Genomic DNA, 41131 nt, shown 5'->3' with positions numbered 1-41131 from the left:
AGGTGAGAAAAGGAAGAAAAGGGATACGCAGTGGTATCCCGGAGGTGAGAAAAGGAAGAAAAGGGATACGAGGTGGTATCCCCACAATAAGAAGAAAGAGAAAAGGGACACGCTATGACAAATATAAAAGAAGAAGTACAGAAGAATATTAAAGAATTACAGCAGGTCAAGTTAGAATTAGAAGAAAAAATCAAGAATGAACCGGAAGGATCTCTTCGAATAAGCAGGTCGTCAGCAGGGAAACCTAGATATTATCATAAATATATGAATAAGGATAATGAAACAGTGGATTCTTTTACAGGCGATGAACAATTGGTACAGAAGCTGGTGGAAAAGTCATACTATCATAAGATGTTATCCTGTGTGGAAAAAGAATTACAAGCGTTGAAAAACTTTGAAAAATATTACTTTCCTGAAAAAAAGACAGATATTTACAGACAACTGTCACCTGAAAGAAAATCCTTTGTTGATGCAATTTATCTGCCAGAAGAATTACGTGCAGAACAATGGGAAAAGCAGCAGTGGAAAAATATGACAAGTTCACTGATGGATTACGATTTGAGACAGACAGAGGAGAAATTGTTCGCTCAAAATCAGAAATCATTATTGCCAATATGCTGAACAAGAAAGCAGATAATCTAAGTTATCGTTATGAAGCAGAGTTGTATCTAAAGAAAGCAAATAGAATTGTACATCCGGATTTTACAATTCTGAATAAGAAAAGTGGAAAGATATATTACTGGGAACATATTGGAATGTTGGGAAACCAAATATATTCGAATGACTTTGTTAGAAAGGCAAATGACTATATAGAAGATGGGATTATACCCGGAAAACAGTTGATTCTTACTTATGAAACAAAGGACGAACCATTAAACATACAAGTGGTGAAAATACTGGTAGAAGAAATTGTGAAGAGTTGAATTCTTAAATGGTTATATACCAAAGAAATTATTGATCGGCGCAGAGTGATATATATGATATAATTCTTTTGGGTGAAAAATTGTAAAGGAAAGATTTATCTCAGTCGAAAAGACTCCCACATCTTTCAGGTGGTGAGTAATAACAAATTTGTCTCAGTGGGAGTCCAATCTCCGACTGAGATAAACGCTCCGCGAGGATGCGTAGTGATGCTGTACTGAATTTGTCAGCTTATGCTGACCAGAATCACGCGCCAAGCCTCGCAGCTGCTCGACTTGAATAGTTCCCTTTGATGTTAGACAAAAATCATACATGATATCAGTTGGAGAAATATATTGCAAATAAATAATAATGTGTCATAATATGTCGGAGTGATTGGTTATGATGATTATACTGAAATAACGGAATAGTTTGCAAAAGAATTGAGGTGTGTCAGGTGGAGAAAGAAATTAAATTAGATCGAGTGATGGAACTTTTTTTTCGAGCAATGAAGGGCGAATCACTGTCTGTTCAACAGTTAAGGAAGATGAATGGTATTATTATTACATCAAAGAAGAATTTACAGATAAAGTCATAAAAGCTAGAGAAGACGTTATAGATGCACCGTTTAATGGTGGCAGAATTTCGCCAGCAGAGTAGCTTAGAAGTTGTGAGTTTCAGAATCCTGCGTGGTATTTTGGAAGAAATGTCGTAAGTAAAACTGTAAAAGTTCTTGATAATTCAGTATTTGGATTCAAAGAATTAGCAGGATGTAAGATATTTTTAAAAGAACACCAGCTCAGAACAATTATGTGTTATTTACAAGAAAAAAACTGTAGAGTGATGTTAGCAGATGAAGTTGGTATGGGTAAAACTATTGAGGCTGCCTCTGTTTTAAAAGTTTATACAATGCATAATTCAAGACCAATATATGATGAGTTAGTAAAAAATAGATGGAAATAAGAATACCGCTGAATATGAGGTTAATGACTGATATTCAGCGGTGTTTTGCAAAATGACAATTACAAAATATGAGGTTGAAATTGCTTATTCTATTGCAGAATAATATCTAAACAGATTGACATTCCCCGCAAAATTAGGCACAATAGAAAGCAGACGATATCGTTTGCTTACATGCAAAACGGGTATAAGAATAAAAAAACAAGGAGGATAATATTATGCCACATATCGATGTTAAAATGTTTCCGGGAAGAAATGATGAAATTAAGAAGAATCTTGCAGAGAAGTTATTAAAGACTGCAGCAGAGGAACTTCAGATTCCGGCAGAGAACCTGTCAGTTTCGGTAGAGGATGTAGATCCGAAGAAATGGAATGAAGAAGTCGGTGCAGCAACACCGGATGACAAAATTTATGCCGGAAAGATGTTCCGTGCAGAGTAATGCACGGATTAGGGAATGAGGTATGAATAAGAGAGAGTCGTTTAGCAGTAGGTGGGGATTTATCTGCGCCTGCATTGGCTCTGCCGTAGGAATGGGCAATATCTGGATGTTTCCGACCAGAGTGTCGCTGTACGGTGGAGGATCTTTCCTGATTCCGTATTTTCTGTTTGTGATTTTGATCGGTTCTACCGGCGTGATCGGTGAGATGAGTTTTGGAAGGGCTGCAAAGTCCGGACCGATCGATGCATTTGGAATCGCATGTGAGAAAAGAGGAAGAAGGAAGAGCGGAGAAGCACTGGGAATGATCCCGGTGATCGGATCTCTTGCTATGGCAATCGGATATACGGTTGTTATGGGCTGGATTTTGAAATACGCTGTAGGAACATTTACCGGAGCAACGTTAGAGCCGGAAAATGTAGAGGCATTTGGTGCAAAGTTTGGACAGATGGCATCTGCATTTGGAAATAATTTATGGCAGATCGTTGCACTGGCTGCATGTATGCTGATTCTGATGCTTGGTGTCGGAAGTGGAATTGAAAAAGCAAACAAAGTTATGATGCCAATATTCTTCGCATTGTTTGTGATACTTGGGATTTATGTAGCATTTCAGCCGGGGGCATCAGCCGGATATCATTACATATTCCGGATCGATCCAAAAGCATTCAGTGATCCGGCAACATGGATCTTTGCATTGGGACAGGCGTTCTTTTCCCTGTCTGTAGCAGGAAACGGAACGTTGATCTATGGATCGTATCTGTCAGATGAAGAAGACATTCCGGCATCTGCGGGAAGAGTAGCATTCTTTGATACGATTGCGGCAATTCTTGCGGCGTTGGTGATCATTCCGGCGATGGCAACAACAGGTGCACAGCTGAATCAGGGCGGACCGGGACTTTTATTTATTTTCCTGCCGAATCTGATTAAGACCATGCCGGGCGGGCCGGTGATCGCAATTATTTTCTTCGTGGCAGTATTGCTTGCAGGTATGACATCGCTGATCAATCTCTACGAAGCACCGATTGCTACCGTGCAGGAGAAACTGCATTTGTCACGTGTTCCGGCATGCGGTGTGATCGCAGTGGTCGGTGTGATTGTTTCGCTGGTAATCCAGGGAATTGTGTCACAGTGGATGGACGTTTTATCCGTATATATCTGTCCGCTCGGAGCAGGACTTGCAGGCATCATGTTCTTCTGGGTATGCGGTAAGAAATATGTAGAAGCCCAGGTGAACCTTGGAAGAGAGAAGGACTATCGCGCTTCTTTCTATACAATTTGTAAATATGTATATGTACCGGTGTGTTTCATTGTGTTGATTCTTGGAATTGCACTTGGAGGTATCGGATAAGAAGAAAAGGTCTGTGAAAATATATATTTTCACAGACCTTTTCCTATGCCATAGGAAATTACTCCGTAATGTTCCTGTGACATAGAAAGCTTTCCGGGAAAGATTGTGCCGAGACACAATCTTTATACTTGACAAAAAAGTTAGTGTGAACTAACATGAAAATGAGAAACAAAATCAAAATCCTGGGAGGAATGAGATGTTTTTAAAAATAGAGGGAATAAAAAAATCTTTTGGTTCCGGGGAGAACCGGGTAGAAGTATTAAAAGGATTGAATCTGGAGATTGAGAGAGGCGAATTCTGTGTGCTTTTAGGACCGTCCGGTTCTGGAAAGTCCACACTTCTTAATATTATCGGAGGAATCGACGGAGCAGATGACGGAAGCATCACAATTGAAGGTGAACGTTTGGAAGATATGTCGGAGAAACGATTATCGCTGTACCGCAGAAAGCACCTTGGATACATTTTCCAGATGTATAATCTGATCCCGAATCTGACTGTGCGGGAAAATATTGAAGTAGGAGCGTACTTAAGCGATCAGCCGCTTCCGGTGGATGATCTTTTAAATATACTAGGACTGACAGAACACCAGAGGAAATTGCCGAATCAGTTATCCGGCGGACAGCAGCAGCGTACCGCGATTGGTCGTGCCATTGTAAAAAATCCGGATATCCTGCTCTGTGATGAGCCGACCGGAGCTTTGGATTATCATACGTCAAAGGAGATATTGAAACTGATTGAGAAGGTGAATCTGAAATACGGAAATACCATTATCATGGTAACACACAATGATGCGATCAAGGATATGGCAGACCGTGTTGTAAAATTAAAAGATGGTGGTATCCGGAGCAATATATTAAATAAGAATAAGATTCCGGCAGCAGAACTGGAATGGTAAGGAGGACGAACAGATGAAGAGTCCTTTGCGTAAAAGACTCCCACGGGAATTAAAGGGAGAGTTTGGAAAATACCTGGTTGTATTCCTTCTGATGGTAGCTACGATCGGATTTGTATCCGGCTTCCTTGTAGCAGATGGAAGTATGCTGAAAGCATATAATGAAGGATTCGCCAAATATAATATTGAAAATGGAAATTTCCGTGTCAAAGAAAAGATTTACCCGGCACAGAAAGAAGAAATAGAAAAAAATGACATAAAGCTTTATGAAAATTATTATATCGAGCAGACAATGTCCAACAAAAGCACCATACGTTTCTTCAAAAATCGGAAACAGGTCAACAAAGTTTGTCTTATGAAAGGAAGTCTTCCAAAGAAGGCGGACGAGATGGCAATCGACCGTATGTATGCGGATAACAATAAGCTCACTGTTGGCGATACAATGAAGAGTAAAGGCAAGATATGGAAGATTACGGGGTTGGTGGCACTTTCTGATTATAGCTGCCTGTTCCAGAATAACAGTGATACGATGTTTGATGCAGTGAAATTCGGTGTTGCGATAGTGACGGATAAAGGATTTCAGACATTGGATAAAAAGGCATGTCAATACAACTATTCATGGACTTACAACAAGGAACCAGAGAATGAGAAATTGGAAAAAGAGGTAGCGGAAGACCTGATGGAAAACATTGGAAAAGAAGTTACGCTGGAGAGCTTCGTTCCAAGATATCAGAATCAGGCGATCAATTTCACCGGAGAGGACATGGGAAGTGACCGTGCGATGATCATCGTACTTCTCTACATGGTTATTGTGATCATGGCATTTGTATTTGGCGTGACGATCAGCAATACGATACGAAATGAAGCAGCTGTCATCGGAACGCTCAGGGCATCCGGCTACACAAGAAAAGAACTGATACATCATTATATGGTTCTTCCGATATGCGTGACGCTGGCTGGCGCACTGATTGGAAATATACTTGGATATACGGTGCTGAAAAATGTATGTGCAGGGATGTATTACGGCAGTTACAGTCTGCCGACTTATGTAACTGTATGGAACGGAGAAGCATTTCTGCTGACAACGGTTGTGCCGGTGTTGATCATGTTGCTGATTAATTATATGGTATTGCATCACAAATTAAAATTATCTCCGTTACAGTTTTTAAGAAGAGATCTGTCTGGTAAAAAGAAGAAAAAGGCGATGTATTTAAGCCCGAAAACAAGCATTTTCCATCGCTTCAGGCTGCGAATTATTTTCCAGAACAAGAGTAATTATCTGGTATTATTTACAGGTATATTATTTGCAAATCTTCTGTTGTTCTTCGGACTGCTGCTTCCGTCAGTACTGAGTCATTATCAGGTGGAGATCCAGAACGGGCTTCTGGCAAAATATCAGTATCTGTTAGAAGCGCCGGTGTCAGCGGCAAGTGGAAATGAACTGGACAGACTGATTTCCATGCTGGAGTTTTCAGCTGGAACAAAGACGGACAATCCGGATGCGGAAGAATTCAGTGCTTACAGTCTGGATACACTCCCGGGGAAATATAAAACAGAAGAAATCATGCTTTATGGTGTGGATCCGGACAGTGACTATGTGAAAGTTGACACGAAAGATGGCGTTTATATTTCAAGCGCCTATGCGGATAAATTCCGGATTAAAAAAGGTGACATGATCAAGTTAAAAGAGAAATACGAAAAAGATACTTATTCTTTTAAAGTAAAAGGAATCTACCAATACAGCGGTGCACTCTGTGTTTTTATGGATCAGCAGAAGCTGAATAAAACATTTGATCTGGGAACCGATTATTACAGTGGTTATTTTTCAAAAACAAAGATTACGGATATTGATGAAAAATATATCGGTTCTGTCATTGATTTGAGTGCACTTACAAAAGTATCCAGACAATTGGATGTGTCGATGGGAAATATGATGGGACTGGTCAACGGATTTGCAGTTGCAATTTTCCTTGTACTCATTTATCTGCTGTCCAAGATCATTATAGAGAAAAATGCACAGTCGATATCTATGGCGAAAATTCTTGGATACACAGATGGAGAGATTGGCAGGTTATATATATTATCAACATCGATCGTTGTAATACTTTGTCTTTTGTTCAGTTTTCCGATAGAAGAAACATTTATGAAAATAATCTTCCGGGAGATGATGCTAGCCAGCATTTCCGGCTGGATCACACTGTGGATAGATCCGATGATTTATGTAGAAATGTTCGTAATCGGAGCAGTAACTTATGCAGTAGTTGCAGCGCTGGAATACAGAAAGATTCAGAAGGTTCCGATGGATGAAGCATTAAAAAATGTAGAATAAGGTTTGAATCAGAAAATATTTGTAGTATAATAGAACCATCATAGTGCAGTGGGAGGAAAACACGAAAGTATGACCGGTTCTGAAAGAAGAGATAAGATAATTGCCACAATGCAGGAAAACAGGATGCCGGTTCCGGGGAAGGAACTGGCGTCCTTTTACAATGTAAGCCGTCAGGTGATCGTTCAGGATATTGCTCTGATGCGTGCAGCCGGATATGATATCATATCTACGAACAGAGGATATATTCTGAACAGTCCGAAGAGTGTAAAACGTATTTTTAAAGTGCAGCATACAGATGAACAGATGGAAGATGAGCTCTATTCAATTGTGGATCTGGGAGGCTGCGTGGAGACAGTTATTGTGAATCATAAAGTATATGGACGGATGGAGGCGAAGCTTCATATTACGTCTCGGAGACTTGCGTGGGAATTTTTGGAAGATATAAGGAGTGGCAAATCCAGTCCGCTTAAGAATATCACATCAAACTATCATTACCATGAGGTGCATGCAGATAGTGAAGAGACACTGGACATGATAGAAAATATGTTAAGAGAGAAAGGATATTTAGTTGAGGACTAAAGACATCGACAGATGTTGTACCTCAAGGGGAAGAGGGAAAATGAAATTTGAAGCAAAAAAAGATTTGAAGCGAATTGTAGTTGTATGTTTTGCGGCGTTGATGATGGCATTAAACATTAAGACGTTTGTGCGTGCCGGAGGACTGTATCCGGGCGGTGCGACAGGACTTACACTTCTTGTTCAGCGAAGTGCAAAACTGTTTTTCCATATTGCGATTCCATATACACTCGTCAATGTGCTGCTGAATGCAGTGCCGATCTATATCGGATTTCGCTTTATCGGTAAAAAGTTTACATTGTATTCCTGTCTGATGATCGTATTGACCAGTGTGCTGACAGATATGTTGCCGGGATATGCGATCACGTATGATACACTTTTGATCAGTATTTTTGGAGGAATGATCAATGGACTGGCAATCAGCCTGTGTCTTGCGGTCAATGCGACCAGTGGAGGAACTGACTTTATTGCAATTTATCTGTCAGATAAGAAAGGAATCGATTCCTGGAATATGGTTCTTGGACTGAATGTGATCATCCTTGCGGCAGCAGGTGTACTGTTCGGATGGGATAAAGCGCTGTATTCGATTATTTTCCAGTATGCGTCAACGCAGGTGCTTCATGAGCTGTATAAAAAATATCAGCAGAATACAGTGCTTGTTGTAACGAATCACGCAAGAGATGTTTATGAAGCAATTGCAAGAGTGTGCAATCACAGTGCTACGATCATGGAAGGTGAAGGATCTTATGAACACCGTGAACGTAAGGTCGTTTATTCTGTTATATCAAGCGCTGAGATCAAAAAGGTTATGAAAGCAATCAAAGAAGCCGATCCGCATGCTTTTGTCAATGTAATGAAGACAGAGCAGCTATCCGGACGTTTCTACCAGAAACCGACAGATTAAGACAGAGGTATGAGAAATGTGTCGAAGGAAAAATTTGCAATTATGACTGGCTATGGTATAATAGTTGCGACCAAAAAATTGGTGTAGCGATGTAAGGAGGAATACCATGGCTAGAAAACGAGTAATAAAGAAAAAAGAAGCAATGAAAGCGGCAATAGAAAAAGCGCAGCTTACAGAGGAGAAGAAGACACAGTCTGCAGAAGAAAAAGTAGCAGAGAAAGTCAGCGATACTGCGAAAGAAATAAAGGCAACAGCAAAAACAGCAGCCAGAACAGCTGTAAAAGAGGCGAAAGCAGCTAAAGAGACTGTAAAAAAGACAGCAGCCAAAGAAGTGAAGGGAGCCAAAGAAGCAGTGAAGAAGACTGCTGCAAAGAGACCATCTAAGAAGGATATGAAAGTCCGTACATTTGTGGAATATTATGGCAAGCAGGTCGAGGAAAAAGAAATGATCGCCAGAGTCAAGAAGGCGTGGACGAAAAAGGGAAAGAGAGTCGGGGAGATTAAGACACTGGAACTATATGTCAAACCGGAAGAAGGCGCTGTTTATTATGTAATCAACAGTGAGGAGACCGGCGCAGTAGAATATTAAATTGTGAAAGACAGGGGATTAGAAGATAAGGGACAAAAGGAGAGACGAATATGGATGAAATAAAGACATTATTAGAGAACGTTTTAAGTAAAACATCCGATATGAAACAGGCATTTATCGATCTTGCACCGAACAGCCGGATGAATATGGGAATTATTGGTGCAATGATCATTGTTGGAGTGCTGCTTGCACTGTTTGGACTGAAACTGGTAAAATTATTTACGGCGCTTTGTGGCTTCGGCATTGGTGCAGCAATCGGAGCCGGAGTTGTACAGGTTATGCATCCGTCTCAGATGACAGGGATGATTATTCTGTTTGGCTGTGCTGTCGTTATGGCTGTGCTTGCGTTTTTCCTACATAAACTGGGTATATTTATCACGGTGTTTATAGTATCTATGGCGATTGCGGTGACGGCGAATATGCCACACAGTTTACTGATCGCCGGAATTTATGTCGTGGTATCTCTGATACTTGCAATACTTGCGGTGATTTTCACGGAACCACTGATGATCGTTGTAACAGCATTTGCCGGCGGAATGAGTGTTGGAACAGCAGTTGTAATGCTTGTGGATCTTCCGTTTGCAGGAGTGGCAAGACTGGTGATCGGTGTTGTTGTTGCAATTATCGGCATGATTGTACAGTTTATGATGCAGTCAAGAAAACTTGGCAAAAAAGAGAAGAAATTCTCAGAAAAAATAAAAGAACAGGATTCTGTGGAGTCAGAAGTTGAGAAAGCAAGAATGATACTGGATGATTTTGATGATGATACGGATGAAGATGATGAGTAAGTAGTCCGTTTTATGAGACACCTCTTCTGCTATAGTATTGAATTATAGAAGGAGAGGTGCTTTTTATGAGAAGAATTATAAGGAGATTTTTACAAAACAGCAAGATGATAACAGGCGTGCTTGTTCAGATGATGGCAGCTTTTTTATTTGGTTTCACAGCAGTTGAGCTGCCGAACTATCTATATTTTCTGATCTGGTGTACAGGTCTTATTCTCTGCTGTAGTGTGACAGGAACGAAAGAATCAAAAAAAGCGTTTTGAGGGAAATACAGGCAGAAGTCCGGATCAGTTGTATTTTGCATGATATGTGATATAATAAAATCAAGTTCATGCAAAGGAGGCTTGTTTATGAAGCTGGATATGCATTGTCATGTGAAGGAAGGTTCTGTTGACAGCAGAGTGAGTCTGGACGAATATATTACAAAACTGAAAGCACACGGATTTGACGGAATGTTGATCACCGACCATGATACGTATAAAGGATACAGATACTGGAAGAACGAGATGAAAGGCAAGGTGTACGAAGATTTTGTTGTACTCAAAGGCATCGAGTATGACACCTGTGATGCAGGACATATCATCTGCATTATGCCGGAAGGTGTGAAGATGCGTTTGCTTGAGATGCGTGGAATGCCAGTGGCTATGCTGATCGATTTTGTGCATAGGCATGGCGGAATTTTAGGACCGGCACATCCGTGTGGCGAGAAATATATGAGCTTTACGAATACAAAGAGATATTATCGTTCACCGGAGATTATCAAGCGTTTTGATTTTATTGAAGCATTTAACGCCTGCGAACCGGAAGCATCGAATGAAGGTGCAAGGAAGCTGGCGCAGAAGTATAAGAAACCGGGGATTGGAGGAAGTGATTCTCATAAGCTGAATTGTGTTTCCATGGGATATACGATTCTTCCGGAGCGTGTCACCTGTGAAACAGAGTTGATTGCACTGATACGGAAGAAAGTACCGATAGAAGCAGGAGGAAAACTGTACGATAAGACAACGAAAGACAGAATTGGAAAAGCAAGCAAGCTTTTGGCATATTCATTCTGGTTTTATAACAAAGGCGGCGAATTGCTGAAGAGAAGAAAGAGACGGAAAAAAGGTAAGATTGAAAATCCAATGGATCCGATCGATCCAATCGAGATTCAATATTTAAAAGAGCATAATTCTTAGATATTTCTGAGAGAAAGAGAAAGGCACATATACAAGATTAAAGAATCCGTATATGTGCCTTTGCAACTGTAATACTATTAATGGAAAGCCTGTCAGTGCAGTATTTTAAATTTCAATCTTACGCAGACAAGATTAAAATAATAAAGAGCAGACGTGGTAAGCAATGCAGCTGCATGTCCATGCAGTAACTAATTGATAGAGAAGAATAGATATAGTAGATTTCCAACTGTTCAATTCTCTATGAATCGTTGCGATGGTAGCAGTGCATGGTACATAAAGCAAACAAAAAACCATAAGAGCGTATGCGTTTGCAGGACCGAATCCAAGAGTACCCAGAGTGGCAGACATGGTTGTCATGCCATGTGCGGTTGTAATATTCTGTATCCCGAAAAGGACACTGCAACTGGACACAACCACTTCTTTTGCGGCAATTCCGGCAATCAGTGCGACAATGATCTGCCAGTATCCAAGACCGACAGGCCGAAAGAGCGGGACGATTGCTTTCCCAATATAGGATCCGAAACTCAGACTGATATCTGTTACATATCCGGTCGGACCGAAATTTAAAATAATCCACATCAGAACAGATGCCAGGAAAATAACGGTTCCAGCTTTTGTCAGGTAGTCTTTGATCTTTTCCCATACATAAATTGCAATGGTGTGTGCATTTGGTGACTTGTATTCCGGAAGCTCGATCAACAGTGCATGATCGGCTTTTGAACCGTCTATACGTGAAAGGATGTAGGCGGTTGTGATCGCAATCAAAATTCCAAGTATGTACAAAGAGTAGCAGGCGAGCATTGCGTGTTCTCCAAAAAACATGGATGAGAACAGGACGTAAATCGGAAGTCTTGCACTGCAGGACATAAATGGTGTGATCAAAATTGTTTTGAACCGGTCTTTCGGATGCTCTAAAGCCCTGGATGCCATAACAGCGGGAACGGAACAGCCAAATCCCAGAAGTAATGGCAGAAAAGCTTTTCCGGACAGTCCGAGATGGCTCATAATATCATCCATTACAAAAGCAACTCTTGCCATATAGCCACTGTCCTCCAAAAACGCCAGTGCCAGGAAGAGAATAAAAATATTTGGCAAAAAAGTTAAGATCCCGCCTACACCGGAAATGATTCCGTCCGTGATGAGCGATGAAAGCATCGGGTGTACATGTAGTGCCTGTAAAAGGGCAGATGCACCGGATGTCAGGTAGTCTAATGCAATTTCAAAATATCCTTTCAGAAAATCACCAATTGTAAATGTCAGGAAAAATACAATTGCCATAATGCCAAGGAAGATTGGAAGTCCCAGAAACCGATTCGTCAGGTAAGAATCTATCTTATCTGTAGCTGCCTCTTTTTTTGATTTACCAACGAGGACTTCACCGATCACTTCTTCGATAAAATCATATTTCTGATTGATCATATCTTTTTCGTAGCTTCGCTCAATAATATCGGCGCAGTCAATTGGATGACGTTTGCGGATATCAGGATCGTTTTCGAGAAGTTTGATCGCATGCCAGCGTTTGTTTGTCATATCCGGATATTTTTTTGAAAGACGGCTGATCAGGAGATCAATTTTGTCTTCGATTTCATCGTTGTAAACCATTGCATATTCAGAATGGTGATCATGTCGGTGATGAGAAGACTTCCCGGTGTGATGATGAATCAACGGATCCTGAACATCAGGATCATTATGATGTGCTACAGCATGCATTAAGATAGATAGTCCGGTGCGTTTGCGTGCAGAAACCGGAATGACTGGTATGCCGAGCATTTCCGGAAGCCGGTGAAGATCTAATTCCAGCCCGCGTTCTTCAACGATATCCATCATATTGAGCGCCAGTACAACCGGCTTGCCAAGTTCAAGAAGCTGCAATGTTAAATAGAGATTGCGTTCAAGACTGGAAGCATCAATGACGTCTACAATGACATCTACTTCATCACTTAAAATACAGTCTCTGGATACGGTTTCTTCCATCGTATAAGATGAGAGACTGTAAATGCCGGGAAGATCGATCAGACGAAATTCCTGCCCTTTGTAAAAGGTTTTTCCTTCTTTCTTTTCAACAGTTACGCCGGGCCAGTTTGCAACTTTTAAATTCGCGCCTGTGTACGCATTAAAAAGCGTTGTCTTTCCGCAGTTTGGATTCCCGATGAATCCGACATTGATAATTTCGCTGTTGTTATTAGTCTGGTTATTTTTTTCTCTTGTGTCTGCAAGTCCCATGTCAGTTTTGCTCCTTTACTTCAATATGATTGGCAATTCTTTTTCCGAGAGCAAAACGTGTTCCGCGGAATTTCACAGTGAGTGAGCCTTTTTTCTGATTATTCATTATTGTGATAGTACTGCCTTCCGTAAGTCCCAAGGCTTCCAGACGGCGTTCCAGTTTTTCTTCCAGTTGAATGGAAACAACCTGATAGGAAGTATTACTGTTTCCCTGTTTTAATGTCATGTATGTATTCCTCTCTAATGTTAATGATAAATATTATCTATAATAATTCTTTTATAATATCATTTTTTAGAGAATATATCAATCTGAAAAGTATTGACAAATGTGTAAAACGTCTATATGATTAATACACTCGTCTTAAGAAGTTCTGATGATTCTTTATAATCAATATTCGTACGGGGAATCCCCCGACAGGGAAATGATCTTCCCGAATTTCACAAAACGAGAAATCATAAAAGGAAAGGAGGGCAGTTACAGTAACTGGTTTTAGCAATTTAATTTTACAATTGAAGAAGGAGTAGTGCTTATGAAAAAAAGAAATTTCCCATGGAGTCCTTTTGTGCGTTTTCTGGCGGTGCTTTGTCTGGTTTTCTGTTGCGTGCCGGCAGTAAAAAGTGAGGCGAAAGATGTGTCGCTGAGAAGAGGCGAAGAAGTATTTTATGAAGGGTATTCAACGTTTTACTATTATATTGACGGAACTCTTGGATATTGTCTGGAACCAAAACGAAGTTCTCCGCATGACGGAACCTATACGTCAAAACAATTGACGAATGACACGCTTTTAAGTAAAACACTGTATTATGCGTATGGCAATCCGGGGTATCAGAAGTATTTGAAACCTGTATTTGGAGAAAACTGGCAGGAGAAGAAAAAAGCTTACAGTCTGTCGCATTGTATTTTGTCCTATGTATATGACGAATGCAAAGATTCAAGTGATGCATTTCTGGGATTAAGTGACACAATGAAGCAGAAAGTGAAAAGCTGTACGGCGAAGATTAAGACATTTCCGAAAATACCGGATCCGGATATTGCTTTTTCAGAGAAGACATTGACGGCTGTTTATGATAAAAATGAAAAAGTGCAAAAGACAAAAACTATCACCTGCAAGGGCGATGAAGATAATTCAATTGTCCTGAAACTGCCTGCGGATGTAATACTGGTAAATGAAACAAAAGGGACAAAAAAGACAGGAAATGTGACGGTTTACGGCGGCGATCGTTTTTATTTGAAGTGTCCGGTGGGAAAATGGAATGCCCAGACGTGGAAAACAGGCAACATTTATGGGAAAAACAGACAGAATTGGAGAAGTCTGGTGATTAATACCGGAGCAGGCGGACAGCACCTGGGAGTCGGAGAACTGGTAAGTGCGGATAATATTCCAACCAGTCTTGCGGTGCAATGGATTGAAAAGCCGGAACTTAAAGTGGAAAAGAGCGCTGACCGGGAAGATAAAAAATATAAAGTTGGTGACAGGATTACATATACGGTTGATGTGACGCAGCAGATTGAGAAGGCGGTTGCCTCAGGTGTTACGATCACAGACCGGATTCTAACGGAAGGAGTGAGACTTCTTCCGGATTCTATTATTCTGTATGACAAAGATCAAAGCGTTGTATCTGACGCGGTTATTTCTGTAAAAGAGAACACATATACAATTGAAACAAAACATTTTCTGGAAAGTATTCATTCCGGTGACAAATACACAGTGACTTATCAGGTGGAAATTCTGGATGAGAAACTGATCGGAAAAGAGATTGAAAATGAAGTAATCGTCCGTGCCGATAATGCGGAAGATGTGGATGATACGGAAATCGTGACTGTGGAAGAATCGGAAAAACCAGAGAAACCAGAAAAACCGGAGAAACCGGAAAAACCGGCAGAAAAGAAGAAACCTGAGATTGTGAAAGTAGAGAAAAAGGCAGAAAAACCGTCAGTGAAGAAGAAAGAGATTGTAAAAACCGGAGACGAACAAGATTTGATACTTCTTACGGTCTTATGTATTCTTTCTTGCACTGTAATATTTACCTGTGGTAGAATAGCTCGTAAGACTAAGTAGAAGAATAGGAGGTTGTCGTGATGGGAATGACAATGACGCAGAAAATATTAGCTGCCCATGCAGGTCTTGATCATGTTGTGGCAGGACAGTTGATAGAAGCAAAGTTAGACGTAGTTATGGCAAATGATATTACCGGGCCAATGGCACTGCCGATTTTCAGACAGATGGCAGAGAAGGTATTTGACAAAGATAAGGTAGTACTTGTACCGGATCATTTTACGCCGAATAAAGATATTAAATCCGCAGAGAATTCAAAATCAATCCGCGAATTTGCAAAAGATCAAGGACTTTCCTGGTATTTTGAACAGGGAAAATCCGGTGTAGAGCATGCGATTCTTCCGGAAGCAGGTGTTGTAGCAGCAGGTGAATGTATTATCGGTGCAGATTCACATACCTGTACATATGGAGCACTGGGTGCATTTTCTACCGGTGTCGGAACAACGGATATTGCAACAGGTATGGCAACCGGAGAACTCTGGTTCAAAGTGCCAAGTGCATTAAAATTTGTCCTGAAAGGACAGCCGGGACCTTATGTGAGCGGTAAAGATATTATTATTCATATCATTGGTAAGATCGGTGTGGACGGAGCACTTTACAAATCTATGGAATTCACAGGTGAAGGAATTGCAGCTCTTTCCATGGATGATCGTTTTACAATGGCGAATATGGCGATTGAAGCAGGCGCAAAGAACGGAATCTTCCCGGTAGATGATCAGACAAAAGCTTATCTTAATGAGCATACGAAGAAAGCATATCAGGTCTATGAAGCGGATGAGGATGCAGAGTATGACGAAGTGATTGAGATCAATCTTTCCGAAGTACGTCCGACCGTTGCATTCCCACACCTTCCGGGTAATGCTAAGACAATCGATGAGATTGAAGCAATGGAACCGATCAAGATCGATCAGGTTGTAATCGGATCCTGTACAAATGGACGTATGGAAGACATGCGTAAGGCAGCAGCTATTTTAAAAGGACATAAAGTACATGAAGATGTGCGTGTAATGGTAATTCCGGCAACACAGAAAATCTACAAACAGTGTATCAAAGAAGGACTTCTTGATATTTTCGTAGATGCGGGCTGTGCCGTGAACACACCAAGCTGTGGACCGTGTATGGGCGGACATATGGGCGTTATGGCAGCAGGAGAGAAGTGTGTATCTACAACAAACCGTAATTTTGTAGGAAGAATGGGGCATGTAGATTCCTTGATTTATCTTGCATCGCCGGAAGTAGCAGCAGCAAGTGCGATCGCAGGATGTATTGCAAATCCGGAGAAAGTGGGTGACAGATAATGAAGGCATTAGGACATGTATTTAAATATGGAGACAACGTAGACACAGATGTAATCATTCCGGCAAGATACCTGAATTCATTTGACGCGCAGGAGCTGGCAAGTCATGCAATGGCAGACATTGATCCGGACTTTGTGAATAAAGTAAAACCGGGAGATCTGATCGTGGCAAATAAGAACTTCGGATGTGGCTCATCCAGAGAGCATGCACCGCTTTGTCTTAAGACTGCAGGAGTAAGCTGTGTGATTGCAGAGACATTTGCAAGAATTTTTTACCGTAATTCTATTAATATCGGACTGCCGATCATCGAATGTCCGGAAGCTGCAAGAGGAATCGAAGCAGGCGATGAAGTGGAAGTAGATTTCGACAGTGGTAAGATTTACAACCGTACAAAAGGAACAGAATTCCAGGGACAGCCATTCCCGGAATTCATGCAGAAACTGATTGCGGCAGGCGGTCTTGTAAAATATACAAACAGCAAGAAGAAATAATAGCAAGAAAGACCAAAGGAAAGGTGGAAATATGAGTCTACATTACAAAAGTACCCGGAATTCCGAGTTAAAGGTAACTGCATCTGAAGCAATTTTAAAAGGGCTTGCTCCGGATGGCGGTTTATTTGTACCTGAAGAGATTCCAAAACTGGATGTTTCTATGGAGCAGTTAAAAAGTATGAGCTATCAGGAGATTGCTTATGAAGTAATGAAGCTGTTTCTGGCCGATTTTACAGAGGGAGAACTGAAAGGGTGCATTGAGAAAGCATATGACAGCAAGTTTGATACGGAAGAGATTGCATCTTTGGTAAAGGTATCGGATACTTACTATCTGGAGTTATTCCACGGTGCAACCATCGCATTTAAAGATATGGCACTTTCCATTCTGCCACATCTCCTTACGACTTCTGCGAAGAAGAATCACGTAAAGAATAAGATCGTGATCCTGACAGCGACATCCGGAGATACCGGAAAAGCTGCAATGGCAGGATTTGCAGATGTGGAAGGGACACAGATCATCGTGTTCTATCCGAAGAACGGTGTCAGTAAAGTACAGGAACTTCAGATGGTAACGCAGAAGGGAAGCAATGTAGATGTTGTTGCGATCCACGGCAATTTTGACAATGCGCAGAGCGGTGTCAAAGCAATGTTTGAAAACAAAGAACTTGCAGAAGAACTTGCCGGCAAGGGATATCAGTTTTCATCAGCCAACTCTATTAATATCGGACGCCTGGTTCCGCAGGTTGTTTATTATGTATATGCATATGCAAAACTTCTGGAAAATGAAGAACTTGCGAACGGAGAAGAATTACAAGTTGTCGTTCCGACAGGTAATTTTGGAAATATTCTTGCAGCTTACTATGCAAAACAGATGGGTGTGCCGATTGGTAAACTGATCTGTGCATCGAATGAAAATAAAGTATTGTTTGATTTCTTCCAGACAGGAACTTATGATAAGAACCGTGAATTTGTGCTGACAACATCGCCATCTATGGATATCCTGATTTCCAGCAATCTGGAGCGTCTGATCTATGTAATTGCAGGCGAGGACAGCGATAAGACAAAAGAACTGATGGAAGCTTTGAAAAAAGATGGAACGTATACGGTTTCGGAAGATATGAAAGCAAAACTGTCTGATTTTGCTGCAGGATATGCCACAGAGGACGAGACGGCAGAGCAGATCCATGATGTCTATGATAAGACCGGTTATGTGATGGATACACATACAGCAGTTGCATCTTATGTATGCAGCCGGTATGAACAGTCAGAAAAGACAGGCAAGAAATATCTGATCGCGTCCACAGCAAGCCCGTACAAATTCGTGAAGAGCGTTATGACAGCAATTGATGCAAAATATGCAGAAGAAGATGAATTTGCACTGCTTCCGAAATTGCAGGAGCTTTCACAGGTCGATATGCCGCAGGCAATCAAAGACATTCTGGATGCAAATGTCCTGCATAATATCGAATGTGATGTAGATCAGATGGAAGAGACTGTAAAACAGATTCTGAACCGTTAGTCAAAAGAAGAGAAATACAGAAGATACGGAGGATAACGAAGAATGGAAGGTGTATTTGGAGTAATAGGTCTGGGACTCGGATTGTATTGCCTGTATGGATGTTACATGCTGAGATTCAAACATGAGATCAACCGGACGATCTTACTTCCGAAAAACGTGAATATTAAAAAGTGCAAAGATCTGGATGGATACTGTAAGGAGGCATTGCCGCCACTTTTAATACTTGGTATTGCAGCAACTTTATATGGTGCTTCCGATCTGTATAACACTTATATCGGAGAAGCGAAGACGGTATTTTATGTTTTCATGACCATTACGATCGTTGCGCTTGTGATTTACGCTGTAATGATTAAAAAAATCAATAATAAATATTTTAAAGCATAAGGAAATGCAAGATTGCGTATGCAATCTTGCATTTTTTAAATACCATAGACAAGGATTTAACGAAAAAAGGAAGATAAATGCATAAAAAATGTCTAAAACTTTCGAAAAAAGATTGTTAAAGTCTTGACTTTTTTTGGAATAAATGAGATAATAGGAGCAAATGTTGTCGTGCACAGACAGGACAATGTAAATAATGAAGAAAAGAGGTTAATGTAAAATGGCAAAAATCGATTTAAGCAAGTATGGAATTACAGGAACTACAGAGATTGTTTATAATCCTTCTTATGAGATGTTATTTGAAGAAGAAACAAAACCTGAACTTGAAGGTTATGAAAAAGGACAGGAGAGCGAACTCGGAGCAGTGAATGTAATGACAGGTATCTATACCGGTCGTTCGCCAAAAGATAAATATATCGTAATGGATGAAAATTCCAAAGATACGGTATGGTGGACCTCTGATGAGTATAAAAATGATAACCACCCGGCATCAGAAGAGACATGGAAAGCTGTAAAAGAGATTGCACAGAAAGAACTTTCCGACAAGAAACTTTATGTTGTAGATGCATTCTGCGGTGCAAACAAAGATACACGTATGGCAATCCGCTTTATCGTAGAAGTTGCATGGCAGGCACACTTTGTAACAAATATGTTTATCAAACCAACAGAAGAAGAACTGAAGGATTTTGAGCCGGACTTCGTTGTTTACAATGCGTCAAAAGCAAAAGTTGAGAACTACAAAGAATTAGGACTGAATTCTGAGACAGCAGTAGTATTCAACATCACAAGCCGTGAGCAGGTAATCATCAATACATGGTATGGTGGAGAGATGAAGAAAGGTATGTTCTCTATGATGAACTACTATCTGCCATTAAAAGGTATTGCATCTATGCACTGCTCAGCAAATACAGATATGAACGGAGAGAATACAGCAATCTTCTTCGGACTTTCCGGAACAGGTAAGACAACGCTTTCTACTGATCCGAAGAGACTTCTGATCGGTGATGACGAGCACGGATGGGATGATAATGGAGTATTTAACTTTGAAGGTGGATGTTACGCAAAAGTTATCAACCTGGATAAAGAGTCTGAGCCGGATATTTATAATGCAATCAAACGTAACGCACTTCTTGAAAATGTTACACTGGACAAAGATGGTAAGATTGATTTCGCAGATAAGAGCGTGACAGAGAATACGCGTGTATCTTATCCAATCGATCACATTGAGAAGATCGTACGTCCGATATCAGCAGCACCGGCAGCTAAGAATGTAATCTTCCTGTCAGCAGATGCATTTGGAGTACTTCCTCCGGTATCTGTATTAACTCCGGAGCAGACAGAATATTACTTCCTGTCAGGATTTACAGCAAAACTTGCAGGAACAGAGCGTGGAATCACAGAGCCTACACCGACATTCTCAGCTTGTTTCGGACAGGCATTCCTGGAGTTACATCCGACAAAATATGCTCACGAATTAGTTAAAAAGATGAAAGCTAACGGAGCAAAAGCATATCTTGTTAATACAGGATGGAATGGAACAGGAAAACGTATCTCTATCAAAGATACTCGTGGAATCATTGATGCAATCTTAAGCGGAGATATTAAGAATGCACCGACAAAGACAATTCCATACTTCAACTTCGAAGTTCCGACAGAGCTCCCGGGCGTTGATACAGGAATCCTTGATCCAAGAGATACTTATGTCGATGCAACAGAGTGGGAGACAAAGGCAAAAGACCTCGCAGGAAGATTTGTTAAGAACTTTGCTAAATATGAAGGTAACGAAGATGGTAAGGCACTTGTATCTGCCGGACCACAGTTATAAGAAAACAGTTGTAAAATAGAGATTATTGGAGTATAATAATCTCAGTTGGAAACCTGAAATGTTCGATAACTTCTGTTATTTTGAACCTACAATACTTTAAACGGGACTCTTATTATCTCTGTAATATGTCAAGCCCTCATTTATGCAGGGGAAGGCAGAAAAGCAGATGCGGACACCCACCTAGCGGATGGCTAGGAGTCAAAATACAGAAACCGGCATTTTGGGGAATACAGAAGATAAGGCAGATGCCGCAGAACGATTAGCGATAATCCGATGCGGCATCTTCTTTTTATCCATATGTGAACAAAAAAGAGCTGTTAATGCAGCGAAAAGTACAAGAAACGTGTGGCTTTACGAATGTTACGAATGTATATGGAGGGATTCAGTTGAAATGTCAGAAAAATAGAAAACATCAAAAGAGTATTCGTTTGTGTGGCTGTATTCTCATTGCCGCTTTTTTTATTGTGTTACTCAGTGGAAAACTGCCGGAAGTAGCGAGGAGAAGACAAGTACGTGAAAGTGACAGGCAGAAACAGACATACAACAATACATATGAAATAGATGTGTCAAAAAAACAGACGGATAATACGAAAATAGCGAAAAAGAATCCAAAGATCCGTGTTCTCCTGATGACAACAGGATATACCCGGGCGTTTCATACGGAAGTGAAAGTTTCGGGAAAAGAAGGCTTGATATTAAGAATAGGAGCGAAAAAAGTTTCCGTACCTGCCGGAAAAACTGTGACGATAAAAGCTTCAAATCGGCGACTGAAAAAACATACAATAAAAATTCGTGCAAGAAAAGGTACGGTACAGGTTAAGAGCATACGAAGAGGTTATGGAACGCCGTCTTACAGCGGGACACTGGAACTTAAGTCTGCCGGAAAGAAGATCGCACTGATCAATGAACTTACGGTAGAAGATTATCTCTGTGCGGTTGTTCCGAGCGAGATGCCGGTGTCATATAAACTGGAAGCATTAAAAGCGCAGGCTGTCTGCGCGAGAAGCTATGCTTACCGGCAGATGGAGAACTATGCTTATCCGAAATACCGGGCGCATGTCAATGACAGTACAGATTATCAGGTATATGGCAATTCAAAGCAGGCGGATTCTGCTGTGAAAGCGGTCAGGCAGACAGCCGGAGAAACTGCAAAGTATAAAGGGAAAATTGCAACAACATACTATTATTCGACATCTTCCGGAAGAACGACGACAACTGCAGCGTGGGGAAGCACTTCATCAGCAGCTACCGGCTATCTGAAATCCGTCAGAGTCAGTGGAAAAAATGGGGATTATGAGAAAAATCTTCCATGGTACCGGTGGACAGTGGACGTAACGGCAGCAAGATTGTCAACGATTCTTTGTAAAAATACCGGAAAAGATGTCGGAAGTATCCGCAAGATATATATTTCAAAAAGAGGTCCGGGAAAAGTAGCGCTGGAACTTAAAGTAAAGGGAGACAAAGGAAATCTGACTATAAAAACAGAGAATAAAATCCGGTCAGCGCTTGCGGGAGATTATGATATCCGGAAACAGGACGGAAGTAAAGTGAAGTTTCGAACATTGCTTCCAAGTGCGTTTATTACAATTACGAAAAAAAAGAGCCAGATCCACATCCGGGGAGGCGGATTCGGACATGGAATCGGAATGAGCCAGACAGGAGCCAATGAAATGGCAAAACAGGGGAAAACTTACAAAGAAATATTGAAACTGTTTTATTCTGACATTACGGTAGAAAATTAATAATATGAAGAAAAACATCTAAGAAAATGTCTGCCGGTACGATAAAAGACAGATAATCGTAGACAAAGCGCATGAAATCAGTTAAAATGGGGTGCGAATGTCAGGAGAGAACTATGAAGAAAATAAAAGAAATCAGTTCAAAAATAATACAGATAACAACAGACATATCCCATGATCATGTAGGTGCGTATGCTGCACAGTCGGCATACTTTTTTATGCTGTGTCTGATTCCGATCATTCTGCTTCTTCTGACACTGGTGCGTTATACACCAGTGACGAAAGCAGATGTTATGGCGGCAGTGATCCAGGTGTTCCCGTCATCTGTGGAGACACTGATCACATCGATCGTGAATCAGGTTTACAACCAGTCAATGAGCATCATCCCGATCACGGTAGTTGTAGCGCTCTGGTCAGCAGGAAAAGGTGTACTTGCGATGTCTTCCGGACTGAACTGCATTTACAAATGCCATGAGACACGTAACTATTTTTATCTCCGTCTGCGGGCAACGATCTATACAGTGATGTTCTTGATCGTGATCATATTCCTGCTGCTGTTGTCTGTGTTTGGTAATACAATAAATATATTTATCACAAATCATGTAACGATCATGAAACAGATTGCTGACTGGCTGATTAAAACGCGTACGATCATTACGCCTATCACATTGATGATATTCTTCCTTTTGATCTATAAGTTTCTGCCAAACCGCAGGACAAAATTAAAAAGACAGATTCCGGGTGCGGTATTTGCAGCAATTGGCTGGATGATCATATCCTGGATTTTTTCTGTGTATGTAGATGTATTTCAGGGATTTTCGGATATGTACGGAAGTCTGACAACAATCGTGTTGATCATGCTTTGGATGTATTTCTGTATGTATACGATTCTACTTGGCGGTGTAGTGAATGTGATGGTATCAGATGAGATTTTTGGAGAATAGAACTTGACATCTCCGGGCTGTATGATACAATAATGAAGTATTAGAACTCAATCTATTTTTGGAAAAAGCAATGACCGTGTAAGTAGAGAATTATTTTCCGACAGAGAGAGAAGATCGCAGGCTGGAAGTCTTCTTCGGTTCAGATAAGGATTGAATTTCCCACGTAAGCTGTTTCTTTGAAACGGAGATAATCTGTAAGTAAGAGAAAACGTAACCTGCACGTTACGCAGAAGATAAGTGCCTGCCGCAAGTAATATGCTGCAGGAATCAGGGTGGTACCACGGGTAGAACCTCGTCCCTAGGGGATGAAGTTCTTTTTTTATTGCCACAGCATCTGGATGAAGTTGCCGTCGGCAGGTTCTGCAGGTGTCTGAATATGGACAGATATATTGATGAAGAAAGGGAGAAAAGAGATGCAGGAGAAGCTTAAAGCCATCAGAGAAGAAGCATTAAAAGCAATCGAACAGGCAGATATGCCTGAAAAACTGAATGATGTCCGCGTAAAATTCCTTGGTAAAAAGGGAGAGCTGACAGCCGTATTAAAGAGTATGAAAGATGTTGCCAAAGAAGACAGACCGAAGGTTGGTCAGATGGTCAATGAGACAAGAGAAGCAATTGAGAAGATATTAGAGGAAAGCAAGAGCAAAATGGAGCGTGCGATCCGTGAAGAGAAGATGAAACAGGAAGTAATCGATGTAACACTGCCGTCCAAGAAGAATATGGTCGGACACAGACATCCGAACACGATTGCACTGGAAGAAGTAGAGAGAATTTTCGTTGGTATGGGATATGAAGTTGTAGAAGGACCGGAAGTAGAATACGATCTGTACAACTTTGAAAAACTGAATATTCCGGCAGATCATCCGGCAAAAGATGAGCAGGATACGTTCTATATTAATAAAGATATCGTACTTCGTACCCAGACATCGCCGGTACAGGCACGAGTAATGGAACAGGGAAAACTCCCAATCCGTATGATCGCACCGGGACGTGTATTCCGTTCTGACGAAGTAGATGCAACACATTCTCCTTCTTTCCATCAGATCGAAGGACTTGTTATTGACAAAAACATTTCTTTCGCAGACCTGAAAGGTACACTGGAAGTATTTGCAAAAGAGTTATTCGGACCAGAGACAAAGACGAAATTCCGTCCGCATCATTTTCCATTTACAGAGCCAAGTGCAGAAGTTGATGTTACCTGCTTCAAATGCGGCGGAAAAGGATGCCGTTTCTGTAAAGGATCCGGATGGATTGAGATTCTTGGCTGTGGTATGGTACATCCACATGTACTGGAAATGTGTGGAATTGATCCGGATGAATATACAGGATTTGCATTTGGTGTAGGTCTGGAACGTATTGCACTGTTAAAATACGAAATTGATGACATGAGACTGTTATATGAAAATGATATCCGATTTTTAAAACAGTTTTAAACGATAGATGAAGGACGCGAAAGGAGTAATAAGATGAATACATCATTATCATGGATAAAAGCATATGTTCCGGATCTTGACGTGACAGCACAGGAATATACCGATGCAATGACACTGACCGGAACAAAAGTAGAAGGATTTGAAAAGATGGATGCAGATCTGGACAAGATCGTAGTCGGACAGATTGATAAGATCGAGAAGCATCCGGATGCTGACAAGCTGATTATCTGTCAGGTAAATATCGGAACAGAATCCATTCAGATCGTAACGGGTGCACCGAATGTAAAAGAAGGTGACAAAGTACCGGTTGTTCTGGACGGCGGACGTGTTGCAGGCGGACATGAGCCGGGACAGAGAGTTGCCGGTGGAATCAAGATCAAAAAAGGAAAATTACGTGGAGTAGAGAGTAACGGTATGATGTGCTCGATCGAAGAGCTGGGATCAAACCGTGACATGTATCCGGATGCACCGGAATACGGAATCTATATTTTCCCGGAAGATACAGAAGTCGGAGCAGATGCCATTGAAGTACTGGGACTGCACGATGTTGTATTTGAATATGAGATCACATCAAACCGTGTAGACTGCTACAGTGTTGTTGGTATTGCAAGAGAGGCGGCAGCAACTTTCCACAAAGAATTTTGCCCGCCGGTTGTAACAACAACAGGAAATGACGAAGATGTCAATGATTACATCAAAGTTACTGTAAAAAATACAGACCTCTGCCCGAGATACTGTGCAAGAATTGTAAAGAATATCAAGATTGCACCGTCACCGGAATGGATGCAGAGAAGACTGGCTTCCGTAGGAATCCGTCCGATCAATAACCTCGTAGATATTACAAACTATGTAATGGAAGAATACGGACAGCCAATGCATGCTTATGATCTGGACACGATTGCCAATCATGAGATTATTGTCCGTACTGCAGAAGCAGATGAGAAATTTACAACACTGGATGGACAGGAAAGACAGATGGATGAAGACGTTCTGATGATTTGCGACGGCGAGAAATCTATCGGTATTGCCGGAATCATGGGTGGTGAGAACTCCATGATCACAGACAATGTAAAGACAATGCTTTTTGAAGCAGCATGTTTTGACGGAACAAACATCCGTAAATCAAGCAAGAGAGTCGGACTTCGTACAGATGCTTCCGGTAAATTCGAAAAAGGTCTGGATCCGAACAATGCACAGGCTGCAATCGACCGTGCATGCCAGCTCATTGAAGAGATGGGAGCCGGAGAAGTTGTCGGCGGTATGGTAGATGTATATGGAAAGAAGAAAGAGCCGGTACGTGTGCCATTTGATTCGGAAGCAATCAACAATCTGCTTGGAACAGAGATCGCAGAAGAAGATATGCTCGGATACTTCAAGAAGATTGATCTGGAATATGACAAAGAGAAGAGAGAAGTGATCGCTCCGACTTTCCGTCATGACCTGTTCCGCATGGCTGACCTTGCAGAAGAAGTTGCAAGATTCTATGGATATGATAATATCCCGACAACACTTCCGAGAGGAGAGGCAACAACAGGTAAATTATCATTCAAGCTGAGAGTGGAAGAGATTGCGCGTGATATCGCGGAGTTCTGTGGATTCAGCCAGGGAATGACTTATTCATTTGAAAGCCCGAAGGTATTTGATAAATTACTGTTGCCGGAGGATTCACCGCTTCGCCAAACAGTTGACATTGTGAATCCGCTGGGAGAAGATTACAGCGTAATGAGAACAACATCCTTAAATGGTATGCTGACTTCTCTTGCAACAAACTACAACAGAAGAAATAAAAATGTAAGATTATATGAGCTTGGTAATGTATATCTGCCAAAGGCTCTGCCACTTACAGAACTGCCGGAAGAGCGTATGCAGTTTACACTTGGAATGTATGGAGACGGAGATTTCTTCAGTATGAAAGGTGTTGTAGAAGAGTTCTTTGAAAAAGTAGGACTTCATAAAAAAGAAACTTACGATCCGAATGCCGGAAAGACATATCTGCATCCGGGACGTCAGGCAAATATCATTTATGATGGAACAGTTGTCGGATATTTAGGAGAAGTACATCCGGATGTTGCAGACAATTACGGAATCGGAACAAGAGCTTACATTGCTGTTATTGATATGCCGGAGATTGTGAAGAAGGCAACCTTTGACAGAAAATATACGGGAATTGCCAAATTCCCGGCAGTTACCAGAGATATTAGTATGGTAATGCCGAAAGAGATTCTTGTCGGACAGGTAGAAGAAGTCATCGAGAAGAAGGGTGGCGCTTATTTGGAGAGCTATGCACTGTTTGATATTTACGAAGGAGAACAGATTAAGAAAGGCTTTAAGTCCGTAGCATATTCTATCGTATTCCGTGCAAAGGATAAGACACTGGAAGAGGCAGAGATTACAAGTGCTATGAACAAGATTTTGGAAGGACTGGAAGCGCTTGGAATCGAACTTCGTAAATAAACAGTTCATTCACAGAAAGGAAAGGTAATTTCCAAAATGAAAAAGAAACAGATCATAGGCCTGCTTATAGCAGGTCTTCTGTTCGCTGTGATCGGAGTGATCAGTGTATTTGTAAATACAGCGGCAGAAAGTATTATAGGGGATGCAGCAGAAGAGATCCTTGCAGGTGGCAGTAATTTTGATCCACCGGATGACGATTACATTGCAGTTGTGAAAGTGCAGGGAACGATTCAGGAACAGGCATCAGACACGACAGATATTCTGAGCGGACAGAACAGTGGTTATCAGCATGATACGACAATGGAGTATCTGGATGAACTTATGGATGACGAAAATAATAAAGGAATTTTGCTTTATGTAGATTCGCCGGGTGGAGCAGTCTACGAATCGGAAGAATTGTATGACAAACTGATGGAATACAAGAAGATAACCAAACAGCCAATCTGGACTTATATGGCACATTATGCTGCTTCGGGAGGTTATATGGCTTCTGTATCATCAGATAAAATCTATGCAAATAAGAATACAGTGACCGGTTCCATCGGAGTTATTATGTCCGGTTATGACCTGACAGGCTTATACAAGAAACTGGGCATCCGCTATGTGAGTATTACGAGCGGTAAAAATAAAGATTCCAGCAGACTGACAAAAGAGCAGGTGAAGATATACCAGTCACAGGTAGATGAGTGTTACGAAGCGTTTGTATCCAAAGTAGCTGACGGAAGAAAAATATCCAAAGAACAGGTGAAAAAGCTGGCTGATGGAAGAACTTACACAGCAACGCAGGCAAAAAATAATGGTCTGATCGATAAAATCAGCAGTTATGATGAGATGCAGGATGAAATGAGTGACAAACTTAAGACGGATGAATTCTATGAGCCGGAGCGTAAGACGAGCCTGCTGGATGAACTATTTGCGAAAGCAGGAAGTCTGGTTCCAAAGTCAGAGGCACAGGTATTGAAAGAGACTGCCGAAGAATGTAAAAGCGGAGGACTGATGTATTATGCAGAGGGATTGCAATAGTGAAAATCTGGAATACGCAGGATTCTGGGTAAGGTTTGCTGCATATGTGCTGGATCATATGATTATCTTTTTTGGACTTATCGGAGTCCGTCTGGTATTGGCGCTTGCTTCATTTGTATTAGGGCTTCTTGAGATTAACATATTGAATACGAATGTTTTGTTTCAATATTCCTTAAAAGATGTTGCACTTTATATTTGTCAGGTGTTATATTTTATTATATGTACTTACGAAACCGGAACAACTTTTGGAAAGCGCGTATTCCATCTTAAGGTTGTAAGTGCAAAAGAAGAAAGATTAGGTCTGTTCGATATTGTGTACAGAGAGACCATAGGACGATTTCTGTGCCACGTATCGTTAGGATTTGGCTATCTGCTGGCAGGATTGGATCAGCAGAAATGTGGACTGCATGACAGACTCAGTGATACGAGAGTTGTATATGCAAAGAAAATAAAGGAGATTCATATAGAAAATGAAAACACAGGATTTTTATTATGATCTGCCGGAAGAATTGATTGCACAGGATCCGCTTGAGGATCGTTCCAGCTCCAGGCTGCTTGTCCTTGACAAGAAGTCTGGGGCTGTTTCCCATCATGTATTTAAAGAGATTATTGACTATCTGCATGAGGGAGACTGTCTGGTTATCAATGACACGAAGGTAATTCCGGCAAGGCTGATTGGTTCCAAAGTAGGAACAAATGCAAAGATTGAGATTTTATTATTAAAAAGAAAAAGCGACAACACCTGGGAGACACTTGTAAAACCGGGGAAAAAGGCAAAAGTCGGAGCGAAGATCAGCTTCGGTGACGGACTTTTGATCGGAGAAGTTGTAGATATTGTAGAGGAGGGAAATCGTCTGATCCGGTTTACTTATGACGGGATTTTTGAAGAGATCCTTGACCAGCTTGGCCAGATGCCGCTTCCTCCTTACATCACACATCAACTGGAGGATAAGAATCGTTATCAGACTGTTTATGCGAAGCATAACGGCTCGGCAGCAGCGCCGACAGCAGGACTGCATTTTACACCGGAGCTTCTGGAAGCGATTAAGAAGAAAGGCGTGGATATCGCAAGTGTGACATTGCATGTCGGGCTTGGAACTTTCCGACCGGTGAAGGTAGATGAGATCACAGAACATCATATGCATTCGGAATTTTTCCAGATTACAGAAGAAGCAGCACAGAAGATCAATCATGCAAAAGAAAACGGCGGAAGAGTAATTTGTGTCGGAACGACAAGTTGCCGTACGATCGAATCCGCGGCAGATGAAGACGGGCATTTAAAAGCATGTAGCGGCTGGACAGAGATTTTTATCTATCCGGGATATAAGTTCAAGGTTTTAGACTGCCTGATCACGAATTTCCATTTGCCGGAGTCTACGCTGGTAATGCTTGTATCAGCACTTGCCGGAAGAGAGCATGTCCTTGCGGCATATGAAGAGGCAGTGAAAGAGAGATATCGATTTTTTTCGTTTGGAGATGCGATGTTTATCCAGTAAAATGGATACATAAAGAAGGGAGAAAAGATGCAGCAGATAATAAGTGGCAAAAAGGGATCGAACCGAGTAGCGCTTTTCTGTACAGCAGGAGTTCTGATCGGATTATTCAGCCACCTTTATGAGAAAGATACATTTTTTATAACAAAAGGAATACTGGGGCTTCCATACAAGATCAGTGAAGCAATCTATCAGTTTATGATTGGAACAGATGCGGCAGACGCAGAAGAGACTCTGGCGAATCTGAATACGGATTTTTTTCCACACAGTCTGATTGCCACAGGGATGGCAAGATGGATCACACCTATGCTGATTGGTTTATTTCTGGTGGGGTCCTTTGCGTATTTTACAGGAGATAAGAAAATATTTACGTTGCAGAGATATACACACTTTCTTTATGGAAATATTATTGTGATCGCAATGCTGATCTGTCTGACTTATGGCATTAATAAAAAGGCAGTCAGTGATTGTGGAGAGCTGAAAGGCATCAATACATTTGTATTTCAGAGTTCCCAGATGATCAGTGAGGAATTTTCGGGAAAATCAGCGCAAACTTTGAAAGATAGTTTACAGAAAGGTCTGAAAAAGGATCCGAGAATCACAAGAAATTATGAGGATGAGATAGAAATCGGGCTTATTATGGGGAATAAGACAAGATTTACAGATGCTTATGTAAATCCGCAAAAATGTTATATTGTGATAAATGACATTACAATTTATCATGTAGATAAGAAATTTGCAAACTATGTAAAACAGTATAAGATATCCGGTGATATTCCGGAATTCCGGAAACTGTAGGAGAAAGTATGATACGAGAAAGAGAGAATAAAAAAGAGCAGATTACTTTTTTGACGCTTACATTTTTGGTTGTATATAGTTGTTCCTATCTGTTATCGGATACTTTTGGACGTTTTATGCTGAGATATGGAAATCCGTTTGTCAGTTCGGCAAATCAGCCGGTCATTTATATGAATCTTGCTTTCACGGTGTTGGTACTGACTCTGGTGATAACGATTCGGCTTCTTATTAAAAGAACAGATTTTAAGAAAACAGTATCAGCGCTGGCTGTAGGGGGATGCCTTACGGCTTTGATTGTTGCAGGATATTTTGTAAATTGTAATTTTACGGCATCTGCCATGGAAGACAGAGCGGTGCTGGATCATTTTTTCTATAAAACATCCGATGAAAAATTAAATGAAAAATACGATGAAAATGAAACGAAAGAGATCATCCGCTTATGTAAACAGTTAAAACCGGTTTCTGAAAACGAGCAGAGAAAGCTTGAGAAGAATTACCGGAAGAACGGAGAATCTTCGGATGTGGTGTCAATAACTGTTATTTATGAAGAGTCTTTTGGACAGAATCTGGATATCAATATTAACATAGACGGAAATAAGATTTATGTTGATAAAGGAACCGGACTTCATGACAAAGAAGTTGTCGTGTTTTTTAAGGACAATGGGTTGACAAAATATTTTCGGTAAAAGGATTGCTTTCTTCTCTGTTTTTTTGTATGCTTGATGAGGAGTTTTCAAAAAAGTGGGGATAAGAGTATGAACGAAAAAAAGAAAATATGCTGTACGTTTGAGAATGTGAAAGAAGTTGCAGTTATGTCGGTTGCCGTGGGGATCATTGCATCGGCTGTTTACTTTTTCCTGATTCCGAGCCAGACATCAATCAGCAGTGTATCGGCGCTGGCAATCATTCTTGCACATTATGTGTCGCTTCCGGTATCGAGTGTTACCATGATCCTGAATGTAGTTCTGCTGGTGATCGGATTTCTGACCTGTGGGAAAGAATTTGGCGCGAAGACAGTATATACCAGTATTTTACTGCCGCTTTATCTGGCAGTCTTTGAGAAAATTTTTCCGGATTTTCAGTCTCTGACAGAAAGTACGGAACTGGATGTGTTATGTTATATTTTAGTTGTAAGTATCGGACTCGGCATTTTGTTCAATATGAATGCATCTTCCGGTGGATTGGATATCGTAGCGAAGATGATGAACAAGTATCTGCATATTGAACTGGGAAAGGCAATGTCCATTTCCGGGATGTGTGTAGCGCTTTCTTCAGCGCTGATTTATGATAAGAAAGCAGTTGTTTTGAGTATACTGGGTACATACTTCAACGGAATTGTGCTGGATCATTTTATATTTGGACAGAATGTGAAACGTCGTGTTTGCATCATTACAAAATATGAACAGGAAGTGCGGGAGTTTATCCTGCATGAATTGCACAGTGGTGCGACATTCTATGAAGCAATCGGTGCATATAATATGGAAAAATACAGAGAAATCATTACAATTGTGGATAAAAACGAGTATCAGAAACTAATGAATTACATTATCCACAAAGATCCGGAAGCTTTTGTTACGGTTTACACAGTGGCAGATATGCGCTATCGACCGAAAGTCAGATCGTTTTAAAAGAGGCGGAAGAAAGGAAGAGGAAATAAAAAATGGAAAAGATGGACGTGCTGGAGATGTTAAGAGAAGCAGAAGATATATATGTCATATATTCGGCTTGTACGAATATGCCATTTGTCTACTGTGATCCGGAGACTTATGATGATGAAGTGATCCTATTTGACAGTGAAGAAGAAGCAAAAAAACAGGCAGACAGAATGTTGGATGCCAAAATTCCGGTAAGACTTGTAAATGTGAAGAAGGAACACAGACTGGAATTTTTCACAGGTCTGTTTCCGATGGGAGTAAACTGTATTCTGGTTTGTACCGGTGAAGAGAAAGTGCAGGTACAGTTAAATGATCTGGTTATAAGAACAGCAGAAGAGGATCTTCCGGAGGATGAACCGAGAATTGAGAATCCGGAACTTCACCTGACAGCGCTTTATTTTGTACAGGAGCTTCGCCGAAATCCGGAAGAGATGACAGAAGAGATGGATGCGTTGAATGAAGAGATGATGGCGCATTTCTATGAAGGAAAATATCTGGTTGCAGTACAGGAAGACAATCAGATTCCGGCACTTCGCAGAACAAGTGGAAAAGTATATCAGCCAATCTTTACAGATCTGATGGAATTTGTAAAGTTTGATAAGGAACAGAAATACAGAGCATTGATCATGGATGCAGAGACGGTAGCAAAGCAGCTCCCGGATGGGATGGAAGGTGTAGCGATCAATCCATTTGGAGTAAATGTGCTGCTTGATATTTCAAAATCTACAGCAAGTGAAGAAGAATAAATGATGATATAACCTACAGAACCTGCCATTGGCAGATTCTTTCGGATGCTATGGCAACAAAAAGGCGGACAGTAGAAACTGTCCGCCTTCGCTGTCTTAATCTCATTTTTCGTGTATTACTTTTAAATATCTAAAATCCAGTTACTTTATATAGTTAAAAGGTACATCTAAATTTCGATTAAATCTGGCTCTTAGAGCTTCGTTACGTTCACTGCCTGAGGTCCCTTGGCGCCTTCTGTTACATCAAACTCAACTTCCTGTCCTTCTTCAAGAGACTTGAAGCCTTCCATATTCAGTCCTGAGTAGTGTACGAAAACGTCTTTGCCGGATTCATCAGAGATGAAACCATAGCCTTTTTGGTTGTTAAACCATTTTACTGTACCTTTCATGATGATACCTCCATAAAATGAAAAATAATAGATCCAGTGTAATCTGATGTCAGCCAAGATTACACTCCGTTACTTTAACATGTTTTGATAAAGAAGTCAACAAAAACGAAAGGGCTTTTGGCGATTTTACACAAAAGCAACAGCGCGTTTCGACATTTGCCGGTATCCTTTCCTTGACGAAAGAGTATGGAACGTGTAAAGTATATTTAGGAGATTTTACGCAAATATTTCGAAGAAGTGAGGATATAATAGTATGATTACATTAACGGGGAAGAAAATTTCAGAAGGGATCGCAATCGGAAAGCTTTCTTTATATAAACGTGATATTAAAGAAATCAAACGGATTTATGTAAAAGATATTGAAAAAGAAGTTGCCCGTTTTCAAAAAGCCAAAGATAAGGCATTTATGGAACTGAAAGTGATGCATACTTCTTCTATCAAAGAAGTGGGAGAGGCGAATGCAGCTATTTTCGAAATGCAGCAGCAGATTTTAGAGGACGAGGAATTTGTCGGAAAGATTACGAATATCATTCTGGAAGAGAAGCTGAATGCAGAATTTGCAGTCTCCCATGCAGCTGAAGAACTGATCAAGAACGGACCGGAAGAAGATAAGAATTACCTGAAAGGGCATGATGCAGATATTCGCGATGTGGCGATCCGCCTGATCCGGATCCTGTCCAGAAGCTGGAAGGATCGTCTGCTTTCAGATGAACCATTTATTCTGGCTGCATCAGAGCTTTATCCAAGTGAGGCAATGCAGTTAGAGAAGTCCAAGGTACTTGGTTTTGTGACGCGTTATGGAACGATCAATTCCCATACGGCAGTGATTGCCCGTACAAAAGGAATCCCGGCAGTCATCGGACTGGGTGATGCGCTGAAGAAAGAGTACGATGGAAAGACGATCATCATTGACGGATTTGAAGGAAAGGTTTACATCGAGCCGGATTATACAACGATCACGCAGATGAAGAAGCGACAGGACGCTAACCATGAGAAGACGCGGAATCTGGAACGGCTGAAAGGAAAAGAGAATATTACACAGAGCGGTCAGAAAATTGATATCTGTGCGAATATCGGTAACAGAGAGGATATTGAGAATGTAATCCGAAGTGACGCCGGTGGAATCGGGCTGTTCAGAAGTGAGTTCCTGTATATGGAGAATGGTGGAAAGCTGCCAACAGAAGAGCAGCAGTTCCAGACATATAAGCTGGCAGCAGAATCAATGGGGATCAAGCGAGTTGTGATCCGTACAGCAGATCTTGGCGGAGAGAAGCAGGCGGCATGCTTTGAAATCGGACCGGAGAAGAATCCGTCCATGGGTTACCGTGGAATCAGAGTATCGCTGGAGAAAGAAGATATGTTTAAGACGCAGCTCCGTGCAATTTTAAGAGCTTCTGTATATGGTAATGTTGCAATTATGTTTCCAATGATCTCTACTGTGGAAGAAGTAAGAAGTGCAAAGCTTCTGTTAGAGAGAGCGAAAAAAGAGCTGAGTGCCGAGAAGACCGCTTATAATAAAGAAATCCAGGTCGGCGTAATGATAGAGACACCGGCGGCAGTCATGATTAGCGGAGAACTTGCAAGAGAGGTTGATTTCTTCAGTATCGGAACGAATGATCTGCTGCAATTCACACTCGGAATGGATCGTGAGAATGAGCGGATGGAGAAATATTTTGATCCGCACCATCCGGCGATACTTAAGATGCTGCGTATTGTAGCTAATAACGTTCATCTGGAAGAAAAGCCAATCAGTATCTGCGGAGATATGGCGGCAGATCTGTCATTGACAGAATTTTTCCTGCAGATTGGCATTGATGAATTATCAGTAGCACCGGGGCAGGTACTGGCGCTTCGTAAGAAGATCCGCGAGATCCAGTAGTTTATGATTGCCAGGAGTGTTGCAGTTAAAAATATATAGATGTTATAAAAGGATTTTTGTTTTTTGTGCAGTTTGTACGAAGATAAAGGTCCTTTTTTGATGATTATTTTTGATTGAAAATGATTGACTTTGACTGAAAATGATTGTAGTATAAACATAAAGATGAATGAAAGTGATTGAAAATGAAAGGATGAAGGGAATGCTTGCAGAAGAAAGATATAGCGAAATCCTTCGTGTTGTAAATGAAGAACATGCGGTTACAGTCCAGGAACTGACAGAACTTCTGGACACTTCGGAATCTACAATACGAAGAGATCTGACAACACTTCATAAACGGGGCGAGCTGGTGAAAGTACATGGTGGCGCAACCGCAGTAGAATCTGGATATACAACAAAGGATGCGGCGTTGTCTGTACGAAGAGACCTGAACCGTGAAGTAAAGCAGAAAATTGGCAAATATGCGGCGACACTTGTTCAGGCAGATGATTTTGTATATCTGGATGCCGGAAGTAGCGTGGATATAATGATTGATTATCTGACACAGGCAGATGCAGTCTATGTAACGAATTCCATTGGCCATGCACAAAAGCTGCTGCAGAAAGGCTTTCGTGTCATTCTGATCGGTGGAGAGCTGAAAGCGATAACAGAAGCAATCGTCGGAGCCGATGCCATTTCCGGACTTCGTAAATATAATTTTACGAAAGGTTTCTTCGGAACAAACGGTGTACATCCGGATGCAGGATATACCACACCGGATATTGCTGAAGCAATGGTAAAAGAAAAAGCAATGGAGCAGTGCCGTGAATGTTTTGTTCTTGCGGACGCGACGAAGATCAATCAGATCTCATCGGTTACTTTTTCTGCATTTGAAGACGCAAAGCTGCTCACAATAGGAATAGCAGATGAAAAATATAAAAAATATAAAAATGTTATGGAGGTTGAGGCATGATTTACACAGTTACTTTTAACCCCTCTCTGGATTATGTGATCCAGGTGGATAAGCTTGTGCCGGGTGAGATCAACCGGACAACACATGAGGCTGTTTATCCGGGGGGCAAAGGAAATAATGTTTCCGTAATCCTGTCGAATCTGGGACACTCCAGTAAAGCGCTTGGCTTTACCGCTGGTTTTACAGGAGAGGCATTAGAAAATATGCTGAAGGAATTTGGATGTGATACTGCATTTATAAGACTCCCGGAAGGTTCCACAAGAATCAATGTGAAGATTAATGCAGGCGAAGAGACAGAGATCAACGGACAGGGGCCGGTGATCACAGAAGAAGCACAGCAGGCATTATTTGAACAGTTGGATGCATTAAAAAAAGAAGATATACTCGTACTTGCAGGAAGTATTCCGAATACACTTCCGTCTGATATTTATGAACGGATTCTGGAACATTTACAGGGAAGAGGAATTCATTTTGTTGTGGATGCGACGAAGGAACTTCTCCTGAAAGTATTAAAGTATCATCCGTTCCTGATCAAGCCAAACAATCATGAACTTGGCGAAATGTTCGGAGTGACATTAAAGACCAGGGACGAGATTGTGACTTATGCGAAGAAACTGCAGGAGATGGGAGCGAAAAATGTACTCGTATCCATGGCAGGTGACGGCGCCATTCTCTTGACAGAAGATGGCATTATATATAAAGCAAAACCACCAAAAGGAAAAGTTCTGAACTCAGTGGGAGCAGGAGATTCTATGGTGGCAGGATTTCTGACCGGATATTTGAATACCGGAGAATATGAAAAAGCATTCCGGCTTGGTGTTGTGACTGGAAGTGCGACAGCTTTTCAATACTGGCTGGCGACAAAAGAAGATATCGTTGCATTGATGGAAGATAAACCAGAAACTTATGGATTATAGGAGGAAGAAAGATGAAGATCGTAGACTTGCTGAAAAAAGAAAGTATTGATCTGAACGGAACTGTCTCAGATAAGAAAGAGACGATTGAGAAAATGGTTTCTCTGATGGCTGCCGGAGGAAACATCACAGATGTGGAGCGTTATAAGGAAGGAGTTTTCTTAAGAGAAGAAGAAGGAACAACTGGTATCGGTGAAGGAATTGCGATTCCGCATGCGAAGACAGATGCAGTAGCGAAGCCCGGACTTGCAGCAATGGTTGTAAAAGATGGTGTGGATTATGATTCGCTGGACGGAGAACCGGTACATCTTATTTTCCTGATCGCGGCACCGAACACAGAAGATAATGTACATCTGGAAGTACTGAGTCGTCTGTCCATGCTTTTGATGGATGATGACTTCCGCGCGAATCTGCAGAGTGCAGAGTCAGTAGAGGAATTTCTTGGATATATTGATGCAGCAGAAAAAGCAAAATTTCCGGATGAAGCAGAACAGGAAGAAAAGCGGGAAGAAAAACCGGCAGAAAAAACAGGCTACCAGATCCTTGCAGTTACGGCATGTCCGACTGGAATCGCACACACATACATGGCAGCGGAGAGTCTGGAAAATAAAGCAAAAGAGATGGGTTATACGATCAAAGTTGAGACAAATGGTTCCGGTGGAGATAAGAACGTGCTGACTGCAGAAGAAATCGCAGCATGTGACTGTATCATCATTGCAGCAGATAAAGATGTCAGAATGGCAAGATTCGATGGTAAACCGGTGATCATGACGAAGGTAGCAAACGGAATCAGCAAAGCAGAAGAGCTTATCACAAAGGCAATGAGTGGCGAAGTTCCGGTTTATCACAACAAAGGTGGCGAAGAAGCTTCCATGAGCAGTGAAGGTGAGAGCCTTGGACGTAAGATCTACAAGAGTTTGATGAATGGTGTATCCCATATGCTTCCGTTCGTCATCGGCGGCGGTATTCTGATCGCGCTTTCTTTCCTGGTAGATGCCGGAAACGCCGGAACAGATACTTTTGGTAACGGGACCCCATTGGCACATTTCCTGAATACAGTAGGAAATACATCCTTTGGAATGATGTTCCCGGTACTTGCGGGATATATCGCAATGGCGATCGGAGACAGACCGGCACTAATGCCTGGTATTGTCGGTGGTCTGCTCGCAAAAGCAGGAACCTCTATCTTCCTTCCGGAAGAGAAATGGATCTCATCCGGATTTTTCGGAGCACTGATCGCAGGTTTTGTAGCAGGATATCTGATGTTGCTGATTAAAAAACTGCTGGAGAAACTTCCAAAAGCACTGGAAGGGACCAAACCGGTTCTGTTATATCCATTCTTTGGAATTCTGGCAATGGGTGCAATCATGATCTTTCTCGTAAATCCGCCGGTTGGAGCATTTAACACATGGCTTTACAACGGACTGGCAGGAATGGGAGAATCCAGCAAAGTTCTTTTGGGAGCACTTCTCGGAGGAATGATGTCCATTGATTTCGGAGGGCCGTTTAACAAAGCAGCGTATGTATTTGGTACTGCGGCGATCGGAAGCGGACAGTTTGATATTATGGCAGCGGTTATGATCGGAGGAATGACTCCGCCAATCGGAATCGCACTTGCAACAACATTTTTCAAGAGCAGATTTACAAAGAGCGAACAGCAGACAAGTATTACAAACTACATCATGGGATTATCCTTTATTACAGAAGGTGCCATTCCATTTGCAGCATCCGATCCGCTTCGTATCATCCCACCTTGCGTAGTCGGTTCTGCTGTAGCAGGAGCATTATCTATGGCATTTGGATGCGGTTCCCGAGCACCTCACGGAGGAATTTTCGTAGTTGGTATTATGGAACATGCACCGATGTTTTTACTGGCACTTGTTATTGGCTCTATTATAACGATGGCAGGAATTGTACTGTTGAAGAAGCCATTGACAGATCAGACAAAATAAGTTAATTAATTGATATAGAAGTATTTTAGTTGTAAGTAACAAAAAATTATAATAAAGAGAAAAGGAGAACAAAAAAATGAAAGAATTTAAGTATGTAATCACAGATCCAGAAGGAATCCATGCAAGACCGGCAGGACTTTTAGTAAAGAAGGCAGCCTCCTATGCATCAACAATTATGATCGGCAAAGGTGAAAAGAGCGCAGACGCTAAGAGAATCTTTGGTGTTATGGGACTTGGAGTGAAAAACGGAGAAGAAATCTTCATGACAGCAGAAGGTGCTGACGAAGCAGAAGCAATCGAAGGAATGGAACAGTTTTTCAAAGAGAACCTGTAAGAAGAGGTAGAAGGCTATGATTACTTTATCAGGAAAAAGTGTATTTGGAGGAATTGCGATTGGAAAAATCGCATTTTACAAAAGAAATGAAATCCAGATCAAGCGGAGCCGTGTAGAAGATACCGAACAGGAAGTGAAGCGTTTTGAGGCTGCAAAAGAAAAAGCAGTCTCACAGCTTCAGGAATTACATGACAAGGCCCTGGATGACGTTGGCGAGACAAATGCCATGATTTTTGAAATTCACCAGATGATGCTGGAAGATCTAGACTATGTAGAGTCTATTGTAAATATTATTACTTCCCAGGAAGTGAATGCAGAATATGCAGTTGCGACAACAGCCGATAATTTTGCGGCAATGTTTGCGGCGATGGATGATGCATATATGCAGGGACGTGCAGCGGATGTAAAAGATGTATCCGAACGTCTGATCCAGGTTTTAAGTGACCAGAACAGTGCATCCATGGAAATGAATGAACCGGTGATCATTGCAGCAGATGATCTTGTCCCAAGCGAGACAGTACAGCTGGATAAAGAAAAAGTTCTTTCTTTTATTACAATGTACGGTTCTGCAAATTCACATACCGCGATTTTGGCAAGAACGATGAACATTCCGGCAGTGATTGGCATCGGAGAAGACCTGAAAAAGGAATATGACGGAAAAGAAGCAATCGTAGACGGAATGGAAGGTGTAATCTACATCGATCCGGATAAAGAGACATTTACGCGTATGCGCGAGAAACAAAAAGAAGATCAGGAGCAGAAAACACTGTTGGAGCAGCTTAAGGGTAAAGAAAATATTACGAAAAGCGGTCAGAAAGTAATGGTATATGCCAATATCGGAAATCTTTCAGATGTTGGTGCTGTTCTTAAAAACGATGCAGGCGGTATTGGGCTGTTCCGAAGTGAGTTCTTATATCTGGAAAGTGAAACTTTCCCGACTGAGGAAGAGCAGTTTAAGGTATACAAACAGGTTGCGGAAAATATGGCAGGAAAACGTGTCATTATCCGTACGCTTGATATAGGAGCCGACAAGCAGGTAGATTATTTCGGACTGGATAAAGAAGAAAATCCGGCACTTGGATATCGTGCGATTCGTATCTGCCTGACAAGACAGGAGATTTTTAAGACACAACTCCGTGCGCTGTATCGTGCATCGGCTTACGGTCAGATTGCAATCATGTTCCCAATGATCATATCTGTAGATGAAGTAAAGCAGATCAAAAAGATTATTGAGGAAGTAAAGCAGGAACTTAGGGAAGAAGGAATTGATTTCCGCGAGAATGTTGAACTTGGTGTTATGATCGAGACACCGGCAGCAGTCATGGTAAGTCGTGACCTTGCAAAAGAAGTGGATTTCTTTAGTGTCGGAACAAATGACCTGACACAGTATACATTGGCGATCGACCGTCAGAATCAGAAGCTGGAACCGTTTTATGATTCCCATCATCCGGCAGTATTATCTATGATCCGTATGGCAGCAGAAAATGCACATGCAGAAGGAAAATGGATTGGAATCTGCGGAGAACTCGGAGCAGACTTAAGTCTGACAGAGACATTCCTTGAGATGGGAATTGATGAATTATCCGTTGCACCGGGAATGATTCTCCCGCTCCGCAAACGAATAAGAGAAGCAGATTAGAAGCAAAATAAAAAAATATAAACCCCTCCTAAAAATAATATATAGCCATGAGCAAAACTCCACACATTCAGTATTTATGCGGGTTTGCGAGGCATGGC

Annotated in this window: 38 protein-coding genes, 1 other RNA gene and 1 other annotated feature; of the genes, 36 read left to right on the top strand and 3 right to left on the bottom strand. The window is 41.3% G+C overall.

The window, feature by feature from the left end; genetic code table 11:
- Positions 1-114: 114 nt before the first annotated feature.
- From DWY31_RS09190 to DWY31_RS09135, 12 genes are all read left to right on the top strand, one after another.
- Positions 115-621: a hypothetical protein gene (locus DWY31_RS09190; RefSeq protein WP_118520194.1), complete on the top strand. Its 507-nt coding sequence runs from the start codon at positions 115-117 to the stop codon at positions 619-621.
- Positions 615-923: a hypothetical protein gene (locus tag DWY31_RS09185; protein WP_118520192.1), complete on the top strand. Its 309-nt coding sequence runs from the start codon at positions 615-617 to the stop codon at positions 921-923. The genes DWY31_RS09190 and DWY31_RS09185 overlap by 7 nt, the downstream gene beginning before the upstream one ends.
- 1155 nt (positions 924-2078) lie before the next feature.
- Positions 2079-2300, top strand: coding sequence for a tautomerase family protein (locus DWY31_RS09180; RefSeq protein WP_021861231.1), 222 nt, complete (start codon positions 2079-2081; stop codon positions 2298-2300).
- Positions 2301-2322: 22 nt separating this feature from the next.
- Entirely contained in the window at positions 2323-3645 is a 1323-nt protein-coding gene (locus DWY31_RS09175) for a sodium-dependent transporter (RefSeq protein ID WP_118520190.1), read from the top strand.
- A 196-nt stretch (positions 3646-3841) separates the two neighbouring features.
- Positions 3842-4540, top strand: a complete 699-nt coding sequence (locus DWY31_RS09170; RefSeq protein ID WP_021861233.1) for an ABC transporter ATP-binding protein — start codon at positions 3842-3844, stop codon at positions 4538-4540.
- 13 nt (positions 4541-4553) lie between these two features.
- Positions 4554-6866: an ABC transporter permease gene (locus DWY31_RS09165; protein ID WP_118520188.1), complete on the top strand. Its 2313-nt coding sequence runs from the start codon at positions 4554-4556 to the stop codon at positions 6864-6866.
- A gap of 69 nt (positions 6867-6935) precedes the next feature.
- Positions 6936-7445 carry a transcription repressor NadR gene (locus DWY31_RS09160; RefSeq protein WP_117538259.1) on the top strand — a complete coding sequence of 170 codons (510 nt, stop codon included), beginning with the start codon at positions 6936-6938 and terminating at the stop codon, positions 7443-7445.
- Between the two features lie 40 nt (positions 7446-7485).
- Positions 7486-8346: a YitT family protein gene (locus DWY31_RS09155; protein ID WP_118287711.1), complete on the top strand. Its 861-nt coding sequence runs from the start codon at positions 7486-7488 to the stop codon at positions 8344-8346.
- Between the two features lie 106 nt (positions 8347-8452).
- Positions 8453-8935, top strand: coding sequence for a DUF6465 family protein (locus tag DWY31_RS09150; protein WP_243060508.1), 483 nt, complete (start codon positions 8453-8455; stop codon positions 8933-8935).
- A gap of 50 nt (positions 8936-8985) precedes the next feature.
- Entirely contained in the window at positions 8986-9723 is a 738-nt protein-coding gene (locus DWY31_RS09145) for a transmembrane protein (RefSeq protein ID WP_021861238.1), read from the top strand.
- A gap of 65 nt (positions 9724-9788) precedes the next feature.
- Positions 9789-9983, top strand: coding sequence for a hypothetical protein (locus DWY31_RS09140; protein ID WP_021861239.1), 195 nt, complete (start codon positions 9789-9791; stop codon positions 9981-9983).
- 87 nt (positions 9984-10070) lie between these two features.
- Positions 10071-10898 (top strand): PHP domain-containing protein, encoded by an 828-nt coding sequence (locus DWY31_RS09135; RefSeq protein WP_021861240.1) that lies wholly within the window; start codon positions 10071-10073, stop codon positions 10896-10898.
- A gap of 132 nt (positions 10899-11030) precedes the next feature.
- On the opposite strand, the gene feoB is transcribed toward DWY31_RS09135, so the two are convergent.
- Positions 11031-13121 (bottom strand): ferrous iron transport protein B, encoded by a 2091-nt coding sequence (gene feoB, locus DWY31_RS09130; RefSeq protein WP_118520186.1) that lies wholly within the window; start codon positions 13119-13121, stop codon positions 11031-11033.
- Position 13122: 1 nt separating this feature from the next.
- Positions 13123-13347: a FeoA family protein gene (locus tag DWY31_RS09125; RefSeq protein WP_021861242.1), complete on the bottom strand. Its 225-nt coding sequence runs from the start codon at positions 13345-13347 to the stop codon at positions 13123-13125.
- 304 nt (positions 13348-13651) lie between these two features.
- On the opposite strand from DWY31_RS09125, the gene DWY31_RS09120 reads away from it, so the two are divergent.
- The 18 genes from DWY31_RS09120 to DWY31_RS09035 all read left to right on the top strand — a co-directional run bounded on the left by DWY31_RS09120 (position 13652) and on the right by DWY31_RS09035 (position 32977).
- Positions 13652-15181: an isopeptide-forming domain-containing fimbrial protein gene (locus DWY31_RS09120; protein WP_118520184.1), complete on the top strand. Its 1530-nt coding sequence runs from the start codon at positions 13652-13654 to the stop codon at positions 15179-15181.
- Between the two features lie 20 nt (positions 15182-15201).
- Complete coding sequence (gene leuC / locus DWY31_RS09115) at positions 15202-16476, top strand: 3-isopropylmalate dehydratase large subunit (protein ID WP_117538266.1); 1275 nt, start codon at positions 15202-15204, stop codon at positions 16474-16476.
- Positions 16476-16967 (top strand): 3-isopropylmalate dehydratase small subunit, encoded by a 492-nt coding sequence (locus DWY31_RS09110; RefSeq protein ID WP_117538267.1) that lies wholly within the window; start codon positions 16476-16478, stop codon positions 16965-16967. The genes leuC and DWY31_RS09110 overlap by 1 nt, the downstream gene beginning before the upstream one ends.
- A gap of 31 nt (positions 16968-16998) precedes the next feature.
- Positions 16999-18486, top strand: coding sequence for a threonine synthase (gene thrC, locus DWY31_RS09105; protein WP_118520182.1), 1488 nt, complete (start codon positions 16999-17001; stop codon positions 18484-18486).
- A 42-nt stretch (positions 18487-18528) separates the two neighbouring features.
- Positions 18529-18870 carry a hypothetical protein gene (locus tag DWY31_RS09100; protein ID WP_021861247.1) on the top strand — a complete coding sequence of 114 codons (342 nt, stop codon included), beginning with the start codon at positions 18529-18531 and terminating at the stop codon, positions 18868-18870.
- Positions 18871-19087: 217 nt separating this feature from the next.
- Positions 19088-20692, top strand: a complete 1605-nt coding sequence (gene pckA, locus DWY31_RS09095; RefSeq protein ID WP_021861248.1) for a phosphoenolpyruvate carboxykinase (ATP) — start codon at positions 19088-19090, stop codon at positions 20690-20692.
- Positions 20693-20739: 47 nt separating this feature from the next.
- Positions 20740-20923: non-coding RNA, 6S RNA (ssrS, locus tag DWY31_RS09090), on the top strand.
- Positions 20924-21078: 155 nt separating this feature from the next.
- Entirely contained in the window at positions 21079-22434 is a 1356-nt protein-coding gene (locus tag DWY31_RS09085; protein ID WP_242992985.1) for a SpoIID/LytB domain-containing protein, read from the top strand.
- A 113-nt stretch (positions 22435-22547) separates the two neighbouring features.
- Positions 22548-23375 carry a YihY/virulence factor BrkB family protein gene (locus DWY31_RS09080; RefSeq protein ID WP_021861250.1) on the top strand — a complete coding sequence of 276 codons (828 nt, stop codon included), beginning with the start codon at positions 22548-22550 and terminating at the stop codon, positions 23373-23375.
- 61 nt (positions 23376-23436) lie between these two features.
- Positions 23437-23678, top strand: a binding site (T-box leader).
- 110 nt (positions 23679-23788) lie between these two features.
- The gene (pheS, locus tag DWY31_RS09075) at positions 23789-24808 is read left to right on the top strand and encodes a phenylalanine--tRNA ligase subunit alpha (protein WP_021861251.1); all 1020 of its coding nucleotides are present in this window, start codon (positions 23789-23791) and stop codon (positions 24806-24808) included.
- A gap of 33 nt (positions 24809-24841) precedes the next feature.
- On the top strand, positions 24842-27262 hold the full coding sequence (gene pheT / locus DWY31_RS09070; RefSeq protein ID WP_021861252.1) for a phenylalanine--tRNA ligase subunit beta: 2421 nt from the start codon (positions 24842-24844) through the stop codon (positions 27260-27262).
- A 36-nt stretch (positions 27263-27298) separates the two neighbouring features.
- Positions 27299-28285: a signal peptide peptidase SppA gene (gene sppA, locus DWY31_RS09065; RefSeq protein ID WP_021861253.1), complete on the top strand. Its 987-nt coding sequence runs from the start codon at positions 27299-27301 to the stop codon at positions 28283-28285.
- On the top strand, positions 28266-28781 hold the full coding sequence (locus DWY31_RS09060; RefSeq protein WP_021861254.1) for an RDD family protein: 516 nt from the start codon (positions 28266-28268) through the stop codon (positions 28779-28781). Before sppA ends, DWY31_RS09060 begins: the two co-directional genes overlap by 20 nt.
- The gene (queA, locus tag DWY31_RS09055; RefSeq protein WP_021861255.1) at positions 28756-29781 is read left to right on the top strand and encodes a tRNA preQ1(34) S-adenosylmethionine ribosyltransferase-isomerase QueA; all 1026 of its coding nucleotides are present in this window, start codon (positions 28756-28758) and stop codon (positions 29779-29781) included. The genes DWY31_RS09060 and queA overlap by 26 nt, the downstream gene beginning before the upstream one ends.
- A 27-nt stretch (positions 29782-29808) precedes the next feature.
- Positions 29809-30576, top strand: a complete 768-nt coding sequence (locus tag DWY31_RS09050; protein ID WP_117538270.1) for a hypothetical protein — start codon at positions 29809-29811, stop codon at positions 30574-30576.
- A gap of 8 nt (positions 30577-30584) precedes the next feature.
- Positions 30585-31262, top strand: a complete 678-nt coding sequence (locus tag DWY31_RS09045; protein WP_118520180.1) for a hypothetical protein — start codon at positions 30585-30587, stop codon at positions 31260-31262.
- Positions 31263-31388: 126 nt separating this feature from the next.
- On the top strand, positions 31389-32204 hold the full coding sequence (locus tag DWY31_RS09040; RefSeq protein ID WP_442873168.1) for a YitT family protein: 816 nt from the start codon (positions 31389-31391) through the stop codon (positions 32202-32204).
- A 32-nt stretch (positions 32205-32236) separates the two neighbouring features.
- The gene (locus DWY31_RS09035; protein ID WP_021861259.1) at positions 32237-32977 is read left to right on the top strand and encodes an SseB family protein; all 741 of its coding nucleotides are present in this window, start codon (positions 32237-32239) and stop codon (positions 32975-32977) included.
- A 191-nt stretch (positions 32978-33168) separates the two neighbouring features.
- On the opposite strand, the gene DWY31_RS09030 is transcribed toward DWY31_RS09035, so the two are convergent.
- Positions 33169-33366 (bottom strand): cold-shock protein, encoded by a 198-nt coding sequence (locus DWY31_RS09030; protein WP_021861260.1) that lies wholly within the window; start codon positions 33364-33366, stop codon positions 33169-33171.
- A 253-nt stretch (positions 33367-33619) separates the two neighbouring features.
- Between DWY31_RS09030 and ptsP (DWY31_RS09025) the strand changes: the two genes are divergently transcribed.
- From ptsP (DWY31_RS09025) to ptsP (DWY31_RS09000), 6 genes are all read left to right on the top strand, one after another.
- Entirely contained in the window at positions 33620-35245 is a 1626-nt protein-coding gene (gene ptsP / locus DWY31_RS09025; RefSeq protein ID WP_021861261.1) for a phosphoenolpyruvate--protein phosphotransferase, read from the top strand.
- Between the two features lie 199 nt (positions 35246-35444).
- Complete coding sequence (locus tag DWY31_RS09020; protein WP_021861262.1) at positions 35445-36194, top strand: DeoR/GlpR family DNA-binding transcription regulator; 750 nt, start codon at positions 35445-35447, stop codon at positions 36192-36194.
- Complete coding sequence (pfkB, locus tag DWY31_RS09015; RefSeq protein ID WP_118520178.1) at positions 36191-37111, top strand: 1-phosphofructokinase; 921 nt, start codon at positions 36191-36193, stop codon at positions 37109-37111. The genes DWY31_RS09020 and pfkB overlap by 4 nt, the downstream gene beginning before the upstream one ends.
- Before the next feature lie 11 nt (positions 37112-37122).
- Positions 37123-39060, top strand: coding sequence for a PTS fructose transporter subunit IIABC (locus DWY31_RS09010; protein WP_118520176.1), 1938 nt, complete (start codon positions 37123-37125; stop codon positions 39058-39060).
- A gap of 76 nt (positions 39061-39136) precedes the next feature.
- Positions 39137-39394: an HPr family phosphocarrier protein gene (locus DWY31_RS09005; protein WP_021861265.1), complete on the top strand. Its 258-nt coding sequence runs from the start codon at positions 39137-39139 to the stop codon at positions 39392-39394.
- A gap of 16 nt (positions 39395-39410) precedes the next feature.
- Positions 39411-41033, top strand: coding sequence for a phosphoenolpyruvate--protein phosphotransferase (gene ptsP, locus DWY31_RS09000; RefSeq protein WP_118520174.1), 1623 nt, complete (start codon positions 39411-39413; stop codon positions 41031-41033).
- Positions 41034-41131: the final 98 nt, after the last annotated feature.

This window comes from Dorea sp. AF24-7LB, from assembly GCF_003478575.1.
GTDB classification, from domain to species: Bacteria; Bacillota; Clostridia; order Lachnospirales; family Lachnospiraceae; genus Dorea_D; species Dorea_D hominis.
This window is presented reverse-complemented; position numbering and strand designations above follow the sequence as displayed.

What these genes read in the sequence shown, in the direction of transcription:
- DWY31_RS09190 (WP_118520194.1), top strand. Translation starts at nt 115, where the DNA reads ATGACAAATATAAAAGAAGAAGTACAGAAGAATATTAAAGAATTACAG.
- DWY31_RS09185 (WP_118520192.1), top strand. Translation starts at nt 615, where the DNA reads ATGCTGAACAAGAAAGCAGATAATCTAAGTTATCGTTATGAAGCAGAG.
- DWY31_RS09180 (WP_021861231.1), top strand. Translation starts at nt 2,079, where the DNA reads ATGCCACATATCGATGTTAAAATGTTTCCGGGAAGAAATGATGAAATT.
- DWY31_RS09175 (WP_118520190.1), top strand. Translation starts at nt 2,323, where the DNA reads ATGAATAAGAGAGAGTCGTTTAGCAGTAGGTGGGGATTTATCTGCGCC.
- DWY31_RS09170 (WP_021861233.1), top strand. Translation starts at nt 3,842, where the DNA reads ATGTTTTTAAAAATAGAGGGAATAAAAAAATCTTTTGGTTCCGGGGAG.
- DWY31_RS09165 (WP_118520188.1), top strand. Translation starts at nt 4,554, where the DNA reads ATGAAGAGTCCTTTGCGTAAAAGACTCCCACGGGAATTAAAGGGAGAG.
- DWY31_RS09160 (WP_117538259.1), top strand. Translation starts at nt 6,936, where the DNA reads ATGACCGGTTCTGAAAGAAGAGATAAGATAATTGCCACAATGCAGGAA.
- DWY31_RS09155 (WP_118287711.1), top strand. Translation starts at nt 7,486, where the DNA reads ATGAAATTTGAAGCAAAAAAAGATTTGAAGCGAATTGTAGTTGTATGT.
- DWY31_RS09150 (WP_243060508.1), top strand. Translation starts at nt 8,453, where the DNA reads ATGGCTAGAAAACGAGTAATAAAGAAAAAAGAAGCAATGAAAGCGGCA.
- DWY31_RS09145 (WP_021861238.1), top strand. Translation starts at nt 8,986, where the DNA reads ATGGATGAAATAAAGACATTATTAGAGAACGTTTTAAGTAAAACATCC.
- DWY31_RS09140 (WP_021861239.1), top strand. Translation starts at nt 9,789, where the DNA reads ATGAGAAGAATTATAAGGAGATTTTTACAAAACAGCAAGATGATAACA.
- DWY31_RS09135 (WP_021861240.1), top strand. Translation starts at nt 10,071, where the DNA reads ATGAAGCTGGATATGCATTGTCATGTGAAGGAAGGTTCTGTTGACAGC.
- feoB (WP_118520186.1), bottom strand. Translation starts at nt 13,121, where the DNA reads ATGGGACTTGCAGACACAAGAGAAAAAAATAACCAGACTAATAACAAC.
- DWY31_RS09125 (WP_021861242.1), bottom strand. Translation starts at nt 13,347, where the DNA reads ATGACATTAAAACAGGGAAACAGTAATACTTCCTATCAGGTTGTTTCC.
- DWY31_RS09120 (WP_118520184.1), top strand. Translation starts at nt 13,652, where the DNA reads ATGAAAAAAAGAAATTTCCCATGGAGTCCTTTTGTGCGTTTTCTGGCG.
- leuC (WP_117538266.1), top strand. Translation starts at nt 15,202, where the DNA reads ATGGGAATGACAATGACGCAGAAAATATTAGCTGCCCATGCAGGTCTT.
- DWY31_RS09110 (WP_117538267.1), top strand. Translation starts at nt 16,476, where the DNA reads ATGAAGGCATTAGGACATGTATTTAAATATGGAGACAACGTAGACACA.
- thrC (WP_118520182.1), top strand. Translation starts at nt 16,999, where the DNA reads ATGAGTCTACATTACAAAAGTACCCGGAATTCCGAGTTAAAGGTAACT.
- DWY31_RS09100 (WP_021861247.1), top strand. Translation starts at nt 18,529, where the DNA reads ATGGAAGGTGTATTTGGAGTAATAGGTCTGGGACTCGGATTGTATTGC.
- pckA (WP_021861248.1), top strand. Translation starts at nt 19,088, where the DNA reads ATGGCAAAAATCGATTTAAGCAAGTATGGAATTACAGGAACTACAGAG.
- DWY31_RS09080 (WP_021861250.1), top strand. Translation starts at nt 22,548, where the DNA reads ATGAAGAAAATAAAAGAAATCAGTTCAAAAATAATACAGATAACAACA.
- pheS (WP_021861251.1), top strand. Translation starts at nt 23,789, where the DNA reads ATGCAGGAGAAGCTTAAAGCCATCAGAGAAGAAGCATTAAAAGCAATC.
- pheT (WP_021861252.1), top strand. Translation starts at nt 24,842, where the DNA reads ATGAATACATCATTATCATGGATAAAAGCATATGTTCCGGATCTTGAC.
- sppA (WP_021861253.1), top strand. Translation starts at nt 27,299, where the DNA reads ATGAAAAAGAAACAGATCATAGGCCTGCTTATAGCAGGTCTTCTGTTC.
- DWY31_RS09060 (WP_021861254.1), top strand. Translation starts at nt 28,266, where the DNA reads ATGCAGAGGGATTGCAATAGTGAAAATCTGGAATACGCAGGATTCTGG.
- queA (WP_021861255.1), top strand. Translation starts at nt 28,756, where the DNA reads ATGAAAACACAGGATTTTTATTATGATCTGCCGGAAGAATTGATTGCA.
- DWY31_RS09050 (WP_117538270.1), top strand. Translation starts at nt 29,809, where the DNA reads ATGCAGCAGATAATAAGTGGCAAAAAGGGATCGAACCGAGTAGCGCTT.
- DWY31_RS09045 (WP_118520180.1), top strand. Translation starts at nt 30,585, where the DNA reads ATGATACGAGAAAGAGAGAATAAAAAAGAGCAGATTACTTTTTTGACG.
- DWY31_RS09040 (WP_442873168.1), top strand. Translation starts at nt 31,389, where the DNA reads ATGTCGGTTGCCGTGGGGATCATTGCATCGGCTGTTTACTTTTTCCTG.
- DWY31_RS09035 (WP_021861259.1), top strand. Translation starts at nt 32,237, where the DNA reads ATGGAAAAGATGGACGTGCTGGAGATGTTAAGAGAAGCAGAAGATATA.
- DWY31_RS09030 (WP_021861260.1), bottom strand. Translation starts at nt 33,366, where the DNA reads ATGAAAGGTACAGTAAAATGGTTTAACAACCAAAAAGGCTATGGTTTC.
- ptsP (WP_021861261.1), top strand. Translation starts at nt 33,620, where the DNA reads ATGATTACATTAACGGGGAAGAAAATTTCAGAAGGGATCGCAATCGGA.
- DWY31_RS09020 (WP_021861262.1), top strand. Translation starts at nt 35,445, where the DNA reads ATGCTTGCAGAAGAAAGATATAGCGAAATCCTTCGTGTTGTAAATGAA.
- pfkB (WP_118520178.1), top strand. Translation starts at nt 36,191, where the DNA reads ATGATTTACACAGTTACTTTTAACCCCTCTCTGGATTATGTGATCCAG.
- DWY31_RS09010 (WP_118520176.1), top strand. Translation starts at nt 37,123, where the DNA reads ATGAAGATCGTAGACTTGCTGAAAAAAGAAAGTATTGATCTGAACGGA.
- DWY31_RS09005 (WP_021861265.1), top strand. Translation starts at nt 39,137, where the DNA reads ATGAAAGAATTTAAGTATGTAATCACAGATCCAGAAGGAATCCATGCA.
- ptsP (WP_118520174.1), top strand. Translation starts at nt 39,411, where the DNA reads ATGATTACTTTATCAGGAAAAAGTGTATTTGGAGGAATTGCGATTGGA.